We start from the raw sequence: 57,671 nt of genomic DNA, 5'->3' as shown, positions 1-57,671 counted from the left end.
AATAAAGGGAAAGGTAAACGCGCCCCAGGTCGTGTGGAAGCCGAAAATCGTGATCGGCAACTGCACCAGATAGTTACTGGAGGTAATGATCAGAATATGGAAGAGCGATAACCAGGTCAGTGCCATAAGCCGCTGCCGGGGAGATAAATTAAACATATTGTACCTTTTTGGTGGTTGGGGTTAGGGAACCCAATAAACTCAGCGCAGGATGATACGCCGTTTGCGCAACAAAATCAAAGCGCGTGTCTTTCGTGTCTTTGTTGTGGCGACCGGTATTTCCCCGCCGGATGACGGGGAAATAAACCGCTTATTTTTAACGGCTCTCATATTGCTCAGCGGCATAGCTGATACTGGCAAACTCAAAAGGTTCGGCTTCAATGAATGCCCCTGCGGCATTACCGGAATAGATATTTGACTGTTTTTCGCCCAGCTCCAGCATTTTCACTTTTCCTGTTTCTGCCGAAAAATCAAGATTATTCAGATTGATCCAAAATGTATTGGGCGTCACGACCGATTCAAAAAAGTACACTTTGTTTTTCTGATCCGCAACGGTACGCCAGCGCGTGGAAGAACGCGGTGCTTTGGCGGTAACATTATCTGAATTGGCGCGGTTTTCCAGACGGTAAGGTGCTGATACATTACGGATAACACTGAACACTGATGCCAGAGTTTCATCTTCTGTGAGTGTCCGGGGAATATGATTGCTGTAAAAGGAGGCCCGGGTAAACCGATCCGAGGAACGGCTTGTACCCGGTAATGAACTGAACCCGTCAATTTCTTTCCAGTAGTTGTTCAGTGCGATTTGCTCACTGTACACCGGAGAATTTGTCAGTACGGAATAGTCGGGTGAATGGCTGATAACCTGCTTACCATTAATATACTCAATGATTGCGCTGTCACCCGTAGCATCAGAAACAGACAGGTGCAGTGAAACATACTTTCCGGCACCCGGAAAACTATCGGACACAACAATAAATTCTGATTTGCGCAGTGCTGTCACCGCTTCTTTAACAGTAGCGAAATTATCCAGAATATATTGTGCCCATGCGGAAATAGACAGGATAGATTTGTCTTTACTGTCCGGCGGGTAAACGGATTCTGACAACCAGAGCAGGTTTGCTGTCAGGCCTTTTTCATTCATGCCGTCTGTTGTGGAAACATCAAAGCCGGAAGCGATGACACTGCCGTAGCGGGATGTCCACCTCAGTCCGTGATCAGCCGGGGCTCCCTCGCGGTACATACCGCGGGGAAACAGCCATAAATTGGTATCGATAGTACGTGACCAGTCCATTGAGCGGGCGGTCAGAACATGATCATTATTTCCCTTATAGACCAGCCGGGTACAGGCTTCTGCCGGGAGGGCTGCTGTCAGTAAACAGGCTAATAATGCGGGGATCAGACACTGTGGTATATTTTTTTTCATTTCGGTTCTCCGTAGAAGATATACCGCAGAAGTGTGTCTGACAGAACGGCGGGTGGAAATAATTGTTTTTAATGTAAGGCACTAAAAACAGATACATAGGCACAGTACTGTTATTTACGGTATAATTCCCCGCCATTTTCTTTGACAGGACAACAATGATGCCTGATGCTTTTTCCTGTGCTGATAAAACCCTCGACACCCTCGGGCTGCGCTGCCCTGAGCCGGTGATGCTGGTGCGTAAAACCATCCGCGGCATGAATACCGGAGAAACCTTGCTGGTGCTGGCAGATGACCCTGCGACTACGCGGGATATCCCGGGGTTCTGCCGGTTTATGGAGCACGAACTGGTAGCACTGGACACAGATAATACGCCGTACCGCTATCTGATCTGTAAACATGACAGTGCGCTGTAATTATTCTTTTCAGGGACAGCTCCATGCTTGGTAGCCTCGATACCTTTCTGCTGGCACAGAAACACTCGTCACTGACCGGCTGGCGCCGGTTTATACTCGAATTCTGGTTTTTTGGTCTGAAAGAGGCGAGAGCCTGTTTATTTGCCGCGTTCTTTTTTCTGGCACTCTTTTTAGTCCCTGCAAAGGGTGTTTACGGCATCCCGCGTTATGATTTTCTGCTGATCCTGGCGGTACTCTTTCAGATTGGTATGGTGTGGAAAAAGCTGGAAACGGTGGATGAACTGAAAGCGATTTGTATTTTCCACGTCGTGGGGTTTGTGATGGAGTTATTTAAAACCTCATCGGCTATCGGCTCATGGAGTTACCCTGATTTTGCCTATACAAAGCTGTGGAATGTGCCGCTGTTTACCGGTTTTATGTACGCGGCGGTCGGCAGTTATGTGATTCAGGCGTGGCGCTTCCTGCATGTCCGTATTGAACATTTCCCGCCATACTGGCTGGCAACGCTTATCGCGCTGGCCATCTATGTGAATTTCTTTGCGCATCATTTTATCGGCGATTACCGCTGGTATCTCACTGCGTTTATTCTCGGACTGTACGCGCGCACGATGGTCTATTTCACGCCGTATGATAAAGAGCGCAAAATGCCGCTGTTACTGAGTTTTGTGTTGATTGGCTTTTTTATCTGGCTGGCAGAAAATTTCGGGACTTTTTTTGGTGTCTGGCAGTATCCTAATCAGATTGGTGCGTGGGCAACAGTCCATGCCGGAAAGTGGGGATCCTGGTCATTACTGGTGATTGTCACCTTCACTATTGTGGCGTACCTCAAACACATTAAAGCGACGATTCTGGTGGTCAGATAGCCGGTAGTTGGTAGCCGATAAAAAAGGGGATGCATTTGCATCCCCTTTCTGTTTTACAGCATTATATTTTACAGCATCGCAATATCAGCGGGTTACTTTTTCACTGCCCGCAGCAGGCGCACAGCGTTGGCGGTGACCAGTGCGGTTGCACCGGAGTCAGCCAGTACCGCAACCCACAGCCCGGTCAGCCCCATCAGTGTGGTCACCAGGAAGACTGCTTTCAGACCCAGCGCGATAGCAATGTTTTCGCGGATAACTCTGCGTGTTGCCCGGGACAGCGCGATGATTTCCGCAATACCGGTCAGGCGGTTGTGGGTCAGGGCTGCATCGGCTGTTTCCAGCGCCACATCTGTCCCGCTGCCCATTGCGACACCAATACCGGCGGCTTTCATTGCCGGAGCGTCATTGATACCGTCGCCCACCATCATGGTGCGGTGCTCTTCATTGAGCGCCATTACCGCTTTCACTTTATCTTCCGGCATCAGACCTGCGCGGAAATCCATTCCGACCGCATTAGCGATAGCGGCAGCGGCACGCGGGTTATCCCCTGTCAGCATCACGGCATTGACGCCCATTTTGCGCAACTGTGCGATAGCCTCTACTGCATCGTCACGCAGTGTATCCTGCATGGCAATAAGCCCGGTCAGTTGTTGGTCTGCGACCACCGCGACCACGGTTTTTCCTTCATTTTCAAGGCGGATGACTTCAGCCGCAGCAGTATCGGTCAGTAGTCCGTCAGCCAGTTTCCCCGGGGCGCTGACCAGTACATTGGTACCATTAAGGTTACCTTCAACCCCTTTACCTGCATGTGCTTTGCGGTTATCCGCTTCCGTGATGGTCAGCCCGAGTTCAGCTGTGCGTTCAAGAATCGCTTTGGCTAACGGGTGATGTGAGCCGCTTTCAACCGATGATGCAAAGGTCAGAACATCTGAATTACTGTGATTATTCAGCGCAACGATATCAGTAACCTGTGGCTTACCTTCTGTCAGTGTGCCGGTTTTATCCAGGGCAACGGTTGTCACTGTGCCCAGTTGCTCCAGTGCGGCACCGCCTTTAATCAGCGCACCACGACGGGTGGCTGCCGCCAGTGCGGAGGTGATAGCCGCAGGTGTGGAAATAACCAGCGCACACGGACAACCAATCAGCAGCAGGGTCAGACCACGGTAGATCCACGGATACCACTCAGCACCCATAAACAGTGGCGGAACCACAATCACCAGCGCAGAGAGCAGCATGATCATCGGCGTATAATAACGGCTGAACTGGTCGATAAACCGCTCAATCGGCGCTCTGCGCTCTTCGGCTTCCTCAATCAGCGTCATAATGCGGTCAATCGCATTCTGCCCCTGTTCAGAAACCACTTTCATTTGTACGGCTCTGTCGACAGAAAGCGAGCCTGCCGCAACTTTTTCGCCCTGTGCCCGCTCAACCGGGACGGATTCCCCGGTCAGTGCGCTTTCGTCGAAACTGGCGAACTCACTGAGCAGCTCGGCATCTGTCGGTAAACGTCCGCCCGGTGCAATTTCAATAATATCGCCCGGACGCAGTTGTGAGACCGGCACTGAACCCTTTTTGCCGTCTTTAATCACCACAGCATCTTCCGGCACCAGAGCCATCAGCGCACTGACACCACGACGGGCACGGCCTGCGGCATAAGACTCCAGCATTTCACCCAGCAGGAAGAGCAGGATAACCATTGCCGCTTCTTCTGTGGCACCGATAACAATGGCGCCGACGGCAGCAACCGTCATCAGTGTTTCAATGGCAAACGGCGACCCGGAACGGATAAGGCGAAACGAACTTTTTGCAACCGGATACAGCCCGATCAGTGTTGACGCGATAAATGCATATTTACCCAGAGTCGGATTAATCAACTCCAGCCCGTAACTGAGGGCGATCAGTACTGCAAGGATAATCATGGGTGCTGCTTGTTTCAGCAGGCTGATTTCTTCTTTTTTCTTTGGTGCCGCATTTTTGTCATTCAGGTCGTACAGGGTGAAACCTGTCTGTTGTACAGCGCTTGTGACGGCTGCGCGCACATCTTCATCGGCATCTACCACCAGTTTTTCGGTGGCAAACATCACTTTTGCCTGTCTGACTGAGGTGACTTTTCCGACGGCGGTTTCTATTTTCCGCGCACAACTCGGGCAGTCCATACCTTCGACCAGCCAGTTATAACGGCGGCTGCCGGATAACTCAGGCGGTGTGACATCGTCATTTGCGGCCCGGTCGTGTGAGCAGCAGCTTCCCTGCGCGTGGTCGTGACCGGCGTGGTCATGATTTGAGTCAGAATGCGCATGATCGTGCGTGGCATGATCATGCGCGCGGGACTCATCTTCGTCATGTTCCTTCTGCGCGTGTTCGCTGTGGTCGTGCGCATCATGATCATGGTCATGATGTGCCGGTGCCGCAGCAGTCTGGCCGGTAGAGCAGTCAGATTTACCGGTACAGCAGCCGGTGCTGTGCGTATGCTCATGTTTGTCTTTGTTCGGGTGCATAAACACCTCCCTGTTCAACAGTTCAGTTGTTGTTAATTTGTCTCATTAACAGGAAGTGTACACATTGGAGTAGACTCCAGAGTCAACAGCAGGAACACATAATTTTAGGCAAATTGTGCGTTCCTGCTGTTTTGCTGCGTGATTACATCAGTGTGATCGCGCGGACAATCAGGAAGTGACCGAGGAAATAGAAAGTGGAATAGATAGCTTTTGCCAGCTTAAAGGAGAACAGAAAACGGTTCACCAGCCAGAGGATCAGGTTCAGTACCAGACAGAATGCCCCGATCATCAGGGAGAAGTTATAATCCGTTCCCAGCCCGAAGAACTGCTCACCGGCAAGCCATGCCATCACCAGCGCACTGAAAAGAGCGGTCAGTACCGGCACTTTGTGGTCGCCGAGTTTGTACCAGAGCAACGCCGGTACGGCGGCAGCAACGATCAGCAAGGTAATCAGCAGCGGAATGTAAAACGTGAAGTTATTCAGCAGGGCAAAGCTCAGGGCATACAACAGATAAAACACGGCGCTGGTGTACAAAGAGAGATCGATTTTATTGTCCGCGACCAGGCGGATTGTGTCAGATACAATCGCGACTAACAGCCCGACGCACACCAGGTAACCGGAGATATCCAGTCCGTAATCACCGCTCCATGCCCACAGCAGTAACAACAGCAGAGTGACGGGACGGAAAACCCAGCGCTGCCAGTCCGGTCCCCGGTAGGCGGCATCGATATAAAGCCAGCCGGAAAAAAGTACAGCAATAAATGGCCAATTCATGGGGTGTCCTTTAGATATGTTGAGGGCGAATAACACCTGAATATTTGTTAATATCCCGTATTTACAGGTCACGATCAACAAGATTGCAGGAAAACAAGCATACCCATGAATAAATTCGGATTATTAGGTTTTATTGTTGCCGCGCTTATCATTGTGCTGGCAGCGCGTCGTTTCCTCGAACAGAGAAAGCAAAATGAGATTAATGACAGCTCTGTCGTAACAACATACGAGGTGACGGTAGCAGAGAAAAAGGATTATCCGTATCCGAATATGCGCTCACGTGAGCGGGATGTGGTCTTCCCGGAAACTTTCCGTTATGAGGTGCATTTCCGCCCGCTGTCCGGGAAAACAATCGTGGTGTATATAAAAGAGGCGGAATACAAGGAGATAACCCTGCATTCACGCGGAACGCTTTTTATGCAGGGCACCCGTTTTATCCGTTATGAGCCACTGCGCTGATCAGGGCTGGTCGTGTTTGTCGTCATCACCGGCAGGCGGGGATTTCAGTTCTGCCTGCTGGCGGCGCAACATGATAAGCAGTTCAAAAACGCCGAACAAAAAGACCCGGAGTTTGCCGGCGGCGGTCAGTTTTTTATCTTTCGGCTGACCGGCACTGAACATTGCCATCAGCAAACCGTGCATCACGACCATAAAAAAAGTGGCGATATGCATAAAAATATTCAGTGGTTTCGGGAACGGATGAACCAGGCTGAAAATCAAAAAACTCCACACTGCTAACATCAGCAACCGGCCGATATTAATCCAGAACATACGGACTCCTGTTAATTAGCCTGCTCAGCAGTTGCCTGCCGCAGGTAAAGACGATACGCGACCTGACCGGCCACTTTCTCCCGGTGACACAGCCAGTTAGCCGGGACAACCAGCGGATCTGATTCGGCTTCCGCTTCAGCATAAATCATAGCATTGGCACTCAGCCAGCCATTTTGTTCCAGCAAATCAACCGTTTCCTGTAATAACCCTTTGCGAAACGGCGGGTCGAGAAACACCACATCAAACGGCGTTCCCGGTTGTGCCAGAAACTGTGGCGCACTCTGGTTTACCACCGTTGCGTGATCGCAGGTCAGTAAACGGGCGTTAGCGCTGATTTGAGTGGCAACGGCGCGGTTCAGTTCAATAAATGTCACGGCAGCAGCATGGCGGGAAAGGGCTTCAAACCCGAGCGCACCGCTGCCCGCGAACGCATCAAGGCAACGCGCACCATTTATCACCGGCATCAGCCAGTTAAACAGGGTTTCGCGCACGCGATCGGTTGTCGGGCGCAGGCCGTCGTGTGTCAGAACAGGCAGTTTTCGTCCGCGCCACAGACCGGCAATAATGCGGATTTGCCCCTGAGGCGCGCTATGTGCTTTTTTTACCATAACTTTCGCAACTTATTAATCTGAAGTATGACGAGTATATACCCAATGTCATTCAGGATGCAGGCAGGCTTCCCGCAGCCAGCGAACCTGTAGTTTTAATGAATAAGGATATATCTGACGGGAAAAACAGTGACATATTATACGCATGTTTTGTAAAAATTCGTTTAAATTTAACCTGAAATCACGGAAAGCCGATGCGCAACCATCCTGTGAAATGATAGACTGCGTCTAATTCACAATTAATGATGATAATTACGCCATATCTGCTCAACATTTTCCGGAACGCGCAGGCGCCGGAGGTGACGGGTAACAGTGTGCAAGGGGTATAGTGGCTGTGGCAAAAGATAAGAAAAAAGGTTTTTTCTCCTGGTTGGGTTTTGGTCGTAAAGATGACGGAAATCAATCTCAGGATGCGCAGGAACAGGCTCAGCGTGATGCCGGAATTGCAGAGCAGGCACGATTAGCGGAAGAACAGGCTCAGCGTGATGTGCAAATTGCAGAGCAGGCACGATTAGCGGAAGAACAGGCTCAGCGTGATGTGCAAATTGCAGAGCAGGCACGTTTAACCGAAGAACTGGCACACCGCGATGCACAAATTGCTGAACTGACACGTTTAACGCAAGAACAGACCCGCCGTGATGCGCAAATTGCAGAGCAGGCGCGCTTAGCAGAAGAACAGCTCCGCTGTGATGCTGAAATTGCTGAACAGGCGCGTTTAGCCGAAGAACAAGCCCGCAGTGATGCTCAGGCTGCTGAACAACAGCGCTTTGCGCAAGAGCAGGTGCGTCGTAACGCAGAAGTCAGCGAACAGCAGCGTTTAGCAGAAGAAAAACGTCTTGCGCAAGAGCAGGCGGCAGAACAGCAGCGTGCAGAAGAACAACAACGTCAGGCGAAAGAGCAGGCGCTGCGTGATGCGCAGGCGCTCAAACAGCAGCGCCTGGCAGAAGAACAGCGTCTTGCACAAGAGCAGGCAGCAGCGCTGCAGCGTGAAGAAGAAGCACAACGTCAGGCGAAAGAGCAGGCACTGCGTGATGCGCAGGTTCTCAAACAGCAGCGTCTGGCAGAAGAACAGCGTCTTGCACAAGAGCAGGCGGCAGAGCAACAGCGCGCAGAAGACGCGCAACGTCTGATCGAAGAGCAGGCACTGCGTGATGCGCAGGCAGCCAAACAGCAGCGCATAGCGGAAGAAAAGCGTCTTGCACAAGAACAGGCCGCAGAACAGCAGCGTGCAGAAGAGGAACAACGGCTGGTCAGAGAGCAGGCTCTGCGTGATGCAGAGGATGCCAAACAGCAGCGCATCGCACAAGACGCGCGACTGGCACAGGAGCAGGCTGCTGAACAACAGCGTTTAGCAGAAGAACAAGCCCGCCATGATGCTGAAATTGCTGAACAGGAACGTTTGGCAGAAGAACAACGTCTGGCGGAGGAAGAAGAAGCACTGCGCCTTGCACAGGCGCAGGCAGATGCCGAAGATGCACAACTGATTGAAAGCGAATCTCCTGCACTGGCGGATACTCAGGAAAAGCCAGCTAAAGAGGGCTTTTTTGCCCGTCTGAAACGCAGTCTGGTGCGCACCCGTGAAAATATCGGCTCAGGTTTCTTCAGTATTTTCCGTGGTAAAAAAATTGATGACGATCTGTTCGAAGAGCTGGAAGAACAGCTACTTATTGCGGATGTCGGGGTAGAAACCACCCGTAAAATTATTACCAGCCTGACACAGCACGCCAGCCGTCGTGATCTTAAAGACGCAGAAGCGTTATTCACCAAGCTGCGTGAAGAGATGGGCGATATTCTGGCAACAGTAGATAAACCACTGGTTATTGAAGATAAAAAGCCGTATGTGATCCTGATGGTCGGCGTGAATGGCGTCGGGAAAACAACCACTATCGGTAAAATGGCCCGTCAGTATCAGGCGCAGGGTAAATCCGTGATGCTTGCCGCCGGAGACACTTTCCGCGCGGCTGCGGTTGAGCAGCTACAGGTCTGGGGTGAACGCAACAATATTTCTGTTGTCGGACAGCATACCGGGGCTGATCCGGCCTCTGTGATTTTCGACGCCATCCAGTCAGCAAAAGCGAAAGGCGTTGATGTTCTGATCGCAGATACCGCAGGGCGTTTACAAAATAAAGCGCACCTGATGGAAGAACTCAAGAAAATCGTGCGGGTGATGAAAAAACTCGATGAGGATGCCCCGCATGAAATTATGCTGACATTAGATGCCAGCACCGGGCAGAACGCTGTCAGTCAGGCGCGTCTCTTTAATGAGGCCGTGGGGCTGACCGGGCTGACTCTGACCAAACTTGACGGCACGGCGAAAGGCGGGGTTATCTTTGCCATTGCGGATCAATTCGGTATTCCTATCCGGTATATCGGGGTTGGTGAAGGTATTGATGACCTGCGTCCTTTCAAAGCCGATGATTTTATTGAGGCACTTTTTGCCCGGGAGGACTAATCATCCATGATCCGCTTTGAACACGTCAGTAAAGCCTATTTAGGCGGCCGGCAGGCACTCCAGGGGGTGGATTTTCATATTCGCCCTGCTGAGATGGTGTTTCTGACCGGTCATTCCGGTGCAGGGAAAAGTACCCTGCTGAAACTGATTTGCGGAATTGAGCGCCCTAGCGACGGGGCTATTTCATTTGACGGACATAATATCAGCCGTCTGACAAACCGCGAAGTGCCGTTTCTGCGCCGCCAAATCGGTATGATCTTTCAGGATCACCATCTGCTGATGGATCGCACTGTGTATGACAATGTGGCGATGCCGCTTATCATTGCCGGCGCGAGTCAGGAAGATATCCGCCGCCGTGTCAGTGCCGCACTGGATAAAGTCGGGCTGCTCGATAAAGCTCGTAACTTTCCGGTTCAGCTCTCCGGCGGGGAGCAGCAGCGCGTGGGTGTTGCCCGTGCGGTGGTGAATAAACCGAGAGTACTGCTGGCGGATGAACCGACCGGGAACCTCGACAGTGAGTTATCCGAAGGTATCCTGCGTCTGTTTGAAGAATTTAACCGGGCGGGTGTAACAGTTCTGATGGCAACACATGACATTATGCTGATTGAGCGCCGGGATTACCGTGTTCTCACTCTGAGTCAGGGGCGTATGACGGGAGATCTTCATGGCTAAGCAACCGCGTAAACCCGTAAAAAAAATACCGTCCAAATCCAAAGCGCTGAAAGGCGGATGGCGGGAGCAGTGGCGTCATGCGTGGGTAAATACGCTCGGCGATATGTTGCGCCAGCCGTTCTCCACGTTACTGACCGTCATGGTCATTGCGATTTCCCTGACACTGCCGAGTGTTTTTTACATCGTGTGGAAAAATGTCAGTCATGCGGCGGAGCAATGGTATCCGACACCGCAACTGACTGTTTATCTGGATAAAGGTCTGGATGAACAGGGCGGACAAAAGCTGGTGGATGAACTGAAAGCCCTCGACGGTGTGGATAATGTTAATTATCTCTCCCGCGATCAGGCGATAACAGAATTCCGTGCCTGGTCCGGCTTCAGTACCGCGCTGGATATGCTGGAAGAGAATCCGTTACCGGCTGTTGCTATTGTGACGCCGAAAATTGATATGCAGAGCAGTGACACGCTGGTGACACTGCGTGATCGCGTCAGCGCGTTATCAGGAATTGATGAAGTCCGTATGGATGACAGCTGGTTTGCCCGCCTGGCGGCACTGACCGGGCTTGTCGGGCAAATCGCCTCAATTATTGGCGTTCTGATGATTATCGCGCTGTTCCTGGTAATAGGTAACAGTGTCCGGCTCAATATTTTCAGCCGCAGAGAAACCATCAATGTCATGAAGCTTATCGGAGCAACAGACGGCTTTATTCTGCGTCCGTTCCTGAACGGCGGTATGCTGCTGGGTGCATCGGGGGCAATATTATCACTGTTATTATCGTCACTGCTGGTATGGAAGTTGGCGGCGGTTGTCACGGGTGTCGCGGCAATTTTTGGTACAACATTCACATTAACCGGGCTGGATTGGGATGAAGCGCTGCTGATTGTGCTGGTTTCCGGTATGATCGGCTGGATTGCCGCCTGGCTGGCAACGGTTCGTCATTTACGCCACTTTATGCCGCAGTAACAGCCGGCAGACCGGCGGGATGCTTTTCTCTCCGCCGATGTCCGTACTTCAGGTAGCAGACACTAAGTGGTAGGCGTAACTGCGTCTCATGTTGTACACTATTTGTTATTATCGTCTGCCGACGTCATTTTTTATTCATATCGAGGACTGAATGACTAAAGATACCCAATCCTTAGTATTGGTTCCGCAGGGAAGCATTGAAGCTTACGTCCGTGGAGCAAACCAGTATCCGATGCTGACGGCAGAGGAAGAGAAAGAGCTGGCTGAACGCCTCTATTATGATGGCGACCTTGAAGCTGCGAAAAAACTCATCATGTCTCACTTGCGGTTTGTCATCCATGTTGCCCGCAGTTACTCCGGGTATGGTCTGCCTCAGGCGGATCTTATCCAGGAAGGAAATATCGGGCTGATGAAAGCGGTGCGCCGCTTCAATCCGGAAATGGGCGTGCGTCTGGTGTCATTTGCGGTTCACTGGATCAAAGCGGAAATCCATGAATATGTGCTGCGTAACTGGCGTATTGTAAAAATTGCCACAACGAAAGCACAGCGTAAGTTATTCTTTAATCTGCGAAAATCTAAAAAACGTCTGGGTTGGTTTAACCAGGAAGAAGTCGAAATGGTTGCCCAGGAACTGGGAGTTACCAGCAAAGACGTGCTGGAAATGGAATCCCGTATGGCGGCACAGGATATGGCATTTGACATGTCCGATGACGACGACGGCGATCATCCGGTTGTGGCTCCGGCGCTGTTTCTGGAGGATAAATCCTCTGATTTTGCAGATGAAATCGAAGAAGATAACTGGGATAACCACGCTACAGATAAACTCACCATGGCGATTGATACCCTGGATGAGCGCAGCCGTGATATTATCCGCGCCCGCTGGCTGGATGATGACAGCAAAACGACATTGCAGGAACTCGCTGATAAATATGGTGTTTCTGCTGAGCGTGTTCGCCAGCTTGAAAAAAATGCCATGAAAAAACTACGCCTGGCGATTGAAGACTGATTGTGTCTTGTGTCCGGTATGCTGATAACGGGCAAAATGAAAAGTCGCTGTGAATACCTGCCTGTAAGCGCAGGCGCGCCATTCATGGCGCGCCTGCTTTTCATTGCTTTGCCCGTTATCATCCTCCCTGCTCTGAATTATTCCCTTTAATCTCTTTTTCTCTTTCTCCGCTCCCATTTTTCCCGCAATTTGTTATGGTAGCCGTATGATTTTTTCATATACCCAACGTCATTCAGATTTCAGGAAGGCGGCAAGCTCAGACTGCCGGGGAGCATACATTAGTATGTGACACGGCGGGCTGAGTGCAGCCAACGAACCTGCAGTTTGAATGAATAAGGGTATAGTCATTTACGGAGGCAATATGCCATTTTCCCCGGAAGACAAAGCCGTTTTATTAGCAGTAAAAGGTGTTGGTGCCAAAGTGATTGAGCGCCTGGAACAGATGGGTTTTTCAACACTGACTCAGCTTGCCACCGCAGATGCGCCCTCACTGCTTAGTGCCGGTGCCGCACTGACCGGCTCCACCTGCTGGCGCAACAGTCCGCTGGCAAGAAAAGCCATTGAATCTGCTATTGCTGCCGCAAAACTGACACACGTGAAATCCTGATATGACCCCGGCCCGGCTTGACCAGCGAACCGCGCGGCTGATTGTTCAGCGGACCATGCAAATCCTCAGTTATTCTGTGAATGTAATGAATGCGCAGGGTGTGATTATTGCCTCCGGTGATCCGCAGCGGGTCAATCAGCGCCATGAAGGTGCGGTACTGGCACTGATGGAAAACCGGATTGTTGAGATTGATGAAGCAACGGCAGCGACGCTGAAAGGGGTAAAACCGGGGATTAACCTGCCGGTGATTTTCCGCGACAGCATGGTCGGCGTGGTCGGGATCTCCGGAAAACCGGATGAAGTGCGCAACTATGCCGAACTGGTGCGCATGGCCGCCGAACTTGTGCTTGAGCAGGTCGATTTACTTGAAAAATCACAGTGGGACAGGCGTTATCGTGATGAACTTGTCAGTCAACTGATAAGCCCTGAGAAACAGCCGCAATCCGTTAAATCTATCGCCGCTTATCTCGGGATCTCCCCTGACAAACCCCGGGTTGCGCTGATCCTCTCTCTGCCGGCGCCGGATCATGAACAATTTCATCAGTTAGTCGGGTACATTGATAATCTGAAAATGGATCTTCTGGTCAGTATTCGTGGCATCAACTCCCTTGTCGTCCTTAAACCTGTCACATGTGATGAGAATTTCCAGCTGGTTTCACCGTTGCGCAAACAGTTACAGGCATTACGGCGACAGCTACCCTCCTCGCCTGAATTGCTGATGTATGTCGGTGGTTTTTTCCATGGAAACAACGGATTGCACCGTTCGTGGCAGAGTGCTTGCGCGGTACAACAGCTAGGGCTGACCCCGGCGTATGAGCAGAAAACAATTTTTTATGATGAGGTTAAGCTGCCCGCATTATTGCAGGGATTCCGCGACAGCTGGGAAGCCGCTGAACTGACCTCTGCATGGCAGCAACTGAAGGCAGCAGACACCAGAAAGGTGTTATGTCACACACTGAAGACCTATTTTGATCAGAATTGTGATCTGTCTCAAACTACAAAAATGCTGCATATACATACAAATACTCTGCGCTATCGCCTCCAGCGTGTTGAATCGATTACTGGCTTAAATATCAATAAATTAGAGTCAATTATGCAACTGTATTTCGGGATACTTACCGAATAGTCTTTTGTAGTATCCTACAATTTACGCTATTCCGGCTACCTGTTTTTTGTCGGAACCTCTCAAGCTAATCCTGCTCTGTCGCGCCATAATAAACTCCGTTTTATTCAAATAATCATAATTACCGGAGGGGACTGCTCATGGTGACAGTTTCAGCATTGGGCGCAATGGTTGCGCTGGTTGTGGCAATAGGGTTAATACTTAAAAAGGTACCGCCGGTTTACGGGATGATGGCGGGCGCACTGGCCGGAGGGCTGGTTGGCGGGGCTGATCTGATACAGACAGTGACGCTGATGGTGACCGGCGCACAGGGTATAACCAATGCTGTGCTGCGTATTCTTGCCGCCGGTATTCTGGCGGGGGTTCTGATTGAGTCAGGTGCGGCAAATACCATTGCGGAAACCATTGTCCGCAAAGTCGGTGAAAAGCGGGCATTGCTGGCATTGGCCGTCGCGACGCTGTTACTGACCGCTGTCGGCGTATTTATTGATGTTGCGGTGATTACCGTTTCACCGATTGCGCTGGCGATAGCACACCGCGCTGATCTCTCCAAAATGGCGATTTTGCTGGCAATGATTGGTGGCGGGAAAGCCGGTAACGTGATGTCACCGAACCCGAACACCATTGCGGCGGCGGATAACTTTAATGTGCCGCTCACTTCACTGATGGCGGCAGGGATTATCCCCGGGATTTTCGGGCTGATTGTTGCGTATTTCCTGGCGAAACGGCTGGTTCACCGTGGCTCTAAAGTGACAAAAGAAGAGTTGATTGTGACGCAGCACGGTGAATTACCGGGTTTCTGGGCATCCATGAGTGCGCCGTTGGTCGCGATTTTTCTGCTGTCACTGCGCCCGATTGCAGGGATCAGTGTTGATCCGCTGATCGCACTGCCGCTGGGCGGATTAACCGGGGCACTGATTATGGGGCGCATCCGTCAATCTAACCACTTTATCACCTCAGGTCTGAGCCGTATGGCACCGGTTGCGATTATGCTGCTGGGTACCGGAACACTGGCTGGTATTATCGCCAACTCCGGGTTAAAAGATGTATTGATTAACGGACTGACTGCCTCGGGGTTACCTGCCTATATGCTGGCACCGATTTCCGGGGCACTGATGTCGATGGCGACTGCCTCGACAACTGCTGGTACTGCGGTGGCATCTGCGGTATTCAGCTCCACACTGCTTGACCTTGGTGTGACAGCACTGGCTGGTGCGGCAATGGTTCACGCCGGTGCCGTGGTACTTGATCAGATGCCGCACGGCAGTTTCTTCCATGCCACGGGCGGTTGTGTGAATATGCAGGTGCATGAGCGTCTGAAGCTGCTGCCATACGAAACTTTGGTCGGGCTGGTGATAGCGATTGTTTCCACACTGATTTTCGGTGTCTTCGGATTTGGCGGTTAAAGGAGTAAGTATGAAAATAGTGATTGCACCGGATTCTTTTAAAGAGAGCCTGACCGCCATGCAGGTCGCAGATGCAGTGGAAGCTGGTTTTAAAATTATTTTCCCGGATGCGCAGTACATCAAATTGCCGATGGCGGATGGCGGGGAAGGAACGGTTGTCTCAATGATTGAGGCGACACAGGGAATTCTGAAAGAAGTGACAGTTACCGCCCCGCTGGGCAACAAAGTTACTGCGTTTTACGGGTTGTCCGGTGACGGTAAAACTGCTGTTATTGAAATGGCGGCGGCATCCGGTTTACATCTGGTGCCGGCGGCACAGCGTGATCCGCGTATCACCACAACATTCGGCACCGGGGAACTGATTCTGGCGGCGCTGGATGACGGCGCTGAAAAAATCATCCTCGGGATAGGCGGCAGTGCCACGAATGACGGCGGTGCAGGCATGATGCAGGCGCTGGGTGCGGTATTGCGTGATACTCAGGGCTATTCTTTATCATTTGGCGGCAGTGCGCTGGCATCTCTGGCGTCAGTGGATATGCGGGCACTTGATCCGCGCCTGTCGCTGACTGAATTTGTCGTTGCCTGTGATGTCAATAATCCGCTGTGCGGACCAAAGGGCGCATCTGCCACTTTCGGACCGCAGAAAGGGGCAACACCTGATGTTGTCACCGAACTGGACGCTGCACTGCACCATTATGGTGAAATCATTGAATCTCTGACCGGAAAATCAGTGATTGATGTCGCGGGAGCCGGTGCGGCAGGTGGCATGGGTGTTCCGCTGATGGCGTGGCTGGATGCTAAAATGCAGCCCGGCATAGAGATGGTTATCGAAACATTGGATCTGCACAGTGTGGTACAGGGCGCAGATTTGGTTATCACCGGTGAAGGGCGCATGGACAGCCAGACCATCCACGGGAAAACCCCGGTGGGTGTTGCGCGGGTGGCGAAAGCCTGCGGTATACCGGTTATCGCACTGGTCGGTGGTATGAGTGATGATTATGCGGTAGTGCATGACCACGGTATTGACGCGGTTTTCTCTGTTGTCCGTGGTATCAGTTCTCAGGAAGATGCACTGGCGCAGGCGGCTCAGAATGTTGAGGTGACCGCCCGTAATGTGGCTGCCGTCCTGGCAATGAAAATATCCCCGTCATACTTCAGGATGCCCGGGTGTTGACCGCACTCAGCCCGCCGGGTTACATACTGATGTATGCTCCCCGGCGGTCTTCGCTTGTCGCCTACAGGCATCCCGAATTATTTAGGGTATATACTCTTATTCATTCAAACTGCAGGTTCGTTGGCGGCTTCTTGAATGACATCGGGTATAAAATAGAGAGTCAATAATATTCGTAGCGGGATTCCAGTGTGATCCCGCTGCTCTGAATAGCGGCAGAATCCTGTAACTGAATTGCTTTAATCATGGTTTGTAATTCACAGTTTCCGTACTGATCCCATTTAAAACAGGTATAAGAGTAGGCGCTCTTGCCCCAGAATGTCGGCAATTTCTGGGTAATATTGATGACCTGCTTCTGATCGTTGTAGGCATATTCCTGCGTCATTACATTCGGCTGATCTTTCTCTGTCAGCAGGCCGTCATCGCTATAGCGGTAGATAGTGATCCGCGTTTCATCCCCTTCAGTCTCTTTTTCAGATGCCAGACGGTTTTCGTGATAACGATACCGGGTTTCTGTCTGCCAGGTATCACCTTCCGGTTTAATTTCATACGATTCTGTCAGGTGGGTTATCCGCTGGTCTGTATCCCGCCCGTAGTCCTGTCGGATAAGCGTGTTCAGCTGAGTATCTTCCGGGGTGCTGCTGTTGATAGTGAGCATGACCTGATCCGGAAATCCCGGAGCAACATGTGTGCTTTGGGTAATGGGCACCTGTCCTTCTTCCATCGCCATTTCACGGTATTCATAATCATATTGTGTGAGGGCTGCACAGGAATCAAACTGAATTTTTTCTTTCACCCAGAGGATAAGCCCCATGGAGCGGTAAGAGGTGGTACTGATTGATTTAACCGGACCGTGATACGCGGTACCGGTAACAATAAAGGTATTTTGTTGATTAATCGTGCGTGCGGTTTCATCACACTGAACCGGTGTGGCGGCATTACTGCTCAGCGGGATCGAAAAAAGGAGCGCGATCATGCTCATCATCTTATTCATGTGGCGGACCATTTCATCAGTACAATTTTAAAGGAAAACCCCAAACCGGATAAAATAAAGTAATTAATTAAATTTTATAAAAAATAATATCTACCCAACGTCATTCAAGATGCAGGCAGGCGGCAAGCTCCGACCGCCGGGGAGCATACATAAGTATGTGACCCGGCTGGCTTCATGCCGCCAACGAACCTGCAGTTTGAATGAATAAGGGTACTTCTCGTTTGAATCTAATAACAAATGTCACACAAAGCTATCGGAATAGTGAGGGAAAATTATTTTTTTACCGATGAATTTCCGCATTAAGTAGTCCGTAACGAATCATTAACCAGTTTATAACACTGTTGTTTGCCGGAAAAACACTCGGTTTTGACCGGATATTATTCTTCATATGATGCAATTATCTCCCTGTATGATTTGCTTTTCAGAATAAAAAGCCTGATTAATAACATGAAAATAAAGCATTAATTTATGTAATGCGCGTAATTTACTGATTTTGCGGTCACTCAGCAGATAACCGACGGGGATATTTCCGATGAATAAAAAAATGAAAACAGCAATCATTGCCGGGGCAGTCTCTTGCGCACTGAGTGCAACGGTATATGCAGAAGATATTAATGTTGCGGTTGTGGGGGCAATGTCCGGTCCGGTTGCGCAATACGGCGACATGGAATTTACCGGTGCGCGCCAGGCCGTTGAGGATATTAATGCCAAAGGCGGCATCAATGGTAATAAGCTGGTTATCAAAGAATATGATGATGCCTGCGATCCGAAACAGGCCGTTGCGGTTGCCAATAAAGTCATTAATGACGGCATGCGCTATGTTATCGGGCACCTCTGCTCCTCTTCCACTCAGCCGGCATCCGATATTTATGAAGATGAAGGGATCCTGATGATCACCCCTGCGGCAACCAATGCGGACTTAACCACTCGTGGTTACTCTCTGATCATGCGCACCACAGGGCTGGATTCCGACCAGGGACCGACTGCCGCGAAATACATTATGAATAACATCAAACCTCAGCGCATTGCCGTTGTACATGATAAGCAGCAGTACGGCGAAGGGCTGGCGCGTTCAGTTAAAGAGAGCCTGAACAAAGCCGGTGTGAAAGAGGTACTGTTTGAAGGTGTGACCGCAGGGGATAAAGATTTCTCCGCGCTGGTTGCCCGCCTGAAGAAAGAGAATGTCGATTTCGTCTATTTCGGCGGCTATTACCCGGAAATGGGGCAGATTTTACGTCAGGCAAAACAGAACGGGCTGAATATCCGCTTTATGGGGCCGGAAGGCGTGGGGAACTCCTCACTTTCTAATATTGCAGGAGATGCCTCAGAGGGCATGCTGGTGACACTGCCGAAACGCTATGACCAGGTTCCTGCGAACAAACCGGTTGTTGACGCACTGAGTGCGAAAAAACTGGATGCATCAGGGCCGTTTATCTGGACAACCTACGCGGCACTGCAATCCCTGACTACGGCAATGACCCGCAGCGGCAGTATGGAGCCGGCTGATCTCGCGGCTGACCTGAAAGCAAAACCGGTTGAAACGGTGATGGGCGAACTGAGCTGGACACCAAACGGCGACCTGAAAGGGTTCGAATTCGGCGTATTTGAGTGGCACAAAGACGGAACATCTTCACCGCTGAACTGATCCGCCGCAGTAACTTATGCAGGCCGTGTATTTCAGGGAGTGCGCTATGTCAGAACAATTATTATATTTTACGCAGCAATTATTGAACGGATTAACGCTGGGAAGCACTTACGCTCTGATCGCTATCGGTTATACGATGGTGTACGGCATTATCGGCATGATCAACTTTGCTCACGGTGAAGTTTATATGATCGGCAGTTACGTCTCGTTTATCGTGATTGCCGGTCTGATGATGCTGGGGATTGATGTCGGCTGGTTGCTGATAACCGCCGCATTTATTACCGCGATTGTGATTTCATCGGCTTACGGCTGGAGTATCGAACGGGTCGCATACCGGCCTGTTCGTCACTCAAAGCGGCTGATCGCGCTGATTTCGGCAATAGGAATGTCCATTTTTCTTCAGAACTTTGTCAGTCTGTCACAAGGCTCGCGTGATCTCGCGCTGCCCGGGCTGATTGAGGGGCGCTGGACACTGGGTGAGAGCGGTGGATTCGCCGCGACTGTCTCTGCCATGCAGATAACTATCTGGGCAGTGACTGTGCTGGCGATGCTGGCGCTGACCCTGTTTATCCGCTATTCCCGAATGGGACGGGCGTGCCGTGCCTGCGCGGAAGATCTGAAAATGGCAGGATTGCTCGGGATCAATACCGATCGCGTGATCGCGCTGACCTTTGTGATCGGCGCGGCAATGGCGGCGGTCGCCGGAGTTCTGCTGGGGCAGTTCTATGGCGTGATCAATCCGTACATTGGTTTTATGGCCGGTATGAAAGCCTTTACCGCAGCCGTTCTCGGCGGGATCGGCAGTATTCCCGGAGCCATGATCGGCGGGCTGATCCTGGGTGTTTCTGAAGCGATGACCTCTGCGTATTTCAGTACGGAATACAAAGACGTGGTTTCATTCAGCTTGCTGATTCTTGTGCTGCTGGTGATGCCTACCGGGATTTTAGGGCGTCCGGAGGTTGAAAAAGTATGACAAAATCTCACTGGGTAAACGCCATTATCGCCACTGTGACGCTGTTTGTGCTCGCCTCGGTCATGATGGGGCTGCAACTGTCACTCGACGGCACACAGCTTATTGTGCGCAACGCTGACAGTATCCGCTGGGAGTGGATCGGCATTGGCTGTGTGATTGTCTTTATTTTTCAGCTGGTGCGCCCGTCATTGAAGCAACTGACAGCACGCCTGCCGAAAAAAAACTGGATGCTGCCGGACTTTGACGGCTCCACAACATCCCAAAAAATTATTGCCGGGCTGATTATTGCCGCCGCCATTATCTGGCCGTTCATTGTTTCACGCGGCAGTGTGGACATCGCTACCTTAACACTGATTTATGTGATGCTCGGCCTCGGGCTGAATGTGGTGGTCGGGCTGTCCGGGCTGCTGGTGCTGGGCTATGCGGGTTTTTATGCTATCGGCGCTTACACCTACGGGCTGATGAATCACTATTTCGGCTGGGGATTCTGGCAGAGCCTGCCGCTGGCAGGCATTGTTGCGGCACTCTCCGGATTGCTGCTCGGCTTCCCGGTGTTGAGGTTGCGGGGGGATTATCTGGCGATTGTCACCCTCGGATTCGGGGAAATTGTCCGTATTCTGCTGCTGAATAATACTGAATTTACCGGCGGGCCTAACGGGATCAGTCAGATCCCGAAACCCACTCTGTTCGGGCTGGAATTTGGCAGAACCGCCAAAGAGGGTGGCTGGGATACTTTCCATAATTTCTTTGGTCTGGCGTATGACCCGGCATATCGCATTATTTTCCTCTATCTGGTGGCGCTGCTGCTGGTTATTATCACCTTATTTATTATTAACAGGTTACTGCGCATGCCGATGGGACGTGCCTGGGAAGCATTGCGCGAAGATGAAATTGCCTGCCGCTCCTTAGGGCTAAGCCCGACACGCATTAAACTAACGGCGTTCACTATCAGTGCTGCCTTTGCCGGTATTGCCGGAACCTTGTTTGCCGCACGCCAGGGGTTTATCAGTCCTGAATCTTTCACCTTTGCGGAATCCGCCTTTGTGCTGGCGGTTGTGGTGCTGGGCGGTATGGGATCACAAACCTCCGTTATTCTTGCGGCGGTGATCCTCGTGGTTTCCCGTGAAATGATGCGGGATCTGAACGCCTACAGCATGTTGCTGCTCGGCGCACTGATGGTACTGATGATGGTCTGGCGTCCACAGGGATTATTGCCGATGTCACGTCCGCACCTGAAAATCCGCACCGGCTCTGCTGAAAAAACCGGGGGCGCGCAATGACAGACACATTATTACAGGTGTCAGACCTGACGATGCGCTTCGGCGGATTACTGGCGGTAAACCAGGTTTCACTGCACCTGAATAAGGGCGAGGTAGTCTCGCTTATCGGCCCGAATGGTGCCGGGAAAACTACTATTTTCAACTGTTTAACCGGGTTTTATAAACCGGCGGGCGGTGAAATCCTGCTGCGCGGTAAACCGGTACAGGGCTTATCCGGGCAGGCTATCGCAAAGCGCGGGATGATCCGTACTTTTCAGCATGTGCGCCTGTTTAAAGAAATGACGGTGATTGAAAACCTGCTGGTGGCACAGCATCAGCACCACAAAAGCGGTTTGCTGGCAGGATTGCTGACCCTGCCGTCATTTCGCCGCGACCAGCGCGAAGCCATGGAAAATGCGGTTATGTGGCTGGAGCGCACCGGGCTTACCGCTATGGCAAACCGGCAGGCAGGAAACCTGGCGTATGGTCAGCAGCGGCGGCTGGAAATCGCCCGCTGTATGGTGACCCGCCCGGATATTCTGATGTTGGATGAACCCGCCGCCGGGCTGAACCCGAAAGAAACAGACGATCTGGATGCACTGATTATTGAACTGCGCGCAAAGCACAACGTATCTGTATTATTGATTGAGCATGATATGAAACTGGTGATGGGCATTTCTGACCGGATCTATGTGGTAAACCAGGGAACACCGCTGGCAAACGGTACACCGGCTGAAATTCGTAATCATCCTGATGTGATCCGCGCGTATTTAGGGGAGGCGTATTAATGCTGGAATTTAATAATGTCAGCGCACAATACGGCAAAATTCAGGCGCTGCATCAGGTCAGTTTGTCAGTCAGTAAAGGGGAAATAGTCACCTTGATCGGCGCTAACGGCGCCGGGAAAACCACACTGCTCAGTACTTTGTGCGGGGAGCCACGGGCAACCGAAGGTGAGATCCGTTATAACGGAGAAGCGATTACGTCACTACCGACAGCACAGATTATGCGCAAAGATATTGCGCTGGTGCCGGAAGGGCGGCGGGTTTTCGGGCGTATGACAGTGGAAGAGAACCTGGCGATGGGCGGTTTTTTTGCCACTAAACCTCAATATCAGATGCGTATTGCACAGGTTTATGAACTCTTCCCGCGCCTTCAGGAGCGCCGTCATCAGCGGGCGGGAACAATGTCCGGCGGTGAACAGCAGATGCTGGCGATAGGGCGTGCGCTGATGAGCAGCCCGCAGCTACTTTTACTGGATGAACCGTCTCTGGGGCTTGCGCCCATCATTATCATGCAGATTTTTGACACTATCCGCGAGCTGCGGGACGCCGGGATGACGATTTTCCTGGTGGAGCAAAATGCAAACCAGGCGCTGAAACTGGCAGACAGAGGCTACGTGCTTGAAAACGGGCGGGTGGTGCTGGAAGATACCGGTCAGGCGCTGCTGGCGAACGAAGCCGTAAGAAGCGCCTACCTGGGGGGTTAACTGACTTATTTTACAGAAAAAATCTGACGGAATTTATCGCTCTCTTCTGTCAGATTTTTTGCCCACGGGCAGGCTTCCTGCTCACCGTTATCACATGACGCCCGCATCAGAGACACCCCTTTGTCATAATCCTGCGCCACGTCGTGTCCCTGCAAATACATCATTGAAAGATAAAACTGTGCCGCACCATGTGACTGAAGCGCCGCTTTTTCATAAAAATGGCGGGCAATGGCGCAATTATTACCTTCGCATCCTTTTCCGCCGTAATACATCACGCCAAGCTGATAAAGCGCATCGGGCTGATCTTGTGCGGCTGCTTTCTCAAACCAGGTTCTGGCTTTGCTGATATCCTGTTTAACTCCCCAGGCATGCAGATACATCATACCCAGCTGATATTGTGCAACCGCGATATTTTGCCGTGCCGCTTTCTCAAACCAGTAGCGGGCATGTACAATATTATTGTTTTTTTTATCATTTAAATCAGCTAAATGAAGATAAACATTGCCCAGATTGGTTTGTGCGGGTGCATATTGTTGTGTTGCGGCCTTTTCAAACCAGACTTTCGCCTGCATCAGTGAATCCGGGGACTGGTCGGTAAGCAGAAGCAGTTTACCGAGGGCATTTTGCGCATAAGGGCTATTCTGCGCTGCCGCTTTTTTGAACCAATATTCTGCCTGTACCGTCTCTTTTTGTGCCAGATAATCATCCGCTAATTTTATCTGAGCGGTAATATTACCGCTCAGGGCGGCGGCTTCCTGCTGTTTTACCGGGGACGGTTGTGCGTTAAGAGGGGAAGTAAAAAAAAGTGCGGTACAAAATAATCCTGCTGCGATAGCGATTCTCATTGCATATTCCATAAGCATTTCATGAATTAATATAATGTACAGGCAACTTATACTTATATCCTTATTCATTCAGACTGCCGGTTAATCAGCAGCACCTGACCTGTATTCTGAATGACGCAGGGTATATATAACGCTGCATATTATTACCAAATAAAAATAAAAAAATTGTTGTTCATCATAAAATTCGTATTCCGGGAGTGTTAATCAGTTAGATTACCTTCAGTATTGCCATCTTAATTGAATTTAATTTCAATATCTTTAAGTAATTCATGTATAATATTTATTTTTAGCGGGTATCTAAGTTTTAAAAGATCAATAATAATAGTACGGTGATCTCGACTTTTTATCTGTGTTTATGTTTCAATCATATTACATTATGTAATCCGGAATTATCCGGGTGATTGATATACCCTTATTTATTCAATTGCAGGCTTGTTGGCGGTATTTGGCTTACCGGTTCATGTGTTCTCTGTCCGGCTTCCCTTGCCGCCTGCCTGTATCCTGAGTAACTTAGGGTATATATTATTAAAGGTTGTACAGGGACAGTAAATATGAAAAACCTTAGTACCATAGTAAGTATATTTATTTCGCTGGTATTTATTCCACCTGCATTGGCAGAAAAAAATTATGATTGGGCTGATGCCTTATTAGCGGATTCAACCGGGCGTATTACGCCACCGGATTATCGGGCTATCCGTGTTTTATTTCAGCAATCCCTTGATACCGGCTATATTCCGGCAAACGGTAAATTAGGGGATATTTATCAGTATGGCTATGGTGTGAAACGCTCACCGGAAAAAGCCTTTGGCTACTATCAGGCGGGTGCTGCCGGTCGTGATGCGTATTCGATGTTCCGTCTGGGTGTGGCGTATGAAGAGGGTGCCGGTACACAAGAGGATGTGGTGAAAGGTCGTCAGTATATCAATGATGCGCTGGCTATTTTTCTGCAACAGGCAGCCGGCGGCGATGCACAGTCACAGTTTTTTGTCGGCATGCAATATACCGCCGGACGGTATTTGCCGCAGAGTGATAAAAATGCACTGGCGCTATTTTTAAAAGCAGCAGAGCAAAACCATCGTCAGAGCCTCCTTGTCATGGGAAAGTATTATAATACTGAAGTGGACGATATAGGTCAGGCAACGGAATATTATAATAAAGCTATCGTACAGGGTGAGTTTCAGGCGTATGTGGATCTCGGTGCTTATTATTTTTATATCGATCCGGAAAAGAGCCATGATTATTTTCAGAAAGGGTGCGATCACGATATCGCGCTGGCCTGTAAAAACCTGACTGCGGTTGACGAGTATATTGCCAAACACACTGAATAATAATGATTTTTCTCCGTTTCCCTGAACCGCCCGGTATATGTTTACCGGGTGGTTTTGTATTTTTACACTTTTTTTATATCTTCCCCCCTGAATTTTGCAACATCTTTGCACCCCGTTTCTTAAACTACATCCTGAATAACTCACAAGTGTAAGGATTAATTATGAGTCTGGGTTTTATCGCGGGTCTTGCCGGCACGATCCTGCTTTTGGCATATCTGCTCTATGCCTTAATTAATGCGGAGAAATTCTGATGGCAGCGAATGCATTTTTACTCATTGCCGGGTTTCTGATTGTCTTGCTGATATCGGCAAAATTACTCAGCCATGTCCTGGTGCGCTTTATTGATGGCGCACCTTTACCGGTTATCGGGCGCGTGGAAAGAACCTTGTGGCGGTTTGCGGGAATACGTAATGAAGAGATGCGCTGGCAGCGTTATCTGACCGCACTGTTGTTGTTCAATGGTCTTGGTTTGGTTCTGCTGATGGCTATCCTGATGTTACAGGCAGACTTACCGCTTAATCCGCGTCACTTCCCGGGAATGTCATGGGATCTGGCGCTGAATACGGCGGTAAGTTTTGTGACCAACACGAACTGGCAGTCATACAGCGGGGAATCTACCGTCAGCTATTTCAGTCAGATGGCGGGGCTGACAGTTCAGAATTTCCTGTCTGCGGCAACCGGGATCGCCGTGGCTTTTGCGCTGATCCGCGCACTGTGCCGCCACAATGTGCAAACCCTCGGTAATGCGTGGGTCGATCTCACCCGGATCACACTGTGGTTGCTGTTACCCCTTTCAGTGATTATTGCGCTATTTTTTATCTCTCAGGGTGTTATCCAGAATTTTCATGATTATCAGATGATTATCACGCCTGAAGGCGCACAGCAGATATTGCCGATGGGACCGGTTGCTTCCCAGGAAGCGATCAAACTCCTTGGAACTAACGGCGGCGGCTTCTTTGGTGCGAACTCCGCACATCCGTTTGAAAACCCGACTGCGCTGACTAACTTTGTGCAGATGCTGGCTATCTTTCTGATCCCCGCAGCCCTCTGTTTTTCCTTCGGACGCTGTACCGGAAACCCGCGCCAGGGTCTGACTCTGCTGGTCGCAATGAGCATTGTGTTTGTTGCTGCCGCGGCAGCCGTGATGTGGAGTGAAACGCAGGGCAACCCTGCATTTACCGCACTTGGTATCGACAGCGCCATTAATATGGAAGGCAAAGAGGCGCGTTTCGGTATTCTTGCGACAGGGCTGTTTGTGGCGGTGACAACCGCGGCATCCTGCGGGGCGGTGAACAGTATGCATGATTCACTGACGCCGCTCGGCGGATTGATCCCGCTGTGGCTGATGCAGATCGGCGAGGTGATTTTCGGCGGTGTCGGCGCAGGTTTCTACGGCATGATGCTGTTTGTGTTCCTTGCGGTCTTTATTGCCGGACTGATGATTGGGCGCACACCTGAATATCTCGGCAAAAAAATCGAAGTACGGGAGATGAAACTGACCGCACTTGCCATTCTGGTCACTCCTGCGCTGGTCTTGCTGGGCACGGCGCTGGCTCTGAGCACAGATGCCGGACGCGGTGCGGTTCTCAATCCCGGAGCACATGGTTTTACAGAAGTGCTCTATGCGTTGTCATCAGCATCGAACAATAACGGCAGCGCATTCGCCGGGTTAAGCACCAATACCCCGTTCTGGAACCTGTTACTGGCATTTTGTATGTTTGCCGGTCGTTTTGTGGTGATAGCACTGATTATGGCTCTGGCAGGTGCGTTGGTGAGAAAAACCGCTCAGACCGCCGGTGCCGGAACATTGCCGACAACCGGTGCGTTATTTACCGGGCTATTGATTGCCGCGATTTTACTGATCGGTGCGCTGACGTTTGTTCCCGCACTGGCGCTTGGTCCGGTGGCGGAATTTCTGGCTGTATTTAAGTGATTGACGGGAGAAGACAATGAGTCGTCAGACACAGCGTTTATTTGAACCAAAGCTGGTGAAACAGGCGTTACCGGAGACATTCAGAAAACTGTCCCCGGTGGTGCAGTGGCAGAATCCGGTAATGTTTATTGTCTGGTGCGGCAGTCTGTTAACCACACTGCTGGCTGCCGGTATGATGACCGGGCTTTTCAGCGGCAACGGGGCATTCACACTTACTATCGCTCTGTGGTTATGGTTTACCGTGTTGTTTGCGAATTTTGCAGAAGCGCTGGCGGAAGGGCGCAGCAGAGCACAGGCAGACAGCCTGAAAGGCATGAAAAAAACCAGCCGGGCACGGAAATTGCGTTCTGCTGAGCGCGACAGTGAATATGAAACTGTCTCGGCAGATACCTTACGCAAAGGGGATCTGGTGCTGGTGGAAGCGGGTGATCTGATCCCGTGCGACGCTACAGTACTGGAGGGCGGTGCATCCGTGGATGAGAGTGCGATTACCGGCGAATCTGCGCCTGTGATCCGCGAGTCCGGCGGGGATTTCTCCTCTGTTACCGGCGGCACACGGATCTTATCGGACTGGTTGATCATTGAGTGCAGTGCAAACCCGGGAGACAGTTTCCTGGATCGCATGATAAGCATGGTGGAAGGTGCGAAGCGCAGTAAAACGCCGAATGAAATCGCCCTGACTATTTTGCTGTCGGCACTGAGTATTGTCTTTTTGTTGGCGGTGGCAACACTGTGGCCGTTTACAGAGTTCGCCGGTCATGCCGTCAGCCTCACGGTGATGATAGCACTGCTGGTGTGTCTGATCCCGACCACTATCAGCGGGCTGTTATCAGCCATTGGTGTGGCGGGTATGAGCCGGATGCTGGCAGCGAATGTGATTGCCACCAGCGGACGCGCTGTGGAAGCCGCCGGAGATGTGGATGTGCTGCTGCTGGATAAAACCGGGACTATTACCCTGGGAAACCGCCAGGCATCAGACTTTCTGGCAGCCCCGGGCGTGGATGAACGCACACTGGCAGATGCGGCACAACTGGCATCGCTGGCAGATGAAACCCCGGAAGGGCGCAGTATTGTGGTACTGGCAAAGCAGCGTTTTAATATGCGGGCGCGTGATCTTGCCGGTCTGAAAGCCACCTTTATTCCGTTTACCGCACAAACGCGCATGAGCGGGATCAATGTGGACGGGCGGACTATCCGTAAAGGCTCTGTGGATGCTATCCGTCGCTATATTGAGGTCAATCACGGCCATTTCCCGGCGCAGGTCGACAAACTGGTGGAAGAGGTTGCGCGTCAGGGCGGCACGCCGCTGGTGGTGGCGGAAGAACACCGCGTGCTGGGTGTTATCGCACTGAAAGATATTGTCAAAGGCGGGATCCGCGAACGCTTTGCACAGTTGCGCCAGATGGGGATCAAAACCGTGATGATCACCGGCGACAACCGGCTGACGGCGGCGGCGATTGCGGCAGAAGCGGGCGTCGATGATTTTCTTGCGCAGGCAACGCCGGAGGCCAAACTGGCACTGATCCGCCAGTATCAGAAAGAAGGGCGGCTGGTGGCAATGACCGGGGACGGTACCAATGATGCTCCGGCACTGGCGCAGGCCGATGTGGCGGTTGCTATGAACTCGGGGACTCAGGCAGCAAAAGAAGCCGGCAACATGGTGGATCTGGACTCCAATCCGACCAAACTGATTGAAGTGGTTCACATTGGTAAGCAGATGCTGATGACGCGCGGTTCGCTGACAACATTCAGTATTGCCAATGATATCGCCAAGTATTTTGCGATTATCCCGGCGGCATTTGCAGTGACTTATCCGCAACTGGATGCGCTCAATATTATGCGGCTGCATTCGCCGGATTCAGCCATATTAAGTGCGGTGATATTCAATGCCCTGATTATTATTGCGCTGATCCCGCTGGCACTGAAAGGTGTGCCGTATCATGCCCTGAGTGCAGCGGCAATGCTGCGCCGCAATCTGTGGATCTATGGAACGGGCGGATTAATCGTACCTTTTATCGGTATTAAATTGATTGATATGTTACTGACCCTGACAGGGTTAGTATAAGGATATGCAATGAGTCAGATACGTCCTGCAATCGTTATTTTTCTGGTTCTGGCGCTGGTCACCGGGGTATTTTATCCGCTGCTAACCACGACGCTGGGTGAGTGGTGGTTTGCCCGTCAGGCAAACGGCTCCCTGATTGATGTCAATGGTGAAGTAAAGGGCTCGGTACTGATTGGTCAGCAATTTACACAGCCCGGATATTTTCACGGGCGTCCGTCAGAAACGGCGGGCACACCTTATAATGCACAAAGCTCCGGCGGCAGTAATCTGAGCACCAATAATCCGGTACTGTTACAGCGTGTGGCTCAGCGGGCAGATGCATTACGGGCAGAAAACCCGGATGCCTCCCGTACCGTTCCGGTGGATCTGGTTACGGCGTCTGCCAGCGGATTGGATCCGGATGTTTCACCGCAGGCGGCTTACTGGCAGGCACCGCGTGTTGCCAACGCACGCGGAATGAGTGTGCCGGAGGTCAACGAATTGATCAGTGAAAATATCACTACGCCGGTTCCGGCATTTACCGGCGACCCGGTTGTGAATGTGCTGGAACTGAACCTGGCACTGGATGCACACATGGCAGCGCGTGCGCGCCTGAACTAACAGAAGGACTGCCCTATGCATGACGAGCCACTGCGTCCCGATCCTGATCAGTTACTGGCTCAGGTGACTGAGCGCCCGCGCGGGAAACTGAAGATTTTCTTCGGGGCCTGCGCGGGGGTAGGGAAAACCTATGCCATGCTGCAGGAGGCGCAGCGGCTGCATGAACAGGGCGTTGATGTGCTCGCCGGTGTGGTTGAAACGCACGGACGGCAGGAGACCGCCGCGCTGCTGACGGGGCTGCGGGTACTGCCGCTGAAAAAATATCAGTACCGCGGGCGGCAGGTCAGCGGGTTTGATCTGGATCGCGCCCTTGCCCTGCATCCGGCGGTGATCTTAATGGATGAGCTGGCGCACACGAACATTCCCGGCGCACGACACCCGAAACGCTGGCAGGATGTGGAAGAGCTGCTCAATGCCGGGATTGATGTACTCACCACGATCAATGTGCAGCATCTGGAAAGTCTCAATGACATTGTCGGCGGCGTCACCGGTGTTATTGTCCGTGAAACGGTGCCTGATCCGGTTTTTGATGGTGCAGATGAAATCGTACTGGTGGATTTGACCCCCGACGATCTTCTCACCCGTCTGCGGGAAGGGAAAGTCTATCTTCCTGCGCAGGCGGAGCGGGCAATTGAGCACTTTTTCCGTAAAGGCAACCTGATCGCCCTGCGCGAACTGGCATTGCGCCGGACAACGGATCGCGTTGATGAGCAGATGCAGGCATGGCGGGAGCGCCAGGGTCAGGAGAAAGTCTGGCATATCCGCGATGCTATTTTAGTGTGTCTGCGCCCGGCGGGCGGTAATGAAAAACTGATCCGCGCCGCCGCCCGGCTGGCGGCTAAACTGGGCAGCGACTGGCACGCTATTTTTGTTGAAACCTCAGCCCGCCATAAGTTGCCCGCACAGCAACGGCGCGGGATCTTAAATGCACTTTCGCTGGCACAGCAACTGGGCGCAACCACGGCGACACTGGCTGAGCCGGAAGAGAGCCGGGCGGTGATCCGCTATGCGCGGGAAAATAATCTCGGCAAAATCATGATCGGGCGGTATGTCCGCAAATACTGGTGGCAGCAGGATAAACTACCGGATCAACTCAGCCGCCTGGCGGCCGATCTTGATGTGGTCATGATAGCCCCGCGGGACAGACAGCCGGAAAATCAGAGCAAATACAGTGATAACCGTCCGTTTCTGGACAAACACAAAACAGACTTACAGGGCTGCATTGCGGCGGCACTGATTTGTGCCGTCACCACGATTTTGGCGCACCACTGGCTGATGGCGTTTGATAATGCCAACCTGGTGATGCTCTATATCCTGGGTGTGGTGGTTGTGGCGCGTTTTTACGGGCGCTGGCCGTCAGTATTTGCCACTGTGATCAATGTGGTCAGTTTTGATCTCTTTCTGATTAACCCTAAGGGTACACTGGCTGTCTCTGATATGCAGTATCTGCTCACCTTTGCCGTTATGATGACAGTCGGGCTGGTGATCGGCAGTCTGACGGCTGGTGTGCGCTACCAGGCACGGGTAGCGCGTTACCGCGAGCAGCGCACCTATCATCTGTATGAAATGTCAAAAGCACTGGCAACAGCGCGTGAGCGCGATGAAATCGCTACTGTCAGCTGTCACTTTATCAGCCACAGTTTCCATGCCCGCTGTGAAATTCTGCTGCCGGATGCGCAGGGCAATCTGACCCCCGCCGGGGTAAGACCGGGTGCAATTGCCTGGGATGAAGCGATCACCCGCTGGAGTTATGACAAAGGGCAGCCCGCCGGATGCGGCACCGGTACACTGCCCGGCGTGCCGTATCAGATCCTGCCGCTCAGCACGACAGAGAAAGTGCTCGGTGTGATCATTGTTGAGCCGTATAACCGCCGTCAGTTGCAGATACCCGAACAGCAAAGGCTGCTTGAGACGCTGATCCTGCTGGCGGCGGGTGCACTGGAGCGGCAGTCCCTGACTGAAAGTGAAGAGCAGGCGCGTCTGTTCAGTGAGCGGGAGCAGATACGCAACTCGTTGCTGGCGGCGCTGTCCCATGATTTACGGACGCCGCTGACCGTTCTGTTTGGTCAGGCGGAAATTCTGACATTGGATCTCACCAGTGAAGGATCGAAATATGCCTCACAGGCGATGGAGATCCGCCAGCACATTCTCAGCACCACGCGGCTGGTGAATAATCTGCTGGATATGGCGCGGATCCAGTCCGGTGGTTTTAATCTCAATAAAGAGTGGCTTCCGCTGGAAGAGGTGATCGGCAGCGCACTGATGATGCTCAAACCGCGTTTTAACACCGATGCGATTGAGATAGATCTCAATGATCCGATGCAGCTTATCTGTGCGGATGGTCCGTTGTTCGAGCGGGTCTTAATTAATCTGCTGGAAAATGCCATTAAATATGCCGGTATTCAGGCGCAGATCGGCATTCGTTCCCGTATGTCGGAAAACAGCATTGATATTGAAGTGTGGGATAACGGTCCCGGCATTCCGCCGGGGCAGGAAGCACGGATTTTTGATAAATTTTCCCGCGGACAGAAAGAATCGGCTATCCCCGGAGTCGGTCTGGGACTGGCGATTTGTCAGGCGATTGTTGATGTTCACGGCGGCACTATCTGCGCCGGAAACCGGGAGGGGGGTGGCGCAAGTTTCCATATACGTTTACCCTGTAAAGACCCGCCAATTATTGATGAGGCTGATAACCCATTGTGATCACCGTTTTAATTGTTGAAGATGAAAAAGGGATCCGCCGCCTGCTGCGTACTGCGCTGGAAGGGGATTCCCTGCGTGTTTTCGAAGCTGAGAATCTGACACGCGGGCTGGTGGAAGCTGCGAGCCGCAAACCGGATCTGGTGATCCTCGACCTGGGATTGCCTGATGGTGATGGTATTGAGTTTGTACAACAATTTCGCCAGTGGAGCTCAGTTCCGGTTCTGGTCCTTTCTGCCCGTGACGATGAGCATGATAAGATAGCCGCCCTCGATGCCGGGGCGGATGACTATATGACAAAACCCTTTGGTGTAGGGGAGTTACAGGCACGTCTGCGTGTTCTGATGCGCCGTTATCAGGGCAGTGAAAAAAATGATCCGGTGTATGAATTCGGGGATATCCGCGTGGATATTGCCGGACGTCAAATCAGCAAAGCCGGGGAAGAAGTGCATCTGACCCCGATTGAATTCCGCCTGCTGACCATTCTTATCAGCCACAGCGGTAAAGTGCTGACCCAGCGTTTTCTGCTCAATGAAGTGTGGGGCCCGAATTCAGTTGAACATGCGCATTATTTGCGTATTTATATGGGCCACCTGCGTCAGAAGCTGGAAACTGATCCGGCCCGTCCTCTGCATTTTATTACCGAAACCGGTATAGGTTATCGCTTTATATCTTCCTCCTGAATACATTTATTTTTCTGATTCTTTTACCTTCCTCACTGTTATGACAAAACTGTCTTTTTTCTGACAGATAACATCGTTTATATCAAAAAATAGTCATTTAGTGCGCCCTATAGTAAATCCATGAGTGTCAGACCAACGGATTTTTAAATGTCTGTACCCGACGTCATTCAGATTGCAGTCAACAAACCTGCGGTTTGAATGAATAAGGGTCTAAAAGGAGTTAGTTATGGATTTTGTGATCCAGCTTATTGTGGTGTTGATCTGTCTGTTTTACGGTGCACGAAAGGGGGGTATTGCGCTTGGGTTATTAGGCGGGATTGGTTTGGTTATACTGGTCTTTGTCTTCCATCTCAAACCGGGAAAACCCCCGGTGGATGTAATGCTGGTGATTATTGCGGTTGTTGCAGCTTCCGCAACATTACAGGCGTCCGGCGGACTGGATGTCATGCTCCAGATTGCTGAACGGTTGCTCAGACGTAACCCTAAGTATGTCTCAATTGTGGCACCATTTGTTACCTGTCTGCTGACCATTTTGTGCGGTACAGGGCACGTCGTGTATACCATTTTGCCGATTATTTATGATGTGGCGATTAAAAATAATATCCGTCCGGAAAGACCGATGGCGGCCAGTACGATAGGTTCCCAGATGGGAATAATTGCAAGCCCGGTGTCTGTCGCGGTGGTGTCATTAGTGGCGATGCTGGGGGATGTGACATTAAACGGAAAACATCTCGGGTTTGTTGATTTACTGGCGATTACTATTCCGTCGACACTTATCGGAATATTATGTATCGGGATATTCAGTTGGTTCCGTGGTAAAGATTTGGATAAAGACCCTGAGTTTCAGGAATTTATTTCCAAACCTGAAAATAAAGAATATGTGTATGGCGATACCGTCACATTGCTGGATAAGAAATTACCCCGCAGTAACTGGTTAGCGATGTGGATCTTTTTATCCTCTATTGCTGCTGTGGCGATGATGGGCGCATTTCCTGAACTACGACCTGTATTTGACGGAAAACCGCTCTCGATGGTACTGGTTATTCAAATCTTTATGCTGTTTGCCGGTGCGCTGATTATTATTTTCACCAAAACCAAACCTGCGTCTATTTCAAAAAATGAAGTATTTCGCTCAGGGATGATTGCGATTGTGGCGGTCTACGGTATTGCGTGGATGGCCGAAACCATGTTCGGCGCGCATCTGGATCAGATAAAAACAGTATTGGGTTCTCTGGTCACTGAATACCCGTGGGCATACGCGATTGTGTTGTTGCTGGTATCAAAGTTTGTAAACTCCCAGGCAGCGGCACTGGCGGCAATTGTCCCTGTTGCGCTGGCGATTGGTGTGAATCCGGCGTATATCGTGGCATCGGCACCGGCCTGTTATGGTTACTATATTCTGCCGACTTACCCGAGTGATCTCGCGGCTATCCAGTTTGACCGCTCCGGCACCACAAAAATAGGGCGGTTTGTGATTAACCACAGCTTTATTTTTCCGGGGCTGATTGGCGTGGGCGTTTCCTGTGTCTTCGGCTGGGTTTTTGCTGCAATGTACGGTTTTTTGTAATTATGAGTTATAACTTACTGATAACGGACATGTTTGTCCGTTATCAGTAGTTTCACACATTCGTTATATTATGGTTAAGCTGTTACCTTCGGTGTTTTTTCGATCCGGAACACACCGACCATTTCATTAAGTGTACCTGCCTGATCGTTGAGTGCAGAAGCCGCAGCAACGGATTGTTCAACAAGTGTCGCGTTCTGCTGCGTTGCAGAATCAATCAGCCCGATAGCACTGTTTATCTGCGTTATTCCGTCTGTCTGCTCATGGCTGGCGTGCCCTATTTCGTGCAGTAATGCATCCATCTGACTGACATTCGTGACTATCCCGCGTAATGATTCAGCGGCATCCTCCACCAGTTTCAGCCCTTCCTGTGTTTGCCCGGCTGAATTTTCAATCAATGAACGGATCTCACCGGCAGAATCTGCACTGCGCTGCGCCAACAGACGCACTTCACCGGCTACAACGGCAAAACCGCGTCCGTGTTCACCGGCGCGGGCGGCTTCCACAGCGGCATTCAGTGCCAGGATATTGGTCTGGAAGGCAATGGAATCAATCAGATTGATGATGTCAGACATTTTGTTGGCAGTGGCATTGATCGTGCGGATTTTTTCTGTCATCTGCTGCATCATTTCGCCATTGTGTTTTACCACCCCGGCGGTATCCGCCGACAACGCAGTTGCTTTCTGTGTATTGGCAGCGGTGTTTTTGACTGTTGCTGTTATTTGTTCCATTGAGGCTGCCGTCTCTTCCACTGAGCCTGCCTGTTCTTCTGTGCGGGCCGCCAGATTCTGGTTACCTGCCATAATCTGCTCTGCCGTGGCTGACAAACTTTCAGAGCCGTTTTTCACTTCGCGGACAATGTCCTGAAGATGTAACTGCATTTCAGACAGCGCCTGTAACAGAACACCGGTTTCATCTTTATGTGTGGTGTTTATATGCTGTGTCAGATCACCCTCTGCAATTGCCCTGGCAAAACGGACAGCTTCATCAAGCGGATCTGTAATGGTACGGACAATAATTCTGGCGAGTACGGCACTGATAATAATACTGATGGCCGTCAGTGTGAGCAGCAAAGTGCGGTTGGTTTTAAAATTACTTTCCAGCTGGCTTCCCGCACTTTTCATATGGTTATCCTGCAGCGCAATGAGCTGCATTACATTCTCGCGGTATTCCCGCTGGATCCCCGTAGTGGTATTGAGCATTTCATTAATAGCCGCCTGACTATCATCACTTTGCATATATTGTGTCATCCGGCGCTGTGAACTCAGGTATTGCTGGCGGACGGAACGGATATCTTTAAGGATGCGCTGAGAGGTTTCATCTTTGAGTTGCTCACCCAGTTCATCGAGTATCAGGGTGATTTTCTTACTGGTTTCAGATGCACCGGCAGCCATCTGCCGGATCTGCGGGTTCTTGTCGTCCAGTAGCCTGAGTTGCTGAATTCCCACAAAATCATGAAAATAATCAATCAGTAAGTTCGCTTTTACTGTCACCGGATAGTCATTTACAAGGATATCCCGGATGCCATCATCCGCTTTATTCAGGCTCATTATTGAGAGAGTGGAGCTGATAACCATCAGCAGAATTGAAAAACCAAAAGCCAAAAAGAGTTTCGTACTGATTTTAATGCTGTGCAAAAGCATCGTTCCTCCGGATACTCGTTAAATGACTTATTATCGGTAATTATATTAGAAACTTTATAAATTAATTAGGTTTACTTATAACGCCCCCTGATATTGATAAAAATGTTATTTCTTTAGCAGTGCTATCTTTCTTTCAAAGCGTAATCATCGATGTCAAAGGTTGAATGGTTATCACTTGTTGATATTTAGTGCTGATTTTTTGTGTGCTGGTGATATTAAAAAATACGGCTCATTCTTTTTTTATCTCAGCTTATCCATAAGGAAATAATGCTTATTTTTCTGAAAAATAAGCATTATTTCTGATTTTTTTCGTAAACAGAAAGCGCTGATGCTTTCCGTTCGGTGTAAAAAGTACATTTTATACTGATAATTTCTTTGTTGATTTTACAACCGGATTGTAATGTACTTGTTGGTACATTTTAAATGTCAACCAGAGAGACAATTATGGAAAATAATAAAAAAATTATCCGCGGCGGAACCTTCATTACGATGGATGAATCATCCGGCGATATTGTGAACGGGGCGCTGCTGATTGAGGGCAACCGGATAAGCGCAGTCAGTGCGGACATACATGCTTTTGATGCACATGCCGATGCTGGCATTATTGATGCTCAGGGTGCTGTTGTTACCCCGGGAATGGTTGATGCACACCGTCATAACTGGATGGCGTTGTTCCGTGGCGTATCTGTTGAAGAATCTCTGCCGACATTTCTTATCAATACATTCCATACATTCGGTGCACTTATGACTGCGGATAACATGTATGCCGCTGTTCTGAACGGAAACGTCAGTGCCCTGAATGCAGGAACCACAACGGTTTACGAAGTGAATGACTGTGTCAATTCACCAGAGCACGCCGCCAATGCGGTTCAGGCGATGAAAGACAGTGGTATTCGCGGGGTGTATGGCTACGGTATGCAGGTGTATGACTTTAAACCTGCCGGTTTCGCGTCTATGGATGCACGGCGCGCCTGCGCCCGCGAGATTTCAGACACATTGTTCAGCGGGCAGGATCGACTGGAACCCGGTATGCTGCTGTCCGATCCGGGAACTGTCCCGTTCGCGGAATTTGCGGCGCAAATCCGTCTGGCGGATGCACTAGGACTGAAATCAGCGACACACACCGGGGCGGCAAAAACATCCGTATTATTGCGTGGATTACGTGAGCTGGATGACCATGGTTTATTACTGCCGGGCCATATTCATGCGCACAGTAACGGGCTGACCGGGGAAGACTGGAAGCTGATCGCAAAAAGCGGCGGTCATGTGGCGAGCACGCCATCCAGCGAGTTACAAATGGGCATGGGATTCCTGCCTTATCAGCCGTGTGTTGAGTTTGGTATTCCGTTTGCGCTGGGAACTGATTTTGTGGGTGTCACAACTGATGACCTGTTCACACAGATGAATATGGCGCTGCAAATTGAGCGTGCGCTGGCAAATGACAAGGTTCATCAGCGCGATACGATGCCGTTTGAAATTACGCCGACGGTGCGTGAAGCGCTGCGCTGGGCAACACTCGGCGGGGCGGAAGTTCTGGGGTTACAGGATGAAATCGGTTCACTGACCGCCGGGAAAAAAGCAGACATTATTATTATCCGTCATAAAGACGGGTTTGCACCGACAATGCACCCGGTGGGCAGCGTGGTGCAGATGACGCACGCCAATGATGTGGATACGGTGATTGCCGACGGAGTCACCCGCAAGCGCCACGGCGTGTTAACCAGCGTTGATACTGCGGGGATTGTACACCTGTCACAGACTGCGCTGGCAGAGCTGGAACCGAAAATCAAAAAACTGAAGATTCTTGATGCTGAGGCGGTGGAAAAATTCTTCCGCATAGGTGAGCGCATGGCATCCTTCCATTTTTCGCAGGCGTACAGTGAGGAATTTTTTGCGCAGGCAATGAAGTCGTAATACGTATTTCATTTTTACGCTGCGGCGGGCAGCAGGTCTCTCTTGTGTATCCCGCCATTTCGGGTATTTCCGGTGTAGTACCGGCAATACCCTTTTTTTATCTATACCCTTATTCATTCAAACTGCAGGTTCGTTGGCCGCACTCCGCCTTCCTGCATCTTGAATGACGTTGGGTATACAATCTGCAATCTGTGATTTTGTTACCAGTGAACTGTCAGTGTTGTGGTTATCTGGCGATCATTTCCCCAGCTGCATGCGGCATCCGTAAAACAGGATGCAACATAATGCTTGTTGAATAAATTATTAATATTCAATGCAATTTCCGCATCGTCAACCGCGGGCAGATTATCCAGTTTGTAACGCAGCATCAGGTCAGTCACGGTATATGCCGGAACAGTGAAACTGTTTGCATCATCCCCCTGCGTTTTGCCGTTATAGCGAACCCCGCCACCGACTGTTACACCATTGAGCGGCGCATTGTCAAAGGTGTAATCCGTCCATAAAGAGGCAGTGTGCATCGGCACCATAGCCGGGTGATTATTGGCATTTTCCTGCTGCTGCCGGAAGCGGGTATCGGTATAGGCGTAACCGGCGATCAGGTTCCAGTTATAGGTCAGTGCCGCTTTAGTCTCAAGTTCAATACCGCGTGAGCGAATCTCCCCGCCCTGGAAACTGAAGGACGGATTGAGCGGATCGCGGTGCAGGCTGTTATTTTTTGTCAGCTCATACACCGCAAGGGTGGCAGAGAGGGCGGAATTATCCGGCAGAAATTTCAGCCCGGCTTCATACTGTTTACCGCGTGAAGGATCAAGCGGCTTACCGCTGACTGTCGCTGCGGTACTCGGCTCGAAGGACTCGCTGTAACTGAAATACGGCGCAAAACCATACGGCAATTGATAATTAACTCCGCCGCGCCAGGTGAACTCTCTGTCAGTCTGATGATGATTAGTGTCTTCTCCGCTCATATTGTCATGGCTGCGGGATTTACTGACGTTTTCGTCATAGCGACCGCCGAGGGTGAGTGTCCAGTCCTGCCAGAAAAGCTGCTCCTGGGCATAAATCCCCGTCTGACGATTTTTATTCACCGTGTTTGCCTGTGCCAGCGGCATGGTGGTCAGATTGCCGTACTGCGGTGAACGCAGATCCAGCGGAGCAGCTATTCCCATCTCATTAGTCATGCGGTTACGCAGCTGAGAGTAATCCAGCCCCAGCAACAGGGTATTTTTCCAGCCATTGCCGCTGATGTTATGGATGGCGTGGGTATCTGTCACCAGTCCGGTAAGCCGCTCGTCATTGCGGATATGGTTACGGGCAAGCGTGGAGGTGAGATCCTGCTGTGGTACACCGTAACAGGCGCGCGGGTTGCTGCTGCATAATCCGCTGCCGTAAATAGTTCGCCAGTTAGTGCTTATCTGCTGATAGCGCGCACCCTGATGAAATGACCAGTTTTCATTAAAAGTATGGTCAAACTGCCAGCCGAATAAGCGTTGCTGCCGTTCAAAGCGGTTGTAGCCGGGTTCACCTTCATTAAAACCGGTACTCAGTTTGCCGGTCGCACCACTGTCAACCGTCCCTTCGCGCGGCAGCCAGCCGTAATAGCCATTGCGCGGGGCATTCATTGCCTGTGCGGTGAACAGTAATGATGTGGCATCATCCGGCTGCCAGAGGTACGAGCCCTGCAATGCATAATAGCGTTCCCGCTCCCCCTGTTGCTGCTGATGCTGGTCGTGGATTGTCCCGGTCAGACGGTACGCCTGTGTTTCATCGTCATTAAGGGCATCACTGAAATCAAATCCCGTTTGCCATAAATGATGGTTCCCCGCCTGCAACCGAACTTCCCGCAGCGGTGTCATCTGCGGGCGTTTGGAGGTCATTATTACCACGCCGCCCGGATTGGACTGACCATAAATCACAGATGCCGGGCCTTTAATGACATCAATCCGCTGCATAAATTCCGGCAGCATGCGGCTTTCTGCGTACATATCACCCTGAACTTTTAATCCGTCCAGATAGATGTTCTGACTGACATTATGGAAGCCGCGCATCATGACACTGTCAAATACGGAGGAACTGCCGGAGGTGCCGGTGACAACACCGGGTGTATATCCCAATGCCTGTTTAAGTGTTGATGCGCCGCGTGCGGTGACTTCCTCCTCACTGATAACAGAAACGGAAGACGGCACTTTATTCAGTGGTGTGGCGGTTTTTGTGGCGCTGTCGCTGTGGGTGGCGTGATAGGTTCCGTTACTCTCAAGCGGATTGGCTGTCACAGGTGCGGCGGTCACGATTATTTCATCAGGTGCGGCATGACAGGCGCCGGCAATCAGTAATGCCGGCAGCGATAAACGGAAAAGAGAGCCGGAAAGGGAAGGGCGGTGAGGTGCAGTCATAAAAAATCTCATTTGAATGATAATTATTACCGTTATAAGTGAAAAAAAGGGGATAACGGGTCGGTAATAAGAAAAGGCTGCCGGTGGCAGCCATAAAGAATGAACTCAGTGAATTACTTAGTATCCGTCTGCGGGTGCGGTTTTTTCAGAAAAAACGACAGTGCCAGAGACAGGAAACCGAGCAGAAGGATGAACCAGAACACCGCGTGAAGCCCCGCCGCCAGTGCGCTGGTTTCGCCGTGCTCCGGGAACGCGGCATACGTCTTTTCGCGGTAAAAGGACATCAGCGTGATAGCCGTGGCAGTACCCACCGCTCCGGCAACCTGATAAAAGGTATTCCAGACGGCAGATCCATCAGCATACAGGCTTGCCGGCAGCGCGCTCAGTGCGGTGGTTTGCGCAGGCATAATCACGCAGGTCACACCGAGACAGAGAAACATAAAGGCAAGAACGATGTGCCAGATTTGTGCGGACTCACTAACTGAAAACAGAAACAGAGCGGCACTTGCCAGCATAAAGAGAGATCCTGTCACGACAAACGGACGGGCATCGAAGCGGTTATAGAGCAGACCGATCAGCGGGGAAAATATTACATTAATAATATTACCCGGCAGCAGCAGCACCCCGGCGAGAGCGGCGCTCAGCATCAGAACATCTTTCAGGAAGAGTGGCAGGATGATCGCGGCACAAAGCACACTCATCATACTCAGGATCATCAACAGCAGACCAATGACAAACATTGGCTGGCGGAATACATCCGGATGGATCATCGGTGTTTTCATCACAACCTGGCGGCGGGCAAATACACCGAGACAAATCAGTCCTGCCAGTAATGATCCCCATACTTCCGGGCTGCTCAGGCTGTGTTCTGCCATAATTGCCAGTCCGTATATCACACCGCTGAATCCGGCGGAGGAGAGCAGCAGCGAGAAAATATCAATGCGCGGGCGGGTTATCTCCCCGATAGGTGCCATGGCTTTCAGTGCGAGCAGAATGACGGCAACATACGCCAGTGCGCTCAGCCAGAAAATCGCATGCCAACTGAATCCCGTAAGAATAAATCCGGAAAGTGTCGGTCCCAGCGCAGGTGCCAGTGTGATGGCTATCCCGACCATACCCATCACCATTCCCCTCTGATAAACAGGAAAAATCAGCAGTGCGGCACTCAGCAGTACAGGCAGTACAACACCGGTGCCGATAGCCTGGATAACCCGTCCGAGCAGCAGCACGGTAAAGCTTGGTGCGAAAGCCGCAATCAGGCAACCGGCGAGTGAAACTGCCAGCGCATTGAGGATCAGCGTGCGGGTGTTAAACCAGCGCACCAGAAAGGCAGACACCGGCACGAAAACAGCCAGGGTGAGAAGGTAGCCGGTAACCAGCCACTGTGCCTGTCCGGCAGAAAGTGTAAATTCGCTCATCAGATTGGTGAGCGCCATATTTAATGCGGTTTCCCCGAACAGCCCGATAAATGTCCCGGCCATCAGTACGCTGAGCATCATTTTCGGGTAGCGTACCTGTTGTTGTGCTTCTGTTGTCACGTTATTTCCTCTGTTTCATCAACCTGGTTGACGATGAGGAAAATAACGCATTTTGCGATAATGGTCAACTTGGTTGACGTTGTGTTTTTGCTATACTGCACAAAAAGGAAAGGGGTAACTGAGTGAAAATTGCGTTGAGTGATCTGGATTTTGTCGATTTAATCAGTGAGCGGCACTCTCTGCTCCGTGAGCGGATAGATACCTGCTGGAATGCGCAGAGTCCGATCCGCATGGGAAATTCGGAATGGTATATCCTCTCAAGGATTAGTGATAAGCCGGTGTCCATTGCGGCTATTTCTGCGACTGTCACTATCTCCCGCCAGGCTATCCATAAATTTATCCGTCAACTGGAAGAAAAAGGGCTGATTACTGTTTTTGATTTGCAGGGCAGTAAAAAATTAAAAGGGGTAAAAATGACCGCACACGGGCGGCAGTGTTATGACGCCTATGAAGCAATCAAAGTTGCACTGTGTGATGAGGTTGGCACGGCAATCGGGCATGAGAATGTTGCTCTCATTACCCGGTTATTGCAGCAGTCCTGGTTCGGGGAAAAAGCCTGATATGTTTATTACGGGCTGACGACATCACTATGTGCCTGTACCGATGCGGATAATGTCAGTGTCCGGCTGGTGGAAAACAGCCAGTTGACCAGGCAATCTGCCAGTTGGTCTTTATCATCAAATCCGCTTTTTTCTGCCAGCTCACATAAACGTTGCCATAAAATACCTTCCTGCTCAGGGAGTTGCCTGTGCAACCGCATAGCGGCGGTGAGTTTTTCACTGACTTCATGCGGTTGCGGAAAGCGCGCCAGTGAGTGAGCATACAAGCAGTGTAAATCAGCACGTAACTGTGCAATTTGTTCCTTTCCGTAGTTCAGTAGTGCTCCGGCTTGCGCCACAGCAGGCAGTGATAACACCTGTCTGTCCGTCTCTTTTTCCATACTGCCGCACAGCGGTAATACCATCTTTTTCTCATTGATAAGTGCCGGCATATTCGCCAGAACGGCCTGCAACATAATGCAGAGATGATTATTGCTATCGATATTATTCATGTCTGTCTCCGGACGTGTTATGGCGATGCCTGTTGTTCTGCCGGTGATACTAGCGTGCAGAAAAAACGATGCTTCGCTGCCGGGCGAAATACCCTGTCAGATATCATGAAGAAAAGGAAAATACAGAACACTCCGCTTGTTGCTTTTTAAGTATTCACTTATAAATCAGGTAATCGTGTTGTGTTGCGTAACGCATCAGATATCAGTCTGCGCATCATAAAATAAGTTTATTTACAGGAGTTATAAATGTCAGGATTTTCATTTGCTTATGGTTATGGTGAGGAAGAGCATCTGGGCGGAAATGCGCTCGAAGGCGATCCGAATACATTTTGTCCGACAGTGTGGGACTACCTGATCAAGCGTTTCGCGTTACGATCCGTGCTGGATATCGGTTCAGGTCTGGGATTTGCCGCAGATTATTTTCACCGCGCCGGAATGCAGACGTTAGCGGTGGAAGGGCTGGTATCGAATGTTGATAACTCATTATATCCGGCGCTCAAGGTCGACCTTACGCATTCATCTGTTCACTGCCGTGTCGATCTGGTCCATTGTCAGGAAGTCGTTGAACATATTGATGAAATGTATCTGGATCATCTTCTTAATTCATTGGCCTGCGGACGTGTGCTGGTAATGACGCATGCATTTCCCGGTCAGGGAGGTCATCATCACGTCAATGAACAGCCGCCGGAATACTGGATTGAGAATTTGAAAAGATATAATTTTGAATTATTGTCAGAAGATACCCGGCGGATCCGGATCATGGCGGAAAAAGACGGGGCAATTTACATGGCGAACAGCGGAATGGTCTTTATCAACCGGAACCGTCTCTGAGTTTAATGCGTTTGCGGTAATTTATGTTAAGAAAGCACGTCATGAAGACGTGCTTTCTTAACGTGACTCTGCTGTCGGGATGACTCATAGAAATGACACCGGTAAACAGAGGAGATGTAAATAAAGTGTAATAATGTTAATCCTCTGAAAATGAATAATTACCCTGATAATCTGCATAATATAATTTACAAAGTTACTGGTCATAAATTAATATAAAATACAAACTTCCTTTGCTATATGTATTTCCATAATATAGATTGCCGGTCTATATAGTTATGGTTTATTTAAAAAACCCTGTTAATAATAAGATATAGACTGCTGGATTATATTTTACGTTACGTTATATCACTGGTTGAGTTAATTCATATTAACCCACATAAAATTAACATATTTTTTCTAATCCTGATTTAATATAGACAAAATTTGTTTTTTAATTGATATTTTGATATATATCGCATTATAGTATTTACAGTTGGATATATTAGTTCGAGTTCATTAGGAAGTGTTAGTTTAAAACAGGTGCAAAAATGGAAAATAACAATCGATTTTGGCCACATATAAGACGTGTTACACATCTGATGATGTTCTCACATCGCTCTTGCTTTAGTTTTAATCGTTTTAATGCAAAAAGGTAGTCCTTCTACTGACATCCATAATGTCATCAGCATATTGCTGTCGTATGGATCGTCAACCTCATTATCATTATATCCGGCACAACAAGTGCAGGGCTATACTGAACTCTGATTGATAATTCATATCCCGGCTTTTGTATATGCAATTCGTGAGTGTGTGATTTTTTCTTTCATTATTTTATGGCTGATATGCTGTAATTGTATGATTTAAAATCATCAGGTTACGTTATGGCATTGCTGTGCGTTATGGCATAAAAATAGTGTGATTTTTTAACTCAATATTATATTGAGGGAACAAACTCGCATTGTAAAAAAATAACTAAAATATTCATTGTGAATATTTTAGCAAGGGTTCTTTTGCAAAAAATATAGGTATTGAAAATGAATGATTATAAATTTGCTGTCAGCTATGATATGAGTGACTATATCATTACGCACAGAAATAGTGTGGATATCTTAAACACCGAATTTACGGATGTTGCTGTGATTATTATTTCTCTTGATGATATTCAGAATGGAAAATTAGATTTCATTGAACAGCATAGCTTTGGTCAGCCCGTTTTTGCTGTGATTGGTCAGAATGATATTATTCCGGCGGAGATCATTACGCGTCTGACCGGTGTGATTGATTTAAATAAAAATAACGGTGACCTGTACAGTAAGCAACTTGAAACAGCCGCACTGAAATATGAAGAAAGTTTATTGCCGCCATTCTTCGGTAGTCTGAAAAACTATGTTGAGAAAGGTAATTCCGCATTTGATTGCCCGGGGCATCAGGGAGGTGAATTTTTTCGTCGTCATCCGCTGGGTAATCAGTTCGTTGAATATTTCGGTGAAAATCTATTCCGCTCCGACTTGTGTAATGCCGATGTCTCTATGGGGGATTTATTAATTCACGAAGGTGCCCCGTGCGCCGCACAACAGCATGCAGCCAAAGTATTTAATGCGGATAAAACATACTTTGTCCTGAACGGGACATCGTCATCTAATAAAGTCGTTCTGAATGCCTTACTGGCACCGGGTGACCTGGTATTGTTTGACCGTAATAACCATAAATCAAACCACCATGGTGCGTTAATTCAGGCAGGGGCGACACCAATCTATTTGGAAGCAGCACGTAACCCGTTTGGTTTTATCGGTGGTATTGATGCGCACTGTTTTGAAGAAGACTACCTGCGTGACTTAATTAAAGAAGTCGCATCGGCACGGGCGGGTGAAAAACGGCCGTTCCGTCTGGCTGTTATTCAACTGGGTACGTATGACGGTACCATTTACAACGCACGCCAGGTTGTTGATAAAATTGGTCATTTATGTGATTACATCTTATTTGATTCTGCCTGGGTGGGTTACGAACAATTTATCCCGATGATGAAAGATTGTTCTCCGTTGCTGCTGGAACTCAATGAAAACGATCCGGGCATAATGGTGACACAGTCAGTACACAAACAGCAGGCTGGCTTCTCTCAGACATCTCAAATCCATAAAAAAGATCACCATATCAAAGGTCAGGATCGTTATGTGAACCATAAACGTCTGAATAATGCATTTATGATGCATGCGTCAACCAGCCCGTTCTATCCGTTATTTGCCGCACTGGATGTTAACGCCAAAATGCATGAAGGCGAATCTGGTAAACGCTTATGGATGGACTGCGTTAAAACCGGGATCGAAACCCGTAAATTATTACTGAAATCATGCAGCCATATCCGTCCGTTTATCCCTGAGACCGTTGACGGACGTTCATGGGGCGAATTTGATACTGATGTAATTGCGGATGATCTGCGATTCTTTAATTTTGTACCGGGCGAACGCTGGCATGCCTTTGAAGGTTATGCAGAAAATCAGTATTTTGTTGACCCCTGCAAGCTGCTGCTGACCACTCCGGGTATTAATGCTAAAACGGGAAACTATGAAGCATTCGGTGTACCTGCAACTATCCTCGCAAATTATTTACGTGAAAATAATATTGTCCCTGAGAAATGCGACCTCAACTCAATCCTTTTCCTGCTGACACCCGCTGAAAGCATGGCAAAAATGCAGCACTTAGTGGCACAAATTGCACGCTTTGAACAACTCCTGGAGCAGGATGCCCCGCTGGAAGTCGTTCTGCCGTCTGTGTATCACGCAAACAAAACCCGTTATCAGGGATACAGCATCCGTCAGTTATGTCAGGAAATGCATGACATGTACGTGAAATTCAATGTGAAACAGCGCCAGAAAGAGATGTTCCGTAAGGCACATTTCCCTGAGGTAAGCATGTTACCGCAGGCTGCCAATATTGAATTTGTCCGCGGTAATGTTGAATTGGTTGCCGTTGATCAGATAGAAGGGCGCATTGCGGCAGAAGGCGCACTGCCTTACCCGCCTGGAGTGCTGTGTGTTGTTCCGGGGGAAATTTGGGGCGGTTCTGTTCAGCAGTATTTCCTTGCGCTGGAAGAAGGTATCAACCTGTTCCCGGGATTCTCACCGGAATTGCAGGGTGTGTATATCCGCAGTGATGAAGATGGTCGCCAGCGGGCGTACGGCTATGTAATCAGACACTAAGTTTGCTAATACTTGCATGGCGGGGCAGGGATTAGCATGTCCCGCCATCCCGGGAGAGAAATATGAGTGCTTCAAAAAATAAAATGAGCGTATTACAGCTCACCATATTGACCGCAGTGAATATGATGGGGTCCGGTATCATTATGTTACCGACCAAACTGGCAGAAGTGGGGACAATTTCAATTTTGTCCTGGGTTGTGACCGCAATCGGGTCGATGGCGCTGGCATATGCCTTCTCCAAATGCGGGATGTACAGCCGCCGCAGCGGCGGAATGGGGGGGTATGCGGAATATGCATTTGGTAAGTCCGGTAACTTTATGGCGAATTACACCTATGGTGTTTCTCTGCTGATAGCCAATGTCGCGATTGCAATTTCCGCGGTTGGTTATGGTGCTGAATTAATGGATGCCGCCATGACACCTTTCGGCATCGGTGTTGCCACGATTGTTGTTTTGTGGATCTGTACGGTGGCGAACTTCGGTGGTGCAAAAATCACCGGGCGGATCAGCAGCATTACTGTATGGGGCGTTATTATCCCGGTTGTCGGTATTTCTGTTATCGGCTGGTGGTGGTTTAGTCCTGAGCTGTATGTTAACTCGTGGAACCCACATAACTTCCCGCTCTTTGATGCTGTCGGCTCATCAATTGCGATGACATTATGGGCATTCTTAGGCATGGAATCGGCATGCGCTAATAGTGATGCAGTTGATAATCCTGAAAAAAATGTGCCGATTGCTGTTCTTGGCGGGACGCTGGGTGCGGCGGTTATTTATATCGTATCGACAAATGTGATTGCCGGTATCGTACCGAATATGGATCTGGCAAATTCTACAGCACCGTTTGGTCTGGCATTCTCACAAATGTTCACGCCGGGTGTGGGTAAAGTTGTTATGGCGCTGATGATTATGTCCTGTTGCGGCTCATTATTAGGCTGGCAGTTTACTATTGCTCAGGTCTTTAAATCATCATCAGATTCCGGTTATTTCCCGAAAATTTTCTCTTCAGTGACCAAAGCCGATGCACCGGTGAAAGGTATGTTAGTTATTGTGGTTATTCAGTCTGTATTGTCATTGATGACAATCAGTCCGTCACTGAATAAGCAGTTTAACGTGCTGGTTAATCTGGCCGTTGTTACCAATATTATTCCTTATATCTTATCTATGGCAGCGATGATCGTTTTGCAGAAAGTGGCAAAAGTCGATCCGAAGAAAGCACGGACAGGGAATATCATTGCATTTATCGGTGCGGTTTACAGTTTTTATGCCCTGTATTCATCCGGTGATGATGCTGTCATGTGGGGTGCTTTAGCCACTTTCCTCGGCTGGACTCTCTACGGTTTTGTCTCCCCGCGTTTTGAAATGAAGCAAAACCAGGATGTGATGGTTAAATAACGGATACTCTCCGGCGGAATCCGCTTGTGCAGGTTTCGCCGGAGGATTTTTATCCGGTAACCGGCCAATATTATTGTGAATGACGGGAGATATATTTAATGACGGACACATTAGTCACTAAACCCAGGCGTGGGCGACCGCCGAAAAATCATGACTCAGGAATTGATGTCAGAGAATTACTTATCCGCAGCGGTATCGAGATGTTTACTGAAAAAGGTTATATGACATCGGATATTAACGGGATACTGAAAAAAGTGGGTATACCGAAAGGATCTTTTTATTATTACTTTAAAAGTAAAGAGCAGTTTGGTCTTGAGATCATGCGTCATTACGACAGCTATTTCTCACATTTTTTGGATAAGTACCTGTCTGATCCTGCGTCGCCACCTCTGACCCGCTTAGTCAGATTTTATCAGTCGGCAAAATCCGGTATGGAAAAGTATGACTGGCAGCGCGGATGTTTAGTCGGTAATCTCGGGCAGGAAGTGACTAATTTACCCGACGGATATGGCGGGATATTAAATATTATTATCAGCGGGTGGCAAAAAAAAGTGGAAGCTTGTCTGTCGCAGGCACAGGCTCTGAATGATATTTCAGCCTCTGTTGATTGCAGACTGATGGCCGTATTTTTCTGGATGGGATGGGAAGGGGCGGTTATGCAGGCTAAACTGGCCCGCAATGGTGAACCTCTGGATATATTTATCACTATTTTCATGAATGAATTGATCAACAATAAAGCATGACCGTGTTTCTGTGTGTTGCCCGCCCGGCAGCTATTGCAGAATAATTTATCAGATATCTCAGCTGTTAAAATAACCGGGATTACCTGATAATTTTTTTATAATTAACAAGATGACTGGTCTATATCTGTAAAAGGGCAATATTATACTTACGTGTATTTTGATTAAAAATAGTGGTCGGTATACTGTAAAATGTGATCAAATGCATGAATCACTGTTATCTGATTGATACTCGGATTGATCACGGTGAGACAGGGGAAAGAGAATATTATAGCCCCCGCATGGAAGTAATGAAAAACAAGGCCCGGAGATTTAAGTAAAAAGACACAATAGTTATTTACTATTGTGTCTCAGACTCTTCCCGTAAAACGGATACCGTATTTACAGTACCGGTGTACTGCCCACAAAATGATAATCCGGTAAAATAACGACCTTTGCATGTATTCATCGGGTGAGCCCGGTCGTCCTTTGCATATCAGTCACTCAAACTTTGCAACAGAGCCCTTTTTCTGCCGGTTTTTGTTTCCCGTTTCCGCTCAGGGTTTGAAATGTGGAAACAATCAGCACCAGAACAACCAGCGCAGATCCTGTCCATGTTGCAATTACAGGGTTTTGACCAAAGATACTCATCGAAAATGCGCTGAACATGGTTCCCGACGTGACGCCCATTGTGATAACGGCAGTGTGAACCGTCGTTACCAGATAGCCGGTACCACCTGCCTGAGTAACCCTTGTTATCAGTGCCGGGTTCATGGATATACCAATCAGTCCGACTATCAGCACCATGACGAGTGTTACCGCTTTGATATCACTAAATAGTGAAAGTGAGACTAACGCGACGAGCAACACGCTATGCCCGATACGTAGCACACCAACAGAATGTTCATCTGCGAACCGGCCTGCAACCAGGTTACCAATGACCGTACAAATTCCGTAACCCAACAGGATCATGGTGGTTGCGTCAGGACTGAATCCGGCATTATCCTGAAGCAAAGGTGTAAAAAATGAGAATGAGCCGTAAGCTGCGCCGATTGTCAGAAAGCTCACGAGGTAACGGGACCATAATTTAGGTGATTTTAAATTTTTGAGATCCTCCCTGGACTCATTCATGGTTGCTTTTGCCAGGTCAGGCAAGCCTGTTCTGACAGCGACGCTGACAAGTAAGGGCGCTACACCTAACAGGTAAAAGCAACTTTGCCAGTCCCATTGAGTTGCGATGAAATGACTTAACGGTAAACCTATTACGGTACCGATCATTAACCCGCTGAGCACAATAGATACTGAGCGGCCTATCTGGCCGGGTGATGGTGCCAATCTTGCTGCAAAGGTCAGGGCAAGGCCGAACGTTGCACCGGACAGACAACCCGTTAATACGCGCGCTAAAGCCAGCCACCAGTATGAATGAACAACCGGTGCAAGAATCTCGATTACCGCATAGGCCACCATAATCCGGGTGAGCATGGTTCGCGGTGATTTGCGCCGGAGAACATAGGCAATAACAGGCCCGCCGATAGCCATACCTAATGAATACACGGAAACTAATAAACCAACCTGACCCGTGGTTACATTAAGGTCAGCGGCTATGTTTGGCAGCATGCCTGCGGTTTGGAGCTCACTCATCGCGATGACTAAAATAACCGCCATCAGTATGTGCAAATTTCGATTCAACTTTTCACCTCTTGATATGATCTATATTTAGCGTCAATTAAACGCATAATATATTGATTAATAATGATTTTAATCTGGCATTAATCTGCCGGTGATTGCACTAAGCAAAGTAAGAGGTGATTGATTCCTTACCACCGGTGATATGAAGTGCTTTTACATGGGGGCTCATATTCAAAATAATCTCTATTGTTTATCGTTCAGTACAAAATTGGATGTGTGTCGGAATATGGAAATCCTCCGCTAAATGGTTGTTTACTGATCAAAAAAATGTGATGTAAAAAATGGAGTTAAGGGATATTACATTTTTGCAATTATCCCTTCCGCTGTGGCATTTAAAAAACAGGGATCACCGACGGTAACACCCATTATCCTAAGTCCGTAATACCCGGCAAGAAAGGCTTTGCTGGCAACGCTGCTATTTGGGGTAACCTGAAACTCTCCTGCTTCTATACCCCGGGTAATGACTTCATTAATCAGTGATTCTAACCGGTGGAGATAATGGCGGTTAATCGACTGAATTTCAGGGTCTTTAGGGCTTCGTTCCAAAACAGAATGTAAGGCCAGGCAGCCACGCGAACGTCCACTACCGAGGTCGGTGGCGATCCCCCACTGAAGCAATTTCATCAGGCGCTCTCTGGCTGTTCCCTGACTGTTCAGAATTTCTTTTTGAGCAATGATACCAACGTCCTGATAGTGACGGAGAGCCTTTTCATATAGTCCCTGTTTGTTACCGAAAGCATGGTAAAGACTGCCCCGGCCAAGACCAGTTTCCTGACAAAGCATTTGTGTACTGCTTGCTTCGTAACCGTTATCCCAGAATACATTCATGGCTGACTCAATCACTTTTTCGTCGTCATATTCTCTTGGTCGCCCGCTCATAAATCAGTACCTCATAATTCAATTGAGCTAAGTTAATCAGTTCTTGACCGATCAGTCAAGAACTGTATTTGACTGATCATTACACAATCAGGTGTTACTCTCCCGTGAAAAACGTAACGCACAGGCAGCAGAGTTATTTCACTGGGTGCTAAAACCTAAAAGGTGTTCCACTAAATGTGATGCCGAAAAACAGCAACAGTTTATGGAGGCGTATATCCAATTAAAGTCTGCCGTAAATAATGAGCTCATCCTGATTATTGATGACGTTCATTCGGAGCAGTCGACCAAAATTAATCATTCGCATGTAAAGTAAAAGCCCTGACCATTTTGCAATGTCAGGGCTTTTAAGGTACTGCATGTTTTACATTTAACATTAAATATGACTAACGTAATACTACTTTGATACTACTATTAAAAATGTACACGCTTGTTGCTATATGGTTTTACTCAATTATCAATCTCTCCATATAAACGTTTTTAAAAATTTCATCACTAAACGATGAACTAAACAAGTACACTTCCCCTCGCGATATAAACTCCTGATACGTTACCTTACTCCTGTTGCTTACCATTACGATTGCAACACCCCAGGTAAATCATAGCCTTACATCATCGCGTAAATCATATCTTAGCAATCGTACTTAACAACTAACAACTTACGTTGATACTACATTAAGAATATACACATTTGTTACTATATAGCTTTTCTGAATGACTTACATTCCATACAAACTTCGTTAAAATTAAAAACTAAGTAAGCATACTCCCCCCTCGCGATATAAACTATTGATACGTTACCTTACTTCCGTTGCCAATCATTGCGATTGTAACCCCCCCGGTAAATCGTAGCCTTACATCATCGCGTAAATCACATCTTATACTATGGTGCTTTAACAGCTAACAACATATATCTTGCTGTTGGAATAAATTTATCAAAAATAAATTTTATGTCAATACTGTTTTTGCTTACATAACTGAAAAAATAAACAGGAAAAAATAAATTAATATTTCAGAGTATAGAATTATATTAAATATGAGGATGATTTCCTCATTTAAAACAGTGGTTTTCAGCAGAACGTGGTTAACTTAGCTCGTTTTTACATCGGTGCAGATATTGTCCACTCCGTGTTATCTTAATATCCCAAACAACAAAAAAGCCTTTCCTGAAATACAGAAAAGACTTTTCAATTCAAAGCATTATACGTTATGAATCAATTCATGCCGTATTTTTTCAGTTTTTTACGCAGTGTACCGCGGTTGATACCCATCATTGTCGCAGCGCGGGTCTGGTTACCACGGGTGTATTGCATAACCATGTCCAACAGTGGCTGTTCAACTTCAGCCAGCACCAGCTCATACAGTTCATTAACATCCTGACCGTTTAATTGAGCAAAATAGTTCTTCAATGCCTGCTTAACTGAATCACGTAACGGTTTCTGTGTTACCTGATCTTGTGAATTTACAGTAGCGACGGTTAGTACGTCAGAATTTACGCGTTGTTCGAACATAGTTCTGTCAGCTCTTTTCTTTATTTACGCAAAAAATTTTCAAAATATGCTTCCAACGCCTCCAGCTGTTCGCCGGCATCCTCAATGGCGTTGAATGAGCGCCGAAACTGAACATCAGGCGCATGTTCCTGCATATACCAGGAAACATGCTTGCGGGCTATACGGGCTCCCTTGCCTTGACCATAAAAGTCATGCAATTCCCGTACATGCTCACACATAATGCGTTGCACCTCTGCACCGGGCAGCGGTGGCAACAGTTCACCTGTGTCCAGATAGTGCTGGATTTCCCGGAAGATCCAGGGTCTTCCCTGAGCAGCACGACCGATCATCAGCGCGTCTGCGCCGGTGTAGTCCAGTACTGCCCCGGCTTTAATCGGGTCAGTTATGTCGCCATTGGCAATAACCGGTATGGCAACAGTCTGCTTAACTGTCCGGATGTTGTCGTATTCGGCTTCACCATTAAAAAGACAGGCACGGGTCCTGCCATGAATTGTAATAGCCTGAATACCGCAACGCTCGGCCAATTGGGCAATCATTACACAGTTTCGTTCTTCCGGTGACCAACCGGTGCGAATCTTCAGCGTCACAGGCACGTCGACTGCATTTACCACTGCTGAGAGAATCTCTTCTACCAGTTGCGGATAACGCAGCAGTGCTGAGCCTGCCAGCTTGCGATTCACTTTTTTGGCGGGACAACCCATATTGATATCGATGATTTGCGCACCGCCGGCAACATTAATCTTTGCCGCGGCCGCCATTTCAGCGGGATCATTACCAGCTATCTGCACAGAACGAATACCCGGCTCATCACGATGTACCATGCGCAATCTCGATTTGTCCGTCTTCCATACCTGAGGATTGGAAGAAAGCATCTCTGAGACGGCCATACCTGCGCCCATTTCATAACACAAAGACCGGAAAGGCCGATCTGTAATGCCTGCCATAGGGGCCGCTATAAGGCGGTTTTTCAACTGGTATTGTCCGATTCGCATAGACGAAGAAGTGTGGCCATACTGTGACTGCAAGGGCGCGTATATTACGCATTTTTTCAAAGATATGAAAGGACAAACTTTGAGCAAATCGACCTTTAATGATGATTTTTTTTTATTGCTTTTTTAAGATTTTATTAATTAATGTTTTGTAACAATAAGTTAGGCTAAAATCAGCATTGCAGCGGGATTGTAATTTAATTTTCATAAGAAAATGCGCCTGCGGATTTTTGCTTATAATCTATTCACTAAGCAACGCAAGCGCACGATTTATATACAAAAAGTCTGAGTGTCAGTTATGTTTCGTCGCCGTGATCCGGCACCATTCTTCTTTTTCTGCAATCTCATCGATGATAAATGCATCACGATAGGCATCTGCCACACCTTCTGCCTGAGTCGCCAGCACCCCGGATAATCCGAGTAATCCACCCGCCTGAGGCAGTGCGCCGATGATCGGAGCCAGTTCACGCAGCGGACCTGCCAGAATATTGGCCACCACAACGTCTGCAACGAGCGTGTCAGGCTTTTCATGAGAAAGGTAAAGGGTCAGGTTGTCTGAGACACCGTTGCGCTCTGCGTTGTCTCTGCTTGCCTGAATCGCCTGCGGGTCAATATCAATACCAATGGCGGCTTTTGCACCCAGTTTCAGCGCGGCGATCGCAAGAATGCCGGAACCACAGCCGAAATCGATAATGGTTTTGCCGTTCAGATCCAGCCCGTCGAGCCATTCCAGGCACAGCGAAGTTGTCGGGTGTGTGCCGGTTCCGAATGCCAGACCCGGGTCGAGCATCACATTGACGGCATCGGGGTCCGGCACATCGCGCCAGCTCGGGCAGATCCACAGGCGCTGACCAAAACGCATCGGGTGGAAGTTATCCATCCATTCACGTTCCCAGTCTTTGTCTTCGAGCTGTTCAATTTTGTAAACAAAGTTTTCGCCCAGCAGCGGATGTTGTTGTAGCTGTGCGACAACCCATTCCATATCGGCGTCGGCGTCATACAAACCAACTAAGTCAGTATCACCCCACAGGCGGGTTTCGCCCGGCAGCGGTTCAAAAACCGGAGTGTCGTGACTGTCCTGAAATGTGACAGATACGGCACCGCTTTCAGTCAGTTCGTCACCGATCGTTTCAGCGTGCGCGCCGGTGGAATTTAAGCGTAATTGGATCCAAGGCATAACATTCTCTTTAAGCTAAGCGGCATCCGGCGGGATACGGCTTCAGATGGTGATTTCCGGACCCGCCGGAAAATAAAAAAGCCCCTGAATGACAGGGGCCTGATATAGGGCAGAAGATGAAAATCAGACCTCGTGAAGACCGAGTTTTTTCTCCAGATAGTGGATGTTTGTTCCACCTTTGCAGAAGTTTTCATCATTCATAATCAGCTGATGCAGCTCAATATTGGTTTTAATACCGTCAATAATTAACTCCGCCAGCGCATTTTTCATACGGGCGATAGCAATTTCACGGGTTTCACCATAAGTGATCAGCTTGCCAATCATGGAATCATAGTATGGCGGCACGGTATAACCGGCGTAAATATGTGATTCCCAGCGGACACCGAAACCACCCGGAGAGTGGAAGCGGGTAATTTTGCCGGGGCTTGGCAGGAAAGTATGCGGATCTTCGGCATTGATACGGCACTCGATCGCATGGCCTTTCACATGAATATCTTTCTGTTTAACAGAGAGCGGCAGGCCGGATGCGACACGCAACTGCTCTTTAATCAGGTCAATGCCGGTGATCATTTCAGTGACCGGATGTTCAACCTGAATACGGGTGTTCATCTCAATGAAATAGAACTCGCCGTCTTCAAACAGGAACTCAAATGTACCGGCACCGCGATAGCCGATATCGATACAGGCTTTGGCGCAGCGCTCACCGATGCTTTTACGTAATTCGGCGCTGATGCCCGGAGCCGGTGCTTCTTCAACGACTTTCTGGTGACGGCGCTGCATGGAGCAGTCACGTTCTGCCAGATAAACCGCATGTCCCTGACCATCAGCCATAATCTGGATTTCAACGTGACGCGGGTTTTCAAGGAATTTCTCCATGTAAACCACATCATTGTTGAATGCCGCTTTGGCTTCACCCTTGGTCATGGCAATCGCTTCTTCCAGATCTGCATCATTGCGGACAACGCGCATACCGCGTCCGCCACCGCCACCGGAGGCTTTGATGATAACCGGATAACCAATACGCTGAGCGATGGTGTGATTCAGCGGCATATCGTCGCTGAGCGGGCCATCAGAGCCCGGCACACACGGAACACCCGTTTCTTTCATCGCGTGGATTGCAGAGACTTTATCACCCATCAGACGGATGGTATCGGCTTTCGGGCCGATAAAGACAAAGCCTGAGCGTTCAACTTGTTCAGCAAAGTCAGCGTTTTCAGATAAGAAACCGTATCCCGGATGAATAGCCTGGGATCCTGAAATTTCTGCGGCAGAGATAATCGCCGGGATATTCAGGTAACTTTTCGCGGAGGCTGCCGGACCAATACAAATGGTTTCGTCAGCCAGCAGAACGTGTTTTAAATCACGATCCGCGGAGGAGTGAACAGCAACTGCTTTAATGCCGAGCTCTTTACAGGCCCGCAGGATGCGCAGTGCAATTTCACCCCGGTTAGCAATAAGGATTTTTTCCAGCATGATTCGCCTCGTTATTCGATGACGACCAGTGGCTCGTCAAATTCGACAGGTTCGCCGTCGCTTAACAGAATTGCTTTGACCACACCGGCTTTGTCAGCTTCGATCTGGTTCATCATTTTCATGGCTTCGACGATGCACAGGGTATCACCGACATTGACCTGCTTACCAACGTGGATAAAAGGTTTCGCATCCGGACTTGGTGAAAGGTAGAACGTACCTACCATCGGGGAACGGACCACATGACCGGCAATTTCTTTTTCCGGAACACTGTCAGCAAGGCCCTGAGACGGAGCAACAGCATTGGCTAACGCCGGCTGCTGAATCTGAGGAGCATATTGCTGCGGTACGGCAAAAGTCTGTATCGGTAATGCACGACTGATGCGTACTGATTCTTCGCCTTCAGAAATTTCCAGTTCAGAAATACCGGACTCTTCGACCAGCTCGATCAGTTTTTTTATTTTACGAATATCCAT

Annotated in this window: 50 protein-coding genes (1 of these 50 cut by a window edge); 31 read left to right on the top strand and 19 right to left on the bottom strand. The window is 49.4% G+C overall.

What is annotated here, in order from left to right; genetic code table 11:
* A protein-coding gene (locus ACMHKJ_RS11815; RefSeq protein ID WP_413494149.1) for a 7-cyano-7-deazaguanine/7-aminomethyl-7-deazaguanine transporter crosses the window boundary here: on the bottom strand, positions 1–156 show its 5' portion. 513 nt of this gene lie to the left of the window's left edge; 156 of the gene's 669 nt are visible here — the first part of the coding sequence; it begins with the start codon at positions 154–156; its stop codon lies beyond the left edge, outside the window.
* A 157-nt stretch (positions 157–313) separates the two neighbouring features.
* A complete protein-coding gene (locus ACMHKJ_RS11810) occupies positions 314–1,423 on the bottom strand; it encodes a linear amide C-N hydrolase (protein WP_413494147.1) in 1,110 nt (369 codons plus the stop codon).
* A gap of 158 nt (positions 1,424–1,581) precedes the next feature.
* On the opposite strand from ACMHKJ_RS11810, the gene tusA reads away from it, so the two are divergent.
* Positions 1,582–1,836 carry a sulfurtransferase TusA gene (gene tusA, locus ACMHKJ_RS11805; RefSeq protein WP_413494234.1) on the top strand — a complete coding sequence of 85 codons (255 nt, stop codon included), beginning with the start codon at positions 1,582–1,584 and terminating at the stop codon, positions 1,834–1,836.
* 23 nt (positions 1,837–1,859) lie between these two features.
* Entirely contained in the window at positions 1,860–2,699 is an 840-nt protein-coding gene (locus ACMHKJ_RS11800; RefSeq protein ID WP_413494146.1) for a DUF817 domain-containing protein, read from the top strand.
* A gap of 92 nt (positions 2,700–2,791) precedes the next feature.
* On the opposite strand, the gene ACMHKJ_RS11795 is transcribed toward ACMHKJ_RS11800, so the two are convergent.
* Together ACMHKJ_RS11795 and ACMHKJ_RS11790 are read right to left on the bottom strand one after the other, a co-directional pair.
* A complete protein-coding gene (locus tag ACMHKJ_RS11795; protein WP_413494144.1) occupies positions 2,792–5,197 on the bottom strand; it encodes a zinc/cadmium/mercury/lead-transporting ATPase in 2,406 nt (801 codons plus the stop codon).
* Positions 5,198–5,339: 142 nt separating this feature from the next.
* Positions 5,340–5,972: a lysoplasmalogenase gene (locus ACMHKJ_RS11790; RefSeq protein ID WP_413494142.1), complete on the bottom strand. Its 633-nt coding sequence runs from the start codon at positions 5,970–5,972 to the stop codon at positions 5,340–5,342.
* Between the two features lie 105 nt (positions 5,973–6,077).
* On the opposite strand from ACMHKJ_RS11790, the gene ACMHKJ_RS11785 reads away from it, so the two are divergent.
* Complete coding sequence (locus tag ACMHKJ_RS11785) at positions 6,078–6,431, top strand: DUF2500 domain-containing protein (RefSeq protein ID WP_413494140.1); 354 nt, start codon at positions 6,078–6,080, stop codon at positions 6,429–6,431.
* Here the strand turns inward: ACMHKJ_RS11785 and ACMHKJ_RS11780 are convergent, their stop codons facing one another.
* Together ACMHKJ_RS11780 and rsmD are read right to left on the bottom strand one after the other, a co-directional pair.
* Positions 6,432–6,743 carry a DUF1145 family protein gene (locus ACMHKJ_RS11780; RefSeq protein WP_413494138.1) on the bottom strand — a complete coding sequence of 104 codons (312 nt, stop codon included), beginning with the start codon at positions 6,741–6,743 and terminating at the stop codon, positions 6,432–6,434. It lies immediately after the preceding gene.
* Positions 6,744–6,754: 11 nt separating this feature from the next.
* On the bottom strand, positions 6,755–7,351 hold the full coding sequence (gene rsmD / locus ACMHKJ_RS11775; protein WP_413494136.1) for a 16S rRNA (guanine(966)-N(2))-methyltransferase: 597 nt from the start codon (positions 7,349–7,351) through the stop codon (positions 6,755–6,757).
* A gap of 334 nt (positions 7,352–7,685) precedes the next feature.
* On the opposite strand from rsmD, the gene ftsY reads away from it, so the two are divergent.
* The 8 genes from ftsY (at position 7,686) to ACMHKJ_RS11735 (ending at position 16,755) form a co-directional block, all read left to right on the top strand.
* Positions 7,686–9,803 (top strand): signal recognition particle-docking protein FtsY, encoded by a 2,118-nt coding sequence (ftsY, locus tag ACMHKJ_RS11770; RefSeq protein WP_413494232.1) that lies wholly within the window; start codon positions 7,686–7,688, stop codon positions 9,801–9,803.
* Positions 9,804–9,809: 6 nt separating this feature from the next.
* Positions 9,810–10,475, top strand: coding sequence for a cell division ATP-binding protein FtsE (gene ftsE / locus ACMHKJ_RS11765; protein ID WP_067366764.1), 666 nt, complete (start codon positions 9,810–9,812; stop codon positions 10,473–10,475).
* Positions 10,468–11,439 carry a permease-like cell division protein FtsX gene (gene ftsX, locus ACMHKJ_RS11760; RefSeq protein WP_413494133.1) on the top strand — a complete coding sequence of 324 codons (972 nt, stop codon included), beginning with the start codon at positions 10,468–10,470 and terminating at the stop codon, positions 11,437–11,439. The genes ftsE and ftsX overlap by 8 nt, the downstream gene beginning before the upstream one ends.
* A 151-nt stretch (positions 11,440–11,590) precedes the next feature.
* Positions 11,591–12,445: an RNA polymerase sigma factor RpoH gene (gene rpoH, locus ACMHKJ_RS11755; protein WP_067366770.1), complete on the top strand. Its 855-nt coding sequence runs from the start codon at positions 11,591–11,593 to the stop codon at positions 12,443–12,445.
* A 361-nt stretch (positions 12,446–12,806) separates the two neighbouring features.
* A complete protein-coding gene (locus ACMHKJ_RS11750) occupies positions 12,807–13,052 on the top strand; it encodes a helix-hairpin-helix domain-containing protein (protein WP_413494132.1) in 246 nt (81 codons plus the stop codon).
* 1 nt (position 13,053) lies between these two features.
* On the top strand, positions 13,054–14,178 hold the full coding sequence (locus ACMHKJ_RS11745; protein WP_413494130.1) for a sugar diacid recognition domain-containing protein: 1,125 nt from the start codon (positions 13,054–13,056) through the stop codon (positions 14,176–14,178).
* Positions 14,179–14,315: 137 nt separating this feature from the next.
* Positions 14,316–15,581: a GntP family permease gene (locus ACMHKJ_RS11740; RefSeq protein WP_413494128.1), complete on the top strand. Its 1,266-nt coding sequence runs from the start codon at positions 14,316–14,318 to the stop codon at positions 15,579–15,581.
* Between the two features lie 10 nt (positions 15,582–15,591).
* Positions 15,592–16,755, top strand: coding sequence for a glycerate kinase (locus ACMHKJ_RS11735; protein WP_413494126.1), 1,164 nt, complete (start codon positions 15,592–15,594; stop codon positions 16,753–16,755).
* Between the two features lie 160 nt (positions 16,756–16,915).
* Here the strand turns inward: ACMHKJ_RS11735 and ACMHKJ_RS11730 are convergent, their stop codons facing one another.
* On the bottom strand, positions 16,916–17,746 hold the full coding sequence (locus tag ACMHKJ_RS11730) for a hypothetical protein (protein WP_413494124.1): 831 nt from the start codon (positions 17,744–17,746) through the stop codon (positions 16,916–16,918).
* Between the two features lie 532 nt (positions 17,747–18,278).
* On the opposite strand from ACMHKJ_RS11730, the gene ACMHKJ_RS11725 reads away from it, so the two are divergent.
* Genes ACMHKJ_RS11725 through livF form a run of 5 tightly spaced genes read left to right on the top strand, consistent with a single transcriptional unit; the run spans position 18,279 to position 23,112 of the window.
* On the top strand, positions 18,279–19,391 hold the full coding sequence (locus ACMHKJ_RS11725; RefSeq protein ID WP_413494122.1) for a branched-chain amino acid ABC transporter substrate-binding protein: 1,113 nt from the start codon (positions 18,279–18,281) through the stop codon (positions 19,389–19,391).
* A 46-nt stretch (positions 19,392–19,437) separates the two neighbouring features.
* Positions 19,438–20,364, top strand: a complete 927-nt coding sequence (gene livH, locus ACMHKJ_RS11720; protein ID WP_413494120.1) for a high-affinity branched-chain amino acid ABC transporter permease LivH — start codon at positions 19,438–19,440, stop codon at positions 20,362–20,364.
* Complete coding sequence (locus tag ACMHKJ_RS11715) at positions 20,361–21,644, top strand: high-affinity branched-chain amino acid ABC transporter permease LivM (RefSeq protein ID WP_413494119.1); 1,284 nt, start codon at positions 20,361–20,363, stop codon at positions 21,642–21,644. Before livH ends, ACMHKJ_RS11715 begins: the two co-directional genes overlap by 4 nt.
* Positions 21,641–22,411, top strand: a complete 771-nt coding sequence (livG, locus tag ACMHKJ_RS11710) for a high-affinity branched-chain amino acid ABC transporter ATP-binding protein LivG (RefSeq protein WP_413494117.1) — start codon at positions 21,641–21,643, stop codon at positions 22,409–22,411. Before ACMHKJ_RS11715 ends, livG begins: the two co-directional genes overlap by 4 nt.
* Positions 22,411–23,112, top strand: a complete 702-nt coding sequence (livF, locus tag ACMHKJ_RS11705; protein WP_413494116.1) for a high-affinity branched-chain amino acid ABC transporter ATP-binding protein LivF — start codon at positions 22,411–22,413, stop codon at positions 23,110–23,112. The genes livG and livF overlap by 1 nt, the downstream gene beginning before the upstream one ends.
* A gap of 5 nt (positions 23,113–23,117) precedes the next feature.
* Here livF and ACMHKJ_RS11700 read toward each other — a convergent pair whose 3' ends face one another.
* Positions 23,118–23,957 (bottom strand): tetratricopeptide repeat protein, encoded by an 840-nt coding sequence (locus ACMHKJ_RS11700; RefSeq protein WP_413494114.1) that lies wholly within the window; start codon positions 23,955–23,957, stop codon positions 23,118–23,120.
* 551 nt (positions 23,958–24,508) lie between these two features.
* On the opposite strand from ACMHKJ_RS11700, the gene ACMHKJ_RS11695 reads away from it, so the two are divergent.
* The 8 genes from ACMHKJ_RS11695 (at position 24,509) to ACMHKJ_RS11660 (ending at position 34,833) form a co-directional block, all read left to right on the top strand.
* Positions 24,509–25,285, top strand: coding sequence for a tetratricopeptide repeat protein (locus tag ACMHKJ_RS11695; protein ID WP_413494112.1), 777 nt, complete (start codon positions 24,509–24,511; stop codon positions 25,283–25,285).
* Positions 25,286–25,446: 161 nt separating this feature from the next.
* Complete coding sequence (gene kdpF, locus ACMHKJ_RS11690) at positions 25,447–25,536, top strand: K(+)-transporting ATPase subunit F (protein WP_067366813.1); 90 nt, start codon at positions 25,447–25,449, stop codon at positions 25,534–25,536.
* Positions 25,536–27,218 (top strand): potassium-transporting ATPase subunit KdpA, encoded by a 1,683-nt coding sequence (gene kdpA, locus ACMHKJ_RS11685; RefSeq protein ID WP_413494111.1) that lies wholly within the window; start codon positions 25,536–25,538, stop codon positions 27,216–27,218. Before kdpF ends, kdpA begins: the two co-directional genes overlap by 1 nt.
* 16 nt (positions 27,219–27,234) lie before the next feature.
* Complete coding sequence (kdpB, locus tag ACMHKJ_RS11680) at positions 27,235–29,283, top strand: potassium-transporting ATPase subunit KdpB (protein WP_413494109.1); 2,049 nt, start codon at positions 27,235–27,237, stop codon at positions 29,281–29,283.
* Between the two features lie 9 nt (positions 29,284–29,292).
* Positions 29,293–29,883 carry a potassium-transporting ATPase subunit KdpC gene (gene kdpC, locus ACMHKJ_RS11675; RefSeq protein WP_413494107.1) on the top strand — a complete coding sequence of 197 codons (591 nt, stop codon included), beginning with the start codon at positions 29,293–29,295 and terminating at the stop codon, positions 29,881–29,883.
* Positions 29,884–29,898: 15 nt separating this feature from the next.
* Positions 29,899–32,586 (top strand): two-component system sensor histidine kinase KdpD, encoded by a 2,688-nt coding sequence (gene kdpD, locus ACMHKJ_RS11670; protein WP_413494105.1) that lies wholly within the window; start codon positions 29,899–29,901, stop codon positions 32,584–32,586.
* Positions 32,583–33,266 carry a two-component system response regulator KdpE gene (gene kdpE, locus ACMHKJ_RS11665; RefSeq protein WP_413494104.1) on the top strand — a complete coding sequence of 228 codons (684 nt, stop codon included), beginning with the start codon at positions 32,583–32,585 and terminating at the stop codon, positions 33,264–33,266. Before kdpD ends, kdpE begins: the two co-directional genes overlap by 4 nt.
* 226 nt (positions 33,267–33,492) lie before the next feature.
* Entirely contained in the window at positions 33,493–34,833 is a 1,341-nt protein-coding gene (locus tag ACMHKJ_RS11660) for an anaerobic C4-dicarboxylate transporter (RefSeq protein WP_413494102.1), read from the top strand.
* 74 nt (positions 34,834–34,907) lie between these two features.
* On the opposite strand, the gene ACMHKJ_RS11655 is transcribed toward ACMHKJ_RS11660, so the two are convergent.
* Positions 34,908–36,473 carry a methyl-accepting chemotaxis protein gene (locus tag ACMHKJ_RS11655; RefSeq protein ID WP_413494100.1) on the bottom strand — a complete coding sequence of 522 codons (1,566 nt, stop codon included), beginning with the start codon at positions 36,471–36,473 and terminating at the stop codon, positions 34,908–34,910.
* Positions 36,474–36,917: 444 nt separating this feature from the next.
* Here ACMHKJ_RS11655 and ACMHKJ_RS11650 point away from each other — a divergent pair, with 444 nt between their 5' ends.
* A complete protein-coding gene (locus tag ACMHKJ_RS11650; protein ID WP_413494098.1) occupies positions 36,918–38,387 on the top strand; it encodes an amidohydrolase family protein in 1,470 nt (489 codons plus the stop codon).
* A gap of 200 nt (positions 38,388–38,587) precedes the next feature.
* On the opposite strand, the gene ACMHKJ_RS11645 is transcribed toward ACMHKJ_RS11650, so the two are convergent.
* Both ACMHKJ_RS11645 and ACMHKJ_RS11640 read right to left on the bottom strand, forming a co-directional pair.
* Entirely contained in the window at positions 38,588–40,777 is a 2,190-nt protein-coding gene (locus tag ACMHKJ_RS11645; protein ID WP_413494096.1) for a TonB-dependent siderophore receptor, read from the bottom strand.
* Positions 40,778–40,890: 113 nt separating this feature from the next.
* The gene (locus ACMHKJ_RS11640) at positions 40,891–42,315 is read right to left on the bottom strand and encodes a DHA2 family efflux MFS transporter permease subunit (RefSeq protein WP_413494094.1); all 1,425 of its coding nucleotides are present in this window, start codon (positions 42,313–42,315) and stop codon (positions 40,891–40,893) included.
* 122 nt (positions 42,316–42,437) lie between these two features.
* On the opposite strand from ACMHKJ_RS11640, the gene ACMHKJ_RS11635 reads away from it, so the two are divergent.
* Entirely contained in the window at positions 42,438–42,875 is a 438-nt protein-coding gene (locus ACMHKJ_RS11635; protein ID WP_413494092.1) for a winged helix DNA-binding protein, read from the top strand.
* Positions 42,876–42,883: 8 nt separating this feature from the next.
* On the opposite strand, the gene ACMHKJ_RS11630 is transcribed toward ACMHKJ_RS11635, so the two are convergent.
* Entirely contained in the window at positions 42,884–43,366 is a 483-nt protein-coding gene (locus ACMHKJ_RS11630; protein WP_413494091.1) for a hypothetical protein, read from the bottom strand.
* 246 nt (positions 43,367–43,612) lie between these two features.
* On the opposite strand from ACMHKJ_RS11630, the gene ACMHKJ_RS11625 reads away from it, so the two are divergent.
* From ACMHKJ_RS11625 to acuR, 5 genes are all read left to right on the top strand, one after another.
* Positions 43,613–44,197: a class I SAM-dependent methyltransferase gene (locus ACMHKJ_RS11625; protein WP_413494089.1), complete on the top strand. Its 585-nt coding sequence runs from the start codon at positions 43,613–43,615 to the stop codon at positions 44,195–44,197.
* Between the two features lie 527 nt (positions 44,198–44,724).
* Positions 44,725–44,832: a leader peptide SpeFL gene (gene speFL, locus ACMHKJ_RS11620; RefSeq protein ID WP_150384934.1), complete on the top strand. Its 108-nt coding sequence runs from the start codon at positions 44,725–44,727 to the stop codon at positions 44,830–44,832.
* Positions 44,833–45,210: 378 nt separating this feature from the next.
* A complete protein-coding gene (gene speF, locus ACMHKJ_RS11615) occupies positions 45,211–47,373 on the top strand; it encodes an ornithine decarboxylase SpeF (protein WP_413494087.1) in 2,163 nt (720 codons plus the stop codon).
* Positions 47,374–47,435: 62 nt separating this feature from the next.
* Positions 47,436–48,764 (top strand): putrescine-ornithine antiporter, encoded by a 1,329-nt coding sequence (potE, locus tag ACMHKJ_RS11610; RefSeq protein ID WP_413494085.1) that lies wholly within the window; start codon positions 47,436–47,438, stop codon positions 48,762–48,764.
* 98 nt (positions 48,765–48,862) lie between these two features.
* Entirely contained in the window at positions 48,863–49,507 is a 645-nt protein-coding gene (acuR, locus tag ACMHKJ_RS11605) for an acrylate utilization transcriptional regulator AcuR (protein ID WP_413494083.1), read from the top strand.
* A 480-nt stretch (positions 49,508–49,987) separates the two neighbouring features.
* Here the strand turns inward: acuR and ACMHKJ_RS11600 are convergent, their stop codons facing one another.
* The 7 genes from ACMHKJ_RS11600 to accB form a co-directional block, all read right to left on the bottom strand.
* On the bottom strand, positions 49,988–51,172 hold the full coding sequence (locus ACMHKJ_RS11600; RefSeq protein ID WP_413494081.1) for an MFS transporter: 1,185 nt from the start codon (positions 51,170–51,172) through the stop codon (positions 49,988–49,990).
* A 297-nt stretch (positions 51,173–51,469) separates the two neighbouring features.
* Positions 51,470–52,051, bottom strand: coding sequence for a TetR/AcrR family transcriptional regulator (locus tag ACMHKJ_RS11595; protein ID WP_413494079.1), 582 nt, complete (start codon positions 52,049–52,051; stop codon positions 51,470–51,472).
* 1,211 nt (positions 52,052–53,262) lie between these two features.
* Positions 53,263–53,559, bottom strand: coding sequence for a DNA-binding transcriptional regulator Fis (gene fis / locus ACMHKJ_RS11590; RefSeq protein WP_067366866.1), 297 nt, complete (start codon positions 53,557–53,559; stop codon positions 53,263–53,265).
* A 20-nt stretch (positions 53,560–53,579) separates the two neighbouring features.
* The gene (gene dusB, locus ACMHKJ_RS11585; RefSeq protein ID WP_067401338.1) at positions 53,580–54,551 is read right to left on the bottom strand and encodes a tRNA dihydrouridine synthase DusB; all 972 of its coding nucleotides are present in this window, start codon (positions 54,549–54,551) and stop codon (positions 53,580–53,582) included.
* A gap of 289 nt (positions 54,552–54,840) precedes the next feature.
* Positions 54,841–55,725: a 50S ribosomal protein L11 methyltransferase gene (gene prmA, locus ACMHKJ_RS11580; RefSeq protein ID WP_413494077.1), complete on the bottom strand. Its 885-nt coding sequence runs from the start codon at positions 55,723–55,725 to the stop codon at positions 54,841–54,843.
* Positions 55,726–55,848: 123 nt separating this feature from the next.
* Positions 55,849–57,198, bottom strand: coding sequence for an acetyl-CoA carboxylase biotin carboxylase subunit (gene accC, locus ACMHKJ_RS11575; protein WP_413494075.1), 1,350 nt, complete (start codon positions 57,196–57,198; stop codon positions 55,849–55,851).
* Positions 57,199–57,209: 11 nt separating this feature from the next.
* Positions 57,210–57,671 carry an acetyl-CoA carboxylase biotin carboxyl carrier protein gene (accB, locus tag ACMHKJ_RS11570; protein ID WP_413494074.1) on the bottom strand — a complete coding sequence of 154 codons (462 nt, stop codon included), beginning with the start codon at positions 57,669–57,671 and terminating at the stop codon, positions 57,210–57,212.

The sequence above is a fragment of the Morganella psychrotolerans genome (assembly GCF_965118875.1).
GTDB classification, from domain to species: Bacteria; Pseudomonadota; Gammaproteobacteria; order Enterobacterales; family Enterobacteriaceae; genus Morganella; species Morganella psychrotolerans_C.
This window is presented reverse-complemented; position numbering and strand designations above follow the sequence as displayed.

Excerpts from the sequence above, each read along its gene's own strand:
- ftsX (WP_413494133.1), top strand. The coding sequence starts at position 10,468 with ATGGCTAAGCAACCGCGTAAACCCGTAAAAAAAATACCGTCCAAATCC.
- ACMHKJ_RS11795 (WP_413494144.1), bottom strand. The coding sequence starts at position 5,197 with ATGCACCCGAACAAAGACAAACATGAGCATACGCACAGCACCGGCTGC.
- ACMHKJ_RS11810 (WP_413494147.1), bottom strand. The coding sequence starts at position 1,423 with ATGAAAAAAAATATACCACAGTGTCTGATCCCCGCATTATTAGCCTGT.
- ACMHKJ_RS11695 (WP_413494112.1), top strand. The coding sequence starts at position 24,509 with ATGAAAAACCTTAGTACCATAGTAAGTATATTTATTTCGCTGGTATTT.
- prmA (WP_413494077.1), bottom strand. The coding sequence starts at position 55,725 with ATGCCTTGGATCCAATTACGCTTAAATTCCACCGGCGCGCACGCTGAA.
- tusA (WP_413494234.1), top strand. The coding sequence starts at position 1,582 with ATGCCTGATGCTTTTTCCTGTGCTGATAAAACCCTCGACACCCTCGGG.
- ACMHKJ_RS11790 (WP_413494142.1), bottom strand. The coding sequence starts at position 5,972 with ATGAATTGGCCATTTATTGCTGTACTTTTTTCCGGCTGGCTTTATATC.
- ACMHKJ_RS11660 (WP_413494102.1), top strand. The coding sequence starts at position 33,493 with ATGGATTTTGTGATCCAGCTTATTGTGGTGTTGATCTGTCTGTTTTAC.
- kdpA (WP_413494111.1), top strand. The coding sequence starts at position 25,536 with ATGGCAGCGAATGCATTTTTACTCATTGCCGGGTTTCTGATTGTCTTG.
- ACMHKJ_RS11650 (WP_413494098.1), top strand. The coding sequence starts at position 36,918 with ATGGAAAATAATAAAAAAATTATCCGCGGCGGAACCTTCATTACGATG.
- ACMHKJ_RS11780 (WP_413494138.1), bottom strand. The coding sequence starts at position 6,743 with ATGTTCTGGATTAATATCGGCCGGTTGCTGATGTTAGCAGTGTGGAGT.
- acuR (WP_413494083.1), top strand. The coding sequence starts at position 48,863 with ATGACGGACACATTAGTCACTAAACCCAGGCGTGGGCGACCGCCGAAA.
- kdpB (WP_413494109.1), top strand. The coding sequence starts at position 27,235 with ATGAGTCGTCAGACACAGCGTTTATTTGAACCAAAGCTGGTGAAACAG.
- ACMHKJ_RS11625 (WP_413494089.1), top strand. The coding sequence starts at position 43,613 with ATGTCAGGATTTTCATTTGCTTATGGTTATGGTGAGGAAGAGCATCTG.
- ACMHKJ_RS11595 (WP_413494079.1), bottom strand. The coding sequence starts at position 52,051 with ATGAGCGGGCGACCAAGAGAATATGACGACGAAAAAGTGATTGAGTCA.
- ACMHKJ_RS11730 (WP_413494124.1), bottom strand. The coding sequence starts at position 17,746 with ATGAATAAGATGATGAGCATGATCGCGCTCCTTTTTTCGATCCCGCTG.
- kdpD (WP_413494105.1), top strand. The coding sequence starts at position 29,899 with ATGCATGACGAGCCACTGCGTCCCGATCCTGATCAGTTACTGGCTCAG.
- livH (WP_413494120.1), top strand. The coding sequence starts at position 19,438 with ATGTCAGAACAATTATTATATTTTACGCAGCAATTATTGAACGGATTA.
- ftsE (WP_067366764.1), top strand. The coding sequence starts at position 9,810 with ATGATCCGCTTTGAACACGTCAGTAAAGCCTATTTAGGCGGCCGGCAG.
- ACMHKJ_RS11655 (WP_413494100.1), bottom strand. The coding sequence starts at position 36,473 with ATGCTTTTGCACAGCATTAAAATCAGTACGAAACTCTTTTTGGCTTTT.
- kdpC (WP_413494107.1), top strand. The coding sequence starts at position 29,293 with ATGAGTCAGATACGTCCTGCAATCGTTATTTTTCTGGTTCTGGCGCTG.
- ACMHKJ_RS11735 (WP_413494126.1), top strand. The coding sequence starts at position 15,592 with ATGAAAATAGTGATTGCACCGGATTCTTTTAAAGAGAGCCTGACCGCC.
- rsmD (WP_413494136.1), bottom strand. The coding sequence starts at position 7,351 with ATGGTAAAAAAAGCACATAGCGCGCCTCAGGGGCAAATCCGCATTATT.
- livG (WP_413494117.1), top strand. The coding sequence starts at position 21,641 with ATGACAGACACATTATTACAGGTGTCAGACCTGACGATGCGCTTCGGC.
- ACMHKJ_RS11800 (WP_413494146.1), top strand. The coding sequence starts at position 1,860 with ATGCTTGGTAGCCTCGATACCTTTCTGCTGGCACAGAAACACTCGTCA.
- ACMHKJ_RS11645 (WP_413494096.1), bottom strand. The coding sequence starts at position 40,777 with ATGACTGCACCTCACCGCCCTTCCCTTTCCGGCTCTCTTTTCCGTTTA.
- speFL (WP_150384934.1), top strand. The coding sequence starts at position 44,725 with ATGGAAAATAACAATCGATTTTGGCCACATATAAGACGTGTTACACAT.
- dusB (WP_067401338.1), bottom strand. The coding sequence starts at position 54,551 with ATGCGAATCGGACAATACCAGTTGAAAAACCGCCTTATAGCGGCCCCT.
- livF (WP_413494116.1), top strand. The coding sequence starts at position 22,411 with ATGCTGGAATTTAATAATGTCAGCGCACAATACGGCAAAATTCAGGCG.
- rpoH (WP_067366770.1), top strand. The coding sequence starts at position 11,591 with ATGACTAAAGATACCCAATCCTTAGTATTGGTTCCGCAGGGAAGCATT.
- speF (WP_413494087.1), top strand. The coding sequence starts at position 45,211 with ATGAATGATTATAAATTTGCTGTCAGCTATGATATGAGTGACTATATC.
- potE (WP_413494085.1), top strand. The coding sequence starts at position 47,436 with ATGAGTGCTTCAAAAAATAAAATGAGCGTATTACAGCTCACCATATTG.
- ACMHKJ_RS11725 (WP_413494122.1), top strand. The coding sequence starts at position 18,279 with ATGAATAAAAAAATGAAAACAGCAATCATTGCCGGGGCAGTCTCTTGC.
- fis (WP_067366866.1), bottom strand. The coding sequence starts at position 53,559 with ATGTTCGAACAACGCGTAAATTCTGACGTACTAACCGTCGCTACTGTA.
- ACMHKJ_RS11785 (WP_413494140.1), top strand. The coding sequence starts at position 6,078 with ATGAATAAATTCGGATTATTAGGTTTTATTGTTGCCGCGCTTATCATT.
- ACMHKJ_RS11630 (WP_413494091.1), bottom strand. The coding sequence starts at position 43,366 with ATGAATAATATCGATAGCAATAATCATCTCTGCATTATGTTGCAGGCC.
- ACMHKJ_RS11740 (WP_413494128.1), top strand. The coding sequence starts at position 14,316 with ATGGTGACAGTTTCAGCATTGGGCGCAATGGTTGCGCTGGTTGTGGCA.
- ACMHKJ_RS11745 (WP_413494130.1), top strand. The coding sequence starts at position 13,054 with ATGACCCCGGCCCGGCTTGACCAGCGAACCGCGCGGCTGATTGTTCAG.
- ACMHKJ_RS11750 (WP_413494132.1), top strand. The coding sequence starts at position 12,807 with ATGCCATTTTCCCCGGAAGACAAAGCCGTTTTATTAGCAGTAAAAGGT.
- accC (WP_413494075.1), bottom strand. The coding sequence starts at position 57,198 with ATGCTGGAAAAAATCCTTATTGCTAACCGGGGTGAAATTGCACTGCGC.
- ACMHKJ_RS11715 (WP_413494119.1), top strand. The coding sequence starts at position 20,361 with ATGACAAAATCTCACTGGGTAAACGCCATTATCGCCACTGTGACGCTG.
- kdpF (WP_067366813.1), top strand. The coding sequence starts at position 25,447 with ATGAGTCTGGGTTTTATCGCGGGTCTTGCCGGCACGATCCTGCTTTTG.
- accB (WP_413494074.1), bottom strand. The coding sequence starts at position 57,671 with ATGGATATTCGTAAAATAAAAAAACTGATCGAGCTGGTCGAAGAGTCC.
- ACMHKJ_RS11700 (WP_413494114.1), bottom strand. The coding sequence starts at position 23,957 with ATGAGAATCGCTATCGCAGCAGGATTATTTTGTACCGCACTTTTTTTT.